Source organism: Pseudomonas sp. NFPP04 (genome assembly GCF_900113815.1).
Classification (GTDB): domain Bacteria; phylum Pseudomonadota; class Gammaproteobacteria; order Pseudomonadales; family Pseudomonadaceae; genus Aquipseudomonas; species Aquipseudomonas extremorientalis.
Genome location: NZ_FOQS01000014.1, coordinates 113,556 through 167,883, shown reverse-complemented (window position 1 = coordinate 167,883; position 54,328 = coordinate 113,556). Strand labels below are relative to the sequence as shown.

61 protein-coding genes and 1 pseudogene (2 of these 62 only partly in view) are annotated in these 54,328 nt (G+C 61.1%); 35 read left to right on the top strand and 27 right to left on the bottom strand.

Annotation, left to right across the window (positions count from 1 at the left end; translation table 11 throughout):
* Both BM017_RS24985 and BM017_RS24980 read right to left on the bottom strand, forming a co-directional pair.
* On the bottom strand, positions 1-203 hold the 5' portion of the coding sequence (locus tag BM017_RS24985) for a DUF3077 domain-containing protein (protein WP_025859400.1). The gene continues 88 nt to the left of window position 1, outside the view; only the first 203 of its 291 coding nucleotides appear in the window; it begins with the start codon at positions 201-203; the stop codon falls past the left edge of the window.
* Positions 204-519: 316 nt separating this feature from the next.
* Entirely contained in the window at positions 520-1,467 is a 948-nt protein-coding gene (locus tag BM017_RS24980) for a LysR family transcriptional regulator (protein WP_092249456.1), read from the bottom strand.
* Between the two features lie 129 nt (positions 1,468-1,596).
* Here BM017_RS24980 and BM017_RS24975 point away from each other — a divergent pair, with 129 nt between their 5' ends.
* Positions 1,597-3,114: a CoA-acylating methylmalonate-semialdehyde dehydrogenase gene (locus BM017_RS24975; RefSeq protein ID WP_092249453.1), complete on the top strand. Its 1,518-nt coding sequence runs from the start codon at positions 1,597-1,599 to the stop codon at positions 3,112-3,114.
* Between the two features lie 15 nt (positions 3,115-3,129).
* A complete protein-coding gene (mmsB, locus tag BM017_RS24970; protein WP_092249450.1) occupies positions 3,130-4,017 on the top strand; it encodes a 3-hydroxyisobutyrate dehydrogenase in 888 nt (295 codons plus the stop codon).
* A 48-nt stretch (positions 4,018-4,065) separates the two neighbouring features.
* Here mmsB and BM017_RS24965 read toward each other — a convergent pair whose 3' ends face one another.
* Positions 4,066-4,410: a cupin domain-containing protein gene (locus BM017_RS24965; protein ID WP_010206533.1), complete on the bottom strand. Its 345-nt coding sequence runs from the start codon at positions 4,408-4,410 to the stop codon at positions 4,066-4,068.
* Positions 4,411-4,785: 375 nt separating this feature from the next.
* Between BM017_RS24965 and kynB the strand changes: the two genes are divergently transcribed.
* On the top strand, positions 4,786-5,436 hold the full coding sequence (gene kynB / locus BM017_RS24960; protein WP_092249447.1) for an arylformamidase: 651 nt from the start codon (positions 4,786-4,788) through the stop codon (positions 5,434-5,436).
* Positions 5,433-6,290 (top strand): tryptophan 2,3-dioxygenase, encoded by an 858-nt coding sequence (kynA, locus tag BM017_RS24955; protein ID WP_092249444.1) that lies wholly within the window; start codon positions 5,433-5,435, stop codon positions 6,288-6,290. Before kynB ends, kynA begins: the two co-directional genes overlap by 4 nt.
* A gap of 97 nt (positions 6,291-6,387) precedes the next feature.
* Here kynA and BM017_RS24950 read toward each other — a convergent pair whose 3' ends face one another.
* The 4 genes from BM017_RS24950 to antA form a co-directional block, all read right to left on the bottom strand.
* Complete coding sequence (locus BM017_RS24950) at positions 6,388-7,791, bottom strand: amino acid permease (RefSeq protein WP_092249441.1); 1,404 nt, start codon at positions 7,789-7,791, stop codon at positions 6,388-6,390.
* A gap of 71 nt (positions 7,792-7,862) precedes the next feature.
* On the bottom strand, positions 7,863-8,870 hold the full coding sequence (gene antC, locus BM017_RS24945; protein WP_092249438.1) for an anthranilate 1,2-dioxygenase electron transfer component AntC: 1,008 nt from the start codon (positions 8,868-8,870) through the stop codon (positions 7,863-7,865).
* Between the two features lie 216 nt (positions 8,871-9,086).
* Positions 9,087-9,578 (bottom strand): anthranilate 1,2-dioxygenase small subunit, encoded by a 492-nt coding sequence (gene antB, locus BM017_RS24940; RefSeq protein WP_092249435.1) that lies wholly within the window; start codon positions 9,576-9,578, stop codon positions 9,087-9,089.
* On the bottom strand, positions 9,578-10,969 hold the full coding sequence (gene antA / locus BM017_RS24935) for an anthranilate 1,2-dioxygenase large subunit (RefSeq protein WP_092249432.1): 1,392 nt from the start codon (positions 10,967-10,969) through the stop codon (positions 9,578-9,580). The genes antB and antA overlap by 1 nt, the downstream gene beginning before the upstream one ends.
* 312 nt (positions 10,970-11,281) lie before the next feature.
* On the opposite strand from antA, the gene BM017_RS24930 reads away from it, so the two are divergent.
* Positions 11,282-12,262 carry an AraC family transcriptional regulator gene (locus BM017_RS24930; RefSeq protein WP_092249429.1) on the top strand — a complete coding sequence of 327 codons (981 nt, stop codon included), beginning with the start codon at positions 11,282-11,284 and terminating at the stop codon, positions 12,260-12,262.
* 132 nt (positions 12,263-12,394) lie between these two features.
* On the opposite strand, the gene BM017_RS24925 is transcribed toward BM017_RS24930, so the two are convergent.
* Complete coding sequence (locus tag BM017_RS24925) at positions 12,395-13,270, bottom strand: LysR family transcriptional regulator (RefSeq protein ID WP_092249426.1); 876 nt, start codon at positions 13,268-13,270, stop codon at positions 12,395-12,397.
* A 114-nt stretch (positions 13,271-13,384) separates the two neighbouring features.
* On the opposite strand from BM017_RS24925, the gene BM017_RS24920 reads away from it, so the two are divergent.
* Genes BM017_RS24920 through catA form a run of 3 tightly spaced genes read left to right on the top strand, consistent with a single transcriptional unit; the run spans position 13,385 to position 15,786 of the window.
* Complete coding sequence (locus tag BM017_RS24920) at positions 13,385-14,512, top strand: muconate cycloisomerase family protein (RefSeq protein WP_092249423.1); 1,128 nt, start codon at positions 13,385-13,387, stop codon at positions 14,510-14,512.
* Positions 14,513-14,524: 12 nt separating this feature from the next.
* Positions 14,525-14,815, top strand: coding sequence for a muconolactone Delta-isomerase (gene catC / locus BM017_RS24915; protein ID WP_092249420.1), 291 nt, complete (start codon positions 14,525-14,527; stop codon positions 14,813-14,815).
* Between the two features lie 41 nt (positions 14,816-14,856).
* Positions 14,857-15,786, top strand: coding sequence for a catechol 1,2-dioxygenase (gene catA / locus BM017_RS24910; protein ID WP_071489160.1), 930 nt, complete (start codon positions 14,857-14,859; stop codon positions 15,784-15,786).
* Positions 15,787-15,908: 122 nt separating this feature from the next.
* Here the strand turns inward: catA and BM017_RS24905 are convergent, their stop codons facing one another.
* Positions 15,909-16,382, bottom strand: a complete 474-nt coding sequence (locus tag BM017_RS24905) for an Lrp/AsnC family transcriptional regulator (protein ID WP_003176072.1) — start codon at positions 16,380-16,382, stop codon at positions 15,909-15,911.
* Positions 16,383-16,526: 144 nt separating this feature from the next.
* On the opposite strand from BM017_RS24905, the gene kynU reads away from it, so the two are divergent.
* Together kynU and BM017_RS24895 are read left to right on the top strand one after the other, a co-directional pair.
* A complete protein-coding gene (gene kynU / locus BM017_RS24900; RefSeq protein ID WP_092249417.1) occupies positions 16,527-17,777 on the top strand; it encodes a kynureninase in 1,251 nt (416 codons plus the stop codon).
* Between the two features lie 105 nt (positions 17,778-17,882).
* Positions 17,883-19,289: an amino acid permease gene (locus tag BM017_RS24895; protein ID WP_092249414.1), complete on the top strand. Its 1,407-nt coding sequence runs from the start codon at positions 17,883-17,885 to the stop codon at positions 19,287-19,289.
* Here the strand turns inward: BM017_RS24895 and BM017_RS24890 are convergent.
* A complete protein-coding gene (locus tag BM017_RS24890) occupies positions 19,235-20,125 on the bottom strand; it encodes a LysR family transcriptional regulator (protein WP_092249411.1) in 891 nt (296 codons plus the stop codon). The genes BM017_RS24895 and BM017_RS24890 overlap by 55 nt on opposite strands.
* Positions 20,126-20,207: 82 nt before the next feature.
* Between BM017_RS24890 and BM017_RS24885 the strand changes: the two genes are divergently transcribed.
* From BM017_RS24885 to BM017_RS24865, 5 genes are all read left to right on the top strand, one after another.
* Positions 20,208-20,972 (top strand): sulfite exporter TauE/SafE family protein, encoded by a 765-nt coding sequence (locus tag BM017_RS24885; RefSeq protein WP_092249408.1) that lies wholly within the window; start codon positions 20,208-20,210, stop codon positions 20,970-20,972.
* Between the two features lie 120 nt (positions 20,973-21,092).
* On the top strand, positions 21,093-21,683 hold the full coding sequence (locus BM017_RS24880; RefSeq protein ID WP_092249405.1) for an NADPH:quinone oxidoreductase MdaB: 591 nt from the start codon (positions 21,093-21,095) through the stop codon (positions 21,681-21,683).
* 30 nt (positions 21,684-21,713) lie between these two features.
* Positions 21,714-22,610 carry a LysR family transcriptional regulator gene (locus tag BM017_RS24875; RefSeq protein ID WP_092249402.1) on the top strand — a complete coding sequence of 299 codons (897 nt, stop codon included), beginning with the start codon at positions 21,714-21,716 and terminating at the stop codon, positions 22,608-22,610.
* A gap of 103 nt (positions 22,611-22,713) precedes the next feature.
* Entirely contained in the window at positions 22,714-23,607 is an 894-nt protein-coding gene (locus BM017_RS24870) for an NAD-dependent epimerase/dehydratase family protein (protein WP_092249399.1), read from the top strand.
* Between the two features lie 195 nt (positions 23,608-23,802).
* A complete protein-coding gene (locus tag BM017_RS24865) occupies positions 23,803-25,248 on the top strand; it encodes a SulP family inorganic anion transporter (RefSeq protein ID WP_092249396.1) in 1,446 nt (481 codons plus the stop codon).
* A gap of 4 nt (positions 25,249-25,252) precedes the next feature.
* Here BM017_RS24865 and BM017_RS24860 read toward each other — a convergent pair whose 3' ends face one another.
* Complete coding sequence (locus tag BM017_RS24860; RefSeq protein ID WP_071489170.1) at positions 25,253-25,633, bottom strand: lysozyme inhibitor LprI family protein; 381 nt, start codon at positions 25,631-25,633, stop codon at positions 25,253-25,255.
* A 247-nt stretch (positions 25,634-25,880) separates the two neighbouring features.
* Here BM017_RS24860 and BM017_RS24855 point away from each other — a divergent pair, with 247 nt between their 5' ends.
* Genes BM017_RS24855 through BM017_RS24840 form a run of 4 tightly spaced genes read left to right on the top strand, consistent with a single transcriptional unit; the run spans position 25,881 to position 29,966 of the window.
* The gene (locus tag BM017_RS24855; protein WP_256575684.1) at positions 25,881-27,230 is read left to right on the top strand and encodes a GntT/GntP/DsdX family permease; all 1,350 of its coding nucleotides are present in this window, start codon (positions 25,881-25,883) and stop codon (positions 27,228-27,230) included.
* A gap of 12 nt (positions 27,231-27,242) precedes the next feature.
* Positions 27,243-28,103, top strand: a complete 861-nt coding sequence (locus BM017_RS24850) for a MurR/RpiR family transcriptional regulator (RefSeq protein WP_092249390.1) — start codon at positions 27,243-27,245, stop codon at positions 28,101-28,103.
* 1 nt (position 28,104) lies between these two features.
* Positions 28,105-29,568 carry an N-acyl-D-amino-acid deacylase family protein gene (locus BM017_RS24845; RefSeq protein WP_092249387.1) on the top strand — a complete coding sequence of 488 codons (1,464 nt, stop codon included), beginning with the start codon at positions 28,105-28,107 and terminating at the stop codon, positions 29,566-29,568.
* Between the two features lie 29 nt (positions 29,569-29,597).
* Complete coding sequence (locus BM017_RS24840) at positions 29,598-29,966, top strand: glyoxalase superfamily protein (RefSeq protein ID WP_058425714.1); 369 nt, start codon at positions 29,598-29,600, stop codon at positions 29,964-29,966.
* A gap of 327 nt (positions 29,967-30,293) precedes the next feature.
* Here the strand turns inward: BM017_RS24840 and BM017_RS29745 are convergent, their stop codons facing one another.
* Together BM017_RS29745 and BM017_RS29740 are read right to left on the bottom strand one after the other, a co-directional pair.
* A complete protein-coding gene (locus BM017_RS29745; RefSeq protein WP_371318427.1) occupies positions 30,294-30,998 on the bottom strand; it encodes a methyl-accepting chemotaxis protein in 705 nt (234 codons plus the stop codon).
* Positions 30,999-31,196: 198 nt separating this feature from the next.
* Positions 31,197-32,078, bottom strand: a pseudogene (locus BM017_RS29740) (methyl-accepting chemotaxis protein); the annotation flags it as partial.
* Between the two features lie 400 nt (positions 32,079-32,478).
* On the opposite strand from BM017_RS29740, the gene BM017_RS24830 reads away from it, so the two are divergent.
* The gene (locus BM017_RS24830) at positions 32,479-33,096 is read left to right on the top strand and encodes a BamJ family beta-barrel-assembly machinery protein (RefSeq protein WP_003176055.1); all 618 of its coding nucleotides are present in this window, start codon (positions 32,479-32,481) and stop codon (positions 33,094-33,096) included.
* 60 nt (positions 33,097-33,156) lie between these two features.
* Here the strand turns inward: BM017_RS24830 and BM017_RS24825 are convergent, their stop codons facing one another.
* From BM017_RS24825 to BM017_RS24815, 3 genes are all read right to left on the bottom strand, one after another.
* Positions 33,157-33,414, bottom strand: coding sequence for a PA4570 family protein (locus BM017_RS24825; protein ID WP_056858344.1), 258 nt, complete (start codon positions 33,412-33,414; stop codon positions 33,157-33,159).
* A gap of 161 nt (positions 33,415-33,575) precedes the next feature.
* Positions 33,576-33,917 carry a zinc ribbon domain-containing protein YjdM gene (locus tag BM017_RS24820; RefSeq protein WP_024077373.1) on the bottom strand — a complete coding sequence of 114 codons (342 nt, stop codon included), beginning with the start codon at positions 33,915-33,917 and terminating at the stop codon, positions 33,576-33,578.
* A gap of 114 nt (positions 33,918-34,031) precedes the next feature.
* Positions 34,032-35,000, bottom strand: coding sequence for a polyprenyl synthetase family protein (locus BM017_RS24815; protein WP_058425717.1), 969 nt, complete (start codon positions 34,998-35,000; stop codon positions 34,032-34,034).
* Positions 35,001-35,239: 239 nt separating this feature from the next.
* Here BM017_RS24815 and rplU point away from each other — a divergent pair, with 239 nt between their 5' ends.
* From rplU to BM017_RS24780, 7 genes are all read left to right on the top strand, one after another.
* Positions 35,240-35,554 carry a 50S ribosomal protein L21 gene (gene rplU / locus BM017_RS24810; RefSeq protein ID WP_007950961.1) on the top strand — a complete coding sequence of 105 codons (315 nt, stop codon included), beginning with the start codon at positions 35,240-35,242 and terminating at the stop codon, positions 35,552-35,554.
* A 34-nt stretch (positions 35,555-35,588) separates the two neighbouring features.
* Positions 35,589-35,846: a 50S ribosomal protein L27 gene (gene rpmA / locus BM017_RS24805; protein ID WP_003176049.1), complete on the top strand. Its 258-nt coding sequence runs from the start codon at positions 35,589-35,591 to the stop codon at positions 35,844-35,846.
* Positions 35,847-36,039: 193 nt separating this feature from the next.
* Positions 36,040-37,263, top strand: a complete 1,224-nt coding sequence (gene cgtA / locus BM017_RS24800) for an Obg family GTPase CgtA (protein WP_010206489.1) — start codon at positions 36,040-36,042, stop codon at positions 37,261-37,263.
* 111 nt (positions 37,264-37,374) lie between these two features.
* Positions 37,375-38,493: a glutamate 5-kinase gene (gene proB / locus BM017_RS24795; protein ID WP_003176047.1), complete on the top strand. Its 1,119-nt coding sequence runs from the start codon at positions 37,375-37,377 to the stop codon at positions 38,491-38,493.
* Positions 38,494-38,508: 15 nt separating this feature from the next.
* On the top strand, positions 38,509-38,973 hold the full coding sequence (locus BM017_RS24790; RefSeq protein ID WP_015885841.1) for a CreA family protein: 465 nt from the start codon (positions 38,509-38,511) through the stop codon (positions 38,971-38,973).
* A gap of 101 nt (positions 38,974-39,074) precedes the next feature.
* Positions 39,075-39,557, top strand: a complete 483-nt coding sequence (locus BM017_RS24785) for a glutathione peroxidase (RefSeq protein ID WP_071489177.1) — start codon at positions 39,075-39,077, stop codon at positions 39,555-39,557.
* 164 nt (positions 39,558-39,721) lie between these two features.
* Positions 39,722-40,825: an NADH:flavin oxidoreductase gene (locus BM017_RS24780; RefSeq protein ID WP_092249381.1), complete on the top strand. Its 1,104-nt coding sequence runs from the start codon at positions 39,722-39,724 to the stop codon at positions 40,823-40,825.
* Positions 40,826-41,160: 335 nt separating this feature from the next.
* Here the strand turns inward: BM017_RS24780 and BM017_RS24770 are convergent, their stop codons facing one another.
* Both BM017_RS24770 and cysZ read right to left on the bottom strand, forming a co-directional pair.
* Positions 41,161-42,339 carry a glycosyltransferase family 4 protein gene (locus tag BM017_RS24770; protein ID WP_092249375.1) on the bottom strand — a complete coding sequence of 393 codons (1,179 nt, stop codon included), beginning with the start codon at positions 42,337-42,339 and terminating at the stop codon, positions 41,161-41,163.
* 54 nt (positions 42,340-42,393) lie between these two features.
* Complete coding sequence (gene cysZ / locus BM017_RS24765) at positions 42,394-43,161, bottom strand: sulfate transporter CysZ (RefSeq protein WP_092249372.1); 768 nt, start codon at positions 43,159-43,161, stop codon at positions 42,394-42,396.
* 282 nt (positions 43,162-43,443) lie between these two features.
* Between cysZ and trxB the strand changes: the two genes are divergently transcribed.
* Positions 43,444-44,406, top strand: coding sequence for a thioredoxin-disulfide reductase (trxB, locus tag BM017_RS24755; protein ID WP_003176041.1), 963 nt, complete (start codon positions 43,444-43,446; stop codon positions 44,404-44,406).
* Between the two features lie 63 nt (positions 44,407-44,469).
* On the opposite strand, the gene BM017_RS24750 is transcribed toward trxB, so the two are convergent.
* From BM017_RS24750 to BM017_RS24725, 6 genes are read right to left on the bottom strand one after another with little or no spacing between them, the layout of a single operon-like run.
* On the bottom strand, positions 44,470-44,811 hold the full coding sequence (locus BM017_RS24750; protein WP_071489183.1) for a HopJ type III effector protein: 342 nt from the start codon (positions 44,809-44,811) through the stop codon (positions 44,470-44,472).
* A complete protein-coding gene (locus BM017_RS24745) occupies positions 44,804-45,100 on the bottom strand; it encodes a DUF1244 domain-containing protein (protein ID WP_092249369.1) in 297 nt (98 codons plus the stop codon). Before BM017_RS24745 ends, BM017_RS24750 begins: the two co-directional genes overlap by 8 nt.
* Before the next feature lie 23 nt (positions 45,101-45,123).
* Entirely contained in the window at positions 45,124-45,495 is a 372-nt protein-coding gene (gene folX / locus BM017_RS24740; RefSeq protein ID WP_003194073.1) for a dihydroneopterin triphosphate 2'-epimerase, read from the bottom strand.
* Between the two features lie 2 nt (positions 45,496-45,497).
* A complete protein-coding gene (gene folE, locus BM017_RS24735; RefSeq protein ID WP_024077360.1) occupies positions 45,498-46,058 on the bottom strand; it encodes a GTP cyclohydrolase I FolE in 561 nt (186 codons plus the stop codon).
* A gap of 20 nt (positions 46,059-46,078) precedes the next feature.
* A complete protein-coding gene (gene folM, locus BM017_RS24730; protein ID WP_092249366.1) occupies positions 46,079-46,789 on the bottom strand; it encodes a dihydromonapterin reductase in 711 nt (236 codons plus the stop codon).
* 57 nt (positions 46,790-46,846) lie between these two features.
* Positions 46,847-47,407: an antibiotic biosynthesis monooxygenase gene (locus BM017_RS24725; RefSeq protein WP_092249363.1), complete on the bottom strand. Its 561-nt coding sequence runs from the start codon at positions 47,405-47,407 to the stop codon at positions 46,847-46,849.
* A 217-nt stretch (positions 47,408-47,624) separates the two neighbouring features.
* Between BM017_RS24725 and BM017_RS24720 the strand changes: the two genes are divergently transcribed.
* Positions 47,625-48,575 (top strand): MerR family transcriptional regulator, encoded by a 951-nt coding sequence (locus BM017_RS24720; protein ID WP_071489187.1) that lies wholly within the window; start codon positions 47,625-47,627, stop codon positions 48,573-48,575.
* Between the two features lie 4 nt (positions 48,576-48,579).
* Here the strand turns inward: BM017_RS24720 and BM017_RS24715 are convergent, their stop codons facing one another.
* Both BM017_RS24715 and BM017_RS24710 read right to left on the bottom strand, forming a co-directional pair.
* Positions 48,580-49,185, bottom strand: coding sequence for a hypothetical protein (locus BM017_RS24715; protein WP_071489188.1), 606 nt, complete (start codon positions 49,183-49,185; stop codon positions 48,580-48,582).
* A 63-nt stretch (positions 49,186-49,248) separates the two neighbouring features.
* Positions 49,249-49,716: a PAS domain-containing protein gene (locus BM017_RS24710; protein ID WP_071489189.1), complete on the bottom strand. Its 468-nt coding sequence runs from the start codon at positions 49,714-49,716 to the stop codon at positions 49,249-49,251.
* Between the two features lie 133 nt (positions 49,717-49,849).
* On the opposite strand from BM017_RS24710, the gene BM017_RS24705 reads away from it, so the two are divergent.
* Positions 49,850-50,305, top strand: a complete 456-nt coding sequence (locus tag BM017_RS24705) for a flavodoxin (protein WP_092249360.1) — start codon at positions 49,850-49,852, stop codon at positions 50,303-50,305.
* Here BM017_RS24705 and BM017_RS24700 read toward each other — a convergent pair.
* Entirely contained in the window at positions 50,286-51,182 is an 897-nt protein-coding gene (locus BM017_RS24700) for a LysR family transcriptional regulator (protein WP_092249357.1), read from the bottom strand. The genes BM017_RS24705 and BM017_RS24700 overlap by 20 nt on opposite strands.
* A gap of 98 nt (positions 51,183-51,280) precedes the next feature.
* Between BM017_RS24700 and BM017_RS24695 the strand changes: the two genes are divergently transcribed.
* The 5 genes from BM017_RS24695 to BM017_RS24675 all read left to right on the top strand — a co-directional run.
* Positions 51,281-51,652: a CidA/LrgA family protein gene (locus tag BM017_RS24695; RefSeq protein WP_071489192.1), complete on the top strand. Its 372-nt coding sequence runs from the start codon at positions 51,281-51,283 to the stop codon at positions 51,650-51,652.
* Positions 51,642-52,328 carry an LrgB family protein gene (locus BM017_RS24690; RefSeq protein ID WP_071489193.1) on the top strand — a complete coding sequence of 229 codons (687 nt, stop codon included), beginning with the start codon at positions 51,642-51,644 and terminating at the stop codon, positions 52,326-52,328. Before BM017_RS24695 ends, BM017_RS24690 begins: the two co-directional genes overlap by 11 nt.
* Before the next feature lie 149 nt (positions 52,329-52,477).
* Complete coding sequence (locus tag BM017_RS24685; RefSeq protein WP_092249355.1) at positions 52,478-53,260, top strand: class II aldolase/adducin family protein; 783 nt, start codon at positions 52,478-52,480, stop codon at positions 53,258-53,260.
* Positions 53,260-54,162 (top strand): alpha/beta fold hydrolase, encoded by a 903-nt coding sequence (locus tag BM017_RS24680; RefSeq protein WP_092249352.1) that lies wholly within the window; start codon positions 53,260-53,262, stop codon positions 54,160-54,162. Before BM017_RS24685 ends, BM017_RS24680 begins: the two co-directional genes overlap by 1 nt.
* Positions 54,163-54,279: 117 nt before the next feature.
* Positions 54,280-54,328 carry the 5' portion of an SDR family oxidoreductase gene (locus BM017_RS24675; RefSeq protein ID WP_071489196.1) on the top strand. It continues 863 nt past the right edge of the window, so 49 of the gene's 912 nt are visible here — the first part of the coding sequence; its start codon is at positions 54,280-54,282; its stop codon lies off the right edge, out of view.

The following is a 54,328-nucleotide window of genomic DNA, read 5'->3' as shown; positions in this document are numbered from 1 at the left end:
TCGCCGCGTACATCCATGGCGGCTTCCATCGCGAGTTTCTTGGAGTAGAACAGCAGGGTGGAGGCGTGCTCCAGCGCTTCCTCAATGGGCATGCCGGCGTTGACGCGGAACAGGGGTTTTTCGTTTTCGCCGTAGTCGCCGAAGGTGACGACGCCGAGGGTGGTGATGGAGGAGAGCGGTGGATCGGGGACGATTTTAGTCATGATCTATACCTGGGAGTTTAGGGAGCCACCCACTCATGTCGCTAAACATGAAAGGGTGGCAGCTGTACGCAGGTTAGCGAACCGGACCCAGGACCCGGCAGACCCGAAGGTCTCCTACGCACAGCCGCCATAACACGACAACGACAAGCATGAAGCGCTTGACGTTGGAGGCTGTGTCCGGGTTCGGGTCGCTAAACCCGATCGCTGATGAGCAGCGAAGTCAGGAGGCTAGTGACCCAAACGGTAAGGCGCAATGGGGGTAGAGAGTCTCTAGGAAACGTCCTGCAAATTAAAGCGAATCATCGTTGATGGCCCTTTAATCCGCGAACCTGATCTCCCTGGTCTCCCCCATCAACAGCCCCTGATTCTGCTCCGTCACCTCCCTGATGTAGTCCCACAACAACGTAATCCGCTTCAACTTCCTCAGATCCTCCCGGCAATACATCCAGAACTGGCGAGTGATGGAAATCTGCTCCCCCAGCACCGGTAACAACCGTGGATCCTGCGCCGCCAAAAAACACGGCAGTATCGCCATCGACCGCCCTTGCTGCGCCGCCACGTACTGCGCAATCACGCTGGTGCTGCGCAAACTGGCGCTGGCGCCGGGCACTACGTTTGCCAGGTACAGCAGCTCCGAGCTGAACGCCAAGTCATCCACATAGCTGATAAACGGATGCTCGGCCAAGTCCACTGGTTTGCGGATCGGCGGGTGTTGATCGAGGTATTCCTGGGTCGCGTACAGCTGCAATTTGTAGTCGCACAGTTTGCAGCACACATACGGCCCGTGTTCCGGGCGTTCCAGGGCGATGACGATGTCGGCTTCGCGTTTGGACAGGCTGATGAAGTGCGGCAGGGGCAGGATGTCTACCGAGATGGCCGGGTAGGTGTCGATGAAGTGACTCAGTTGCGGGGTGACGAAGAAGCTGCCGAACCCTTCGGTGCAGCCCATGCGCACGTGGCCGGACAACGCCACGCCGGAGCCGGAGACTTGTTCGCAGGCCATGTGCAGGGTGCTTTCGATGGACTCGGCATAGCCCAGCAAACGCTGGCCCTCGCTGGTGAGTACGAAGCCGTTGGTCCGGGATTTTTCGAACAGCAGGGTGCCGAGGGACACTTCCAGCGAACTGATGCGCCGCGACACGGTGGTGTAGTCCACCGCCAGGCGCTTGGCGGCCACGCTGGCCTTGCGGGTGCGGGCCACTTCGAGGAAAAACTTCAGGTCATCCCAGTTCAGGGAGCCCAGGGATGTGATGTTTTTTTGCATATTGGTCCGGCTTTTATGTGCGTTCTTATTAGAGATTTGCACATCTATACTCCAAAAACAGTCCGAACGCCTCATTTCCCAAGGCGGTTACGCGCCTTGTCTCTGCATAAATATAAGATTGGAGACCACATGAACGCATCTGCCGATATTTCCGTGCAACAGGTCAAGTTGCTGATCAACGGCGAGTGGGTCGAGTCCAAGACCACCGAGTGGCAAGACATCGTCAACCCGGCCACCCAAGAGGTGCTGGCCAAAGTCCCGTTCGCAACTGCCGATGAAGTCAACGCTGCCATCGATGCTGCCCACCGCGCCTTCCAGACCTGGAAGCTGACGCCGATCGGCGCGCGCATGCGCATCATGCTCAAGCTGCAAGCCTTGATCCGCGAACATTCCAAGCGCATCGCCGTGGTCCTCAGCAACGAGCAGGGCAAGACCATTGCCGATGCCGAAGGCGATATTTTCCGTGGCCTGGAAGTGGTGGAACACGCCTGCTCCATCGGCACCCTGCAAATGGGCGAGTTTGCTGAAAACGTCGCTGGTGGCGTCGACACCTACACCCTGCGCCAACCCATCGGCGTGTGCGCCGGCATTACCCCGTTCAACTTCCCGGCGATGATTCCGCTGTGGATGTTCCCGATGGCGATCGCCTGCGGGAACACCTTCGTCCTCAAGCCCTCCGAGCAGGACCCGCTGTCGACGATGCTGCTGGTGGAGCTGGCGCTGGAAGCTGGCGTGCCGGCTGGCGTGCTCAACGTGGTGCACGGCGGTAAGGATGTGGTGGATGCGCTGTGCACTCATAAAGACATCAAGGCCGTGTCCTTCGTGGGCTCGACCGCCGTGGGCACTCACGTCTACGACTTGGCCGGCAAACACGGCAAGCGCGTGCAGTCGATGATGGGCGCCAAGAACCACGCCGTGGTGCTGCCGGATGCCAACCGTGAACACACCCTCAATGCCCTGGTCGGTGCGGGTTTCGGTGCGGCGGGCCAACGTTGCATGGCCACTTCGGTGGTGGTGCTGGTGGGCGCGTCCAAGCAATGGCTGCCGGACCTGAAAGCGCTGGCGCAAAAGCTCAAGGTCAATGCGGGGAGCGAAGCCGGCACCGATGTCGGCCCGGTGATTTCCAAGCGTGCCAAGGCACGCATTCTGGAGCTGATCGAAAGCGGTGTGAAAGAGGGCGCCAAGCTGGAGCTGGATGGCCGCGACATCAAGGTGCCGGGCTTCGAGCAAGGCAACTTTGTCGGCCCGACGCTGTTCTCGGGCGTGACCACCGACATGCAGATCTATACCCAGGAAATCTTCGGCCCGGTGCTGGTGGTGCTGGAAGTGGCGACCCTCGATGAGGCCATCGCCCTGGTCAACGCCAACCCGTTCGGCAACGGCACTGGCCTGTTCACCCAGAGCGGCGCGGCGGCGCGCAAGTTCCAGAGCGAAATCGATGTAGGCCAGGTCGGCATCAACATCCCGATCCCGGTGCCGGTGCCGTTCTTCAGCTTCACCGGTTCCCGTGGTTCCAAGCTTGGCGACCTCGGCCCATATGGCAAGCAAGTGGTGCAGTTCTACACCCAGACCAAGACCGTCACCAGCCGCTGGTTCGACGACGACTCGGTCAACGATGGCGTCAACACCACCATCAACCTGCGCTGATTCCGGGAGACGACCATGAAGATTGCATTTATCGGCTTGGGCAACATGGGCGCTCCCATGGCCCGCAACCTGATCAAGGCCGGCCATGCGCTGAACCTGTTTGACCTGAACCAGGCGGTGCTCAAGGAACTGGCCGAGTTGGGTGGCACCATCAGCGATTCGCCGCGTGATGCGGCCACCGGCGCTGAGCTGGTGATCACCATGCTGCCCGCCGCCGCCCATGTGCGCAGCGTCTGGCTGAATGAAGACGGTGTACTTGCCGGCATCGGCAAAGGCGTACCGGCGGTGGATTGCAGCACCATTGACCCGCAGACCATCCGCGACGTAGCGGCTGTGGCGGCCGAACAAGGTGTGGCCGTAGCCGACGCCCCGGTCTCCGGCGGCACGGGCGGCGCCGCAGCCGGGACGCTGACCTTCATGGTCGGCGCCACCCCGGAACTGTTCGCCACCCTGCAACCGGTTCTGGCGCAGATGGGCCGCAACATCGTGCACTGCGGTGAGGTGGGCACGGGGCAAATCGCCAAGATCTGCAACAACTTGTTGTTGGGGATCAGCATGGTCGGCGTCAGCGAAGCCATGGCGCTGGGCGACGCGTTGGGCATCGACACCCAGGTGCTGGCCGGCATCATCAACAGCTCAACCGGACGTTGCTGGAGTTCCGATACCTACAACCCGTGGCCGGGTGTGATTGAAACCGCGCCGTCGTCCCGTGGTTATACCGGTGGGTTTGGTGCTGACCTGATGCTCAAGGACCTGGGCCTGGCTACTGAGGCTGCACGTCAGGCCAAGCAACCCGTGATTCTGGGCGCTGTGGCCCAGCAGTTGTATCAATCGATGAGCCAGCGTGGGGAAGGGGGCAAGGACTTCTCGGCGATTATCAATAGCTATCGCAAGCCCAAGTAGGGGCGGTTCCGGGAGCCTGCTAATAGTGGGCTCCCGGGTTTTTGCGGCTCAAGCAAACACAAAATATTTACGCACCGTCTCGACCACTTCCCACGTCCCCTTCATCCCCGGTTCCACCACGAAGATATCCCCAGCTCGCAAGTGAATCGGCTCCAGGCCTTCCGGCGTGATGATGCAGTAGCCTTCCTGGAAGTGGCAGTATTCCCACTTCACGTAGTCCACGTACCACTTGCCCGGGGTGCAGATCCAGGTGCCCATGATCTTGCTGCCGTCTTCGCTGGTGTAGGCGTTGAGGTTGACGGTGTGCGGGTCGCCTTCGAGTTTTTCCCATTTGCACGCGTCCAGGACCGGCAGGGGATGAGTGTCGCGCAGTACGGTGATGGGCTTGGACATGATGACTCCGAGGAAGGGAATGGAAGGATGCACCCTAAGGCCTAGGGCGTTGCGTCAGTGGTCTGAACTCGACATCGGGATGCCCAGAAGCGCAGCGGTGTGATGATCCGGAAATTACCGCGAACCCCTGTGGGTGCCGGGCTTGCCCGCGATAGCGGAGTGTCAGGCTATGAAGATGCAAGCAGTGCCACCGTCATCGCGGGCAAGCCCGGCTCCCACAGGGCACGGTGACGCATCCGGACGATATATTTGTGCGATTTCTCGTCCGTTCTTCGCAGTAAGTGCGAAAGATTTCCCGCTTCACGCCAGAATTCGCAAGAAAATTCGCAGCCGGCCCTCGTATCATTCACCCCAGTAACCGCCGAGAGCCTTGAAATGAACCCAATAAAAACGTGGTGGGATATCAGCCCGCCCTTGAGTACGGCGACCCCGACCTGGCCGGGGGATACGCCGTTCCAGGAAGAGCGCGTGTGGCAGTTGGGCCCGGAGTGTCCAGTGAATGTCGGACGCATTACCTTGTCGCCGCACACCGGCGCCCACGTGGATGCGCCGCTGCATTACAGCGCGGACGGCGTGGCCATTGGTGAGGTGTCGTTGGATGTGTACATGGGGCCTTGCCGCGTGCTGCATTGCCTGGACAGCGGTGCGCTTATACAGCCGTACCAACTTCAAGGCCGTGTGGATAACTTGCCGGAGCGCGTGTTACTGCGTACTTATCCACAAGCGCCGCTGACCGAATGGGATTCGAATTTCACCGCCATCGCCCCGCATACCATCGAGCTGCTCGCCAGCCTCGGAGTGCGCTTGATCGGCATCGATACGCCCTCGCTGGACCCGCAGCAGTCCAAGACCATGGATTCCCACAACGCCGTGGCGCGCCATGGCATGGCGATTCTCGAAGGCATCGTGCTCGATGACGTCCCCGAGGGCGATTACGAACTGATCGCCCTGCCGCTGCGCTTTGCCAACCTCGACGCGAGCCCTGTCCGCGCCATTCTCCGCCCGCTCAAGGAGCCCACGCGATGAGCCAATGTCCCTTCTCTGTTGACTATCAGCCGCCCGAAGAATGGCATAACGCCGAACTGAATTTTTCCGAGTCTATGAGCTACGGCGATTACCTGGACCTGGGCAAAGTCCTCAGCGCCCAGCACCCGCTGTCGCCGGACCACAACGAAATGCTCTTTATCATCCAGCACCAGACCTCGGAGCTGTGGATGAAGCTGATGCTCCACGAACTCAAGGCCGCCCGCGAACATGTACGCCTGGGCGAGCTGCCACCGGCGTTCAAGATGCTGGCGCGGGTGTCGCGGATCTTCGATCAGCTGGTGCACGCCTGGGCCGTGCTGGCGACAATGACGCCGTCGGAATACAAAGCGATCCGCCCGTTCCTGGGGCAGTCGTCGGGGTTCCAGTCATTCCAGTACCGCGAGATCGAATTTATCCTCGGCAATAAAAGCGCGGCGCTGTTGCGGCCCCATGCCCATCGGCCGGAACTGTTGAACGAGTTGAAAGTGGCAATTGCCACGCCGTCGCTGTATGACGAGGCGATCAACCTGATGATCAAGGCGGGCCTGGCGATTGATCCAAAGCGGGCCGAGCGCGACCCGACGGCGGCGACGGTTCACGATGAGTCCGTGGAGGCGGCGTGGCGTGAGGTGTACCGCGACCCGAAGCGTTACTGGGATTTGTATCAGTTGGCCGAGAAGTTTATCGACCTGGAGGATTCGTTCCGTCAGTGGCGTTTCCGCCATGTGACGACGGTGGAGCGGATTATCGGCTTCCAGCCGGGCACGGGTGGCACGGAAGGTGTGGGGTATTTGCGCAAGATGCTCGATACCGTGCTGTTCCCAGAACTGTGGCGAGTACGTTCCACGCTGTAAACAAAATGTGGGAGGGGGCTTGCCCCCGATGGCAGTGTCAGTCAGTACATCGGGTACTGATAGACCGCTATCGGGGGCAAGCCCCCTCCCACAGGCATCACTGCGCGTTGACTATCGCGTGACTTCTGCGAACCCGCAGCCGATAGGCAATGTAGATAATCCCCACCCACACCGGCATCGCATACACCGACTCGCTGATGCCTGGAATCGCCAGCATCACGCTGATGATCATCACCATGAACGCCAGGCACAGGTAGTTGCTGAACGGGAACCAGAAGGTCTTGAACGACGGCGTCAGGCCCTGTTCGCCCATGGCCTTGCGGAACTTGATGTGGGTGATGCTGATCAGCGCCCAGTTGATCATCAGCGAGGCAACCACCAGCGCGAACAGCAACTCCAGGGCGCTCTTCGGTGCGACGTAGTTGACCACCACGCACAGCATCGTCACCAGGGCCGAAATCGCCAGGGCGCGGATCGGCACGCCTTGCTTGTTCAGCTTCATCAGCGACTTGGGCGCATCGCCTTGCTCGGCCAGGCCGAACAGCATGCGGCTGTTGCAGTACACGCCGCTGTTGTACACCGACAGCGCCGCGGTCAGCACCACGAAGTTGAGAATGTGGGCGGCGGTGTCGTTACCGATCAGCGAGAAGATCTGCACGAATGGGCTGCCGCTGTAGGCATCGCCCGACGCGCCGAGGGTTTGCAGCAGTTGGTCCCATGGGGAGAGCGACAACAGCACGGTCAATGCGCCGACGTAGAAAATCAGGATGCGGTACACCACCTGGTTGATCGCTTTCGGGATGACCTTGCGCGGTTCGCTGGCTTCGGCGGCGGTGATGCCCACCAACTCCAGGCCACCGAAGGAGAACATGATGAACGCCATGGACATCAACAGCCCCATGCCGCCATTGGGGAAGAACCCGCCGTGGCTCCACAGGTTGCTCACCGACGCCTGCGGGCCGCCGGTGCCGCTGAACAGCAGGTAGCAACCGAGCACGATCATGCCGACAATCGCCACCACCTTGATGATCGCGAACCAGAACTCGGCTTCACCGAAGAACTTCACGTTGAGGGTGTTGATCAGGTTCACCGCCACGAAGAACACCAGCGCGCTGACCCAGGTCGGGATCTGCGGCCACCAGAACTGGATGTACTTGCCCACCGCCGTCAGTTCGGCCATGCCCACCAGCACGTAGAGTACCCAGTAGTTCCAGCCGGCCAGGAAGCCTGCGTAGCCGCCCCAGTATTTGTGAGCGAAGTGGCTGAAGGAACCGGCCACCGGCTCTTCGACGATCATCTCGCCAAGCTGGCGCATGATCAGGAATGCGATAAAACCGGCAATCGCGTAGCCCAGGATCATCGACGGCCCCGCCGACTTGAGTACCCCGGCCGAGCCGAGGAACAACCCCGTGCCGATCGCCCCTCCCAAGGCGATCAACTGAATGTGCCGGTTCTTCAGGCCACGCTTGAGGCCCACCGGGTTAACCATGTCATCCGCCATTAACATTCCCTTCTACTTGTTTTTCTCAGGGTGGAGTGCACGCCGCATCTACCCCTCAGAAGTGCTGAGGGTCAGATATTACTCTGCGTGAACTTTTCGTAATACAGCTGAACGCCATCAAGTGCCTGATCCGCCAGCCATTGTTGGACGGATTCGACCATTGGAGGGGGGCCGCACAGGTACATATCCGCCGATCTGTCCCGCCATTCGGCCAGGTCGAAATGCTCGGTGAGGTAACCGCGCTTGCCGGGCCATTCGTCCGAGGGCGCGCTGAGCACTTCGGTGTAGCGAAAGTCCGGGATTTTCGCGGCGTAGGCCTGGATGCGCGCCGCTTCGCACAAGTCTTCTGCGCCACGTACGCCGTAGTACAGGTGCACGGGCTGGTCGCAGCCGTTGGCGGCCAGTTCATCGAGCATGCCCAGCAACGCCGATAACCCGGTGCCGCCCGCCACCAGCACCAAGGGTTTGCAGACGTGCCGCAGGTAGAAAGCGCCGAGGGGTGCTTCCATCACCAGTTCATCACCCACCTGGCAACGCTCGCGCAGGTAGTTGCTCATCACCCCATCCGGCAGCAGGCGCACCAGGAATTGCAATTGATTGCCCGGAAGGTTGGCGAAGGAATACGAGCGCCAACTGTCCGTGCCAGGCACCGACAGGCGTGCATATTGGCCCGGCAGGAAATCCAGTGCCTGATCCAACTGCACCTGCAGGATCGCCGTGCTGGCCGACACCTGCTCCACCGCGCTCACGGTGCCCTTGACCTGAACCGGCCCCGGCGCATTGCACAGGCTCGAATCAAAGTCGAAGTAGAACGTCGCATCGGACTTCACCCGCGTCTGGCAACTGAGCATCTTGCGCTGTTGCAGGTCGAGGTTGGACAGGGCCTCTTCGTCGACATAATCCTGGCTGTACTCGCCGGATTCGCAACGGCCCTGGCAAGTGCCGCACACGCCTTCACGGCAATCCAGCGGGATCTTGATGCCGTTGCGCAGTGCTGCATCCAGCAGGATTTCATTGGCGCCGACGGGGAAGAACAGGGTCTTGCCGTCGGCAAAACTGAAGGCCACTTTGTGATTCATGTGTTGCTCTCCGCATATTTATAACGTGCGCATAACTTGTGGCGAGCGGGCTTGCCCCGCGTTGGGCTGCGAAGCGGCCCCAATAAGACCACCGCATTTTTCCAGCTGATAACCCGGTGTCTTCCAGAGGGGCCGCTACGCAGCCCAACGCGGGGCAAGCCCGCTCGCCACAAGAAGCCCGGTTGCCACAAACCCCTGTGCCATAAAAGGTCGCTGCTAGAGGTGATAGAAATCCAGCACCGAGTTAATGGTGTCGTTGAGCAGCAGCGCATGCTTGCGGGTGATCAACCAGCTGTCGCCTTCCGGTTTGAGGGTATAGGTGGCGTGGCCGTAAAACTGCTCCGACGTGGCCAGGCGATAGAACAGCGTGTGCCAATTCAGTCGCACCTCCAGCGTGCCATCCGCCTGCTCGGCAACGCGCACGTTGTTGATCATGTGCAGCGTGCGCGGCATCGGTGTGGCCGACGCCGCCTTGCCGGTGCGCAAACGGAACACGCGGTCTTCCAGGCCCGAACGGTTCGCGTAGTAGATCAGCGACATTTCGCGCTTGGGGTCGCGGGTGTAGACGTGTTCCGAGTCCCACTGCGGCAAGTGGAACTCACTCTGCGGGTCGAACAACTGCACATAGGCGTCCCAGTCCTGGGCGTCGCACAGCTCGGACTTGCGGTAGAAGAACTGTTCGATGCGGTACTGCAATGGGGCATTCATCATTTCACCTCCCGCAGTTTCAGCGCTTGTTGATCGAGGCCGTTGAGCAGGAACTGCTGCCAGTTGCGGTGCTGGTTAACGTAGAGGCCTTCATGGGTGAATTCTGTGCCGGTCATGGCCGGCTGGATGCCGATGGCTTCGCTGTTCGGCGTGGGCCCGGTTGCCCAGCGGTGGCTGCCGCGTGAGATGTCGCTCCAGCGTTCAAGCCGGCCTTGGAACCCGCGCTGGGCTTCGCGGAACTCCACCAGGTCATCCGGCGTGCCCATGCCCGACACGTTGAAGAAGTCTTCGAACTGGCGGATGCGGTTCTCGCGATCGGCGTCGGACTCGCCCTTCACCCCCAGGCATTGGCTGATGATCTCGGTCTTGTTCCACGCCACCGGGCGGATGATGCGCAGCTGCGAGCTGATCTGGTCGAGGAAGAACAGGCTCGGGTAGATATTCAGGTTGCGCAGGCGGTGCATCATCCACTCGGCCTTCTGCTGGCCGTGCTCCCGCACCAGGCGCGGCATGATGGTGGCGTAGCCGGAGCGCACGCTGGGGTTGGGCATGTCGCTGAACAGCACACTGTGGCCATTGTGGAAGGCGAACCAGCCGTCATCGGTATTGGCGTCGCCGGCGCCGAGTTTGCTGTAGTCCAGGGTGCTGCCGGCCCCTGTGCCGTTCTCGGTGTTCACCTGCTGGCGATGCTGCACGGTGGCCACATAGTTGTAGTGCACGGTGCTGACGTGATAACCGTCCAGGCCGTTTTCGTTCTGCAGCTTCCAGTTGCCGTCGTAGGTGTAGGCGGATTTGCCCGGCAGTACTTCCAGTTCGCCGGTGGCGGACTGCGCGACCATCATGTCGAAGAACACTTTGGCGTCGCCGAGGAAATCCTCCAGGCTGTCGCTGCCATTTACGTCCAGGCTGATAAACACAAAGCCCTTGTAGCTCTCGATGCGCGCCTTTTTCAGGCCGCGCGTGGCCTTGTCGAAACCGTCCGGGTATTCCCCCGGCGCCTTGACCTTCACCAGCCGGCCATCGCTCTTGTAGCACCAGGCATGGAACGGGCAGGTGAACGTGGATTGGTTGCCTTTGCCGACCCGCGTCAGCGTGGTGCCGCGGTGCTGGCAGGCGTTGATCAACGCATTGAGGCGGCCTTCGCCATCGCGGGTGACGATCATCGGCTGGCGCCCGGCGCGCAGGGTCACGAAGTCGTGGTTGTTGGCCAGTTCGCTTTCGTGGCAGGCGTAGATCCAGTTCTTTTCGAAGATCAGTTCCATCTCCAGATCGAACAGTTCCGGCTCGGTGAACATGTCGCGGGCGATGCGGAATACTTCATCCACCGGGCGAAAGTCCAGGCAACCTTCGATAAACGTTTTCCACTGCTCGACGCTTCTTGCACCACTCATGGGAGGCACCTTTTTGATAGGGGCTGATCGGTGGTTTATTAGAGGCAGCGCGGCAGGACGCGGGCTATCCGCTTAGTGGGGGAACCTGCGCCGGATAATTGGGCAGCAAATACCCAACCCGGTGCGCAGCGGTGACGGGATGCGCTACTGTCTTGCAGGGCAGTGGTCGCAAAAGCCGGGGTCTTATCCACTTAGTCGACCCTTGCTATCCACCCGCTGGCCATTGCGCCGGCGTGGCGCATTAATTGCTGTCGAACAACAACGACGCGCCGCCAGAGCGCGCAACAGCCTAACCGCCGTGGGTGCACCCTGATGAGCAGCCAAACGATTCAACGCTTCGACCTGGAAGGCGCCCGCAGCTGGATGTCGGGCATTTGCGGGCCCCATCGCCTGGCCACCAATACGCCGGAGCGCCTGCGCTTTCACCACAGCGCCAACGTGTTCAAGTCCCGCGCCACCACCCTGGGGGTGATCGAGTACGGCACCGACGTGACCATCGACATCGAAGACGCCGAGCATTTCAGCAGCTACAGCCTGAGCCTGCCGCTGGTGGGCGAACAGGAGTTGAGCAAGAACGGTGAGCGCCTGAGTTCCAACCGCGACCAGGGCGTGATCATCTCGCCCAATGAGCATCAGGTGCTGGCGATCTCCGGCGATTGCCGAAAGTTGCAGGTGGTGATCACGCGGGCGGCGATGAGTGAATCGCTGGAAGGTTTGCTGCAACGGCCGATTGAGGCGCCGCTGCGCTTTGAGTCGGTGATGGACGCAGTGGACGGCGCTTCGGCGTCGTGGTGGCGCATGGCGCGCTACTTCATCGCCGAGCTTGAGCATGGCAGCTCGTTATACGAGCAGGCCGCTTTTACCCGCGACCTGGAAAGCTCGCTGATCAAGGGCCTGATCCTGGCCCAGCCGAACAACTACTCCGAAGAACTGCGCGATGTCCTGGGCGTGAAACTGCCGCATTATCTGATCCGTGCGCGGCAGTACATCCATGACAACGCTCGGGAAGCGGTGCACCTGGAGGACCTGGAGGCCGCTGCGGGGGTGTCGCGGTTCAAGCTGTTCGATGCCTTTCGCAAATACTTTGCGCTGTCGCCGATGGCCTATTTGAAGAAATACCGGCTGGGCGTCGTGCGCCAGGAAATCCTTGAACACGGCTCTACCCGTACCATCTCTGAGATCGCCCTGGGCTGGGGCTTTACCCACCTGGGGCGGTTTTCGGCGGAGTATCGAAAATTGTTCGACGAGTCCCCTAGCCAAACCCTGCAGCGCAAGCGCCTGCGCAGCCTTTGAATACAATGAAGATCCAAATGTGGGAGCTGGCTTGCCTGCGATAGCGATGTGTCAGTCAGCTGATGTGCCAGCTGACCCACCGCTATCGCAGGCAAGCCAGCTCCCACAGGGGTTTGTAGTGTTTGGGATAAATCAGATGAGCTCTTCCACCAGTTGCAGGCAATGATTCAGCCCTGGCGACTGGTCATTCACCCGTCGGCTGAGGATGATCGGCGACGTCGCCGTGGCCTCCACAACGGGTGTATAGCCGATGTCCGCGCGGTGCAGCACTTGCACCGAGGCGGGCACCAGCGTCACGCCCATGCCGGCGCCGACCAGGCCAATGGCGGTCTGCAACTCGTTGGTCCACTGCGCCACCTTGAGGCTCAAGCCATGGGCGTCGAACAGCGCGATCACATGGTCGGCGTAGCTGGGGCGTGGGTTGCCGGGGTAGAGCACAAAAGGTTCGGCGGCCAGTTGGGCGAGGGTGGCGGGCGCATCGAGCAACGGGTGACCGGCAGGCAGCACGGCGACCAGCCGGTCCTCCACCAGCACGCGCTGGACGATGGCCGGGTCATCGATGCGAATTCGCCCGAACCCCACGTCGATGCGCCCGGCCTTGAGCGCTTCGACCTGCTGCAAAGTGGTCATCTCCGACAGCCCCAACTCCAGCTCCAGCGCCTCATGGGTACGCAATCGGCGGATCAATTCGGGCAGCACGCCGTACAGGGTCGACGGCGCAAAACCGATGCCCAGCCATGTCTTCTCGCCCTGGCCGATACGCCGGGTGTTGTCACAGACCTTGTTCAATTGCTCCAGCAGCACGTTGGCGTGTTCATAAAAAAACCGCCCGGCCTCGGTCAGCCGCAGCGGTCGGCCACGTTCAAGCAAAATGACGCCCAGTTCATCCTCCAATTGCTGGATCTGCCGACTCAATGGCGGCTGGGCGATGTGCAGGCGTTCGGCGGCGCGGGTGAAGTTGAGGGTCTCTCCCAGCACCTGGAAGTAGCGCAGGTGACGCAGTTCCATGACGGCTCCTTTCATACCTTCAGGGTATTGTGCGAGACCCATTCTATATTGGAAGCCTTGAAAAATACGGCACAGAATCGGCTAAAACCTATAAAGAACCCAACGGGTATAGCCATGCCGATTTGCGCCATCGAGTCGATCGACACGATCATCGTCGACCTCCCCACCATTCGCCCGCACAAGCTGGCGATGCACACCCTGCAAAACCAGACCCTGGTGATCATCCGCCTGCGCTGCGCCGACGGTATCGAAGGCATCGGCGAAGCCACTACCATTGGCGGCTTGAGCTATGGCAATGAAAGCCCCGACAGCATCAAGGTCAACATCGACCGCCACTTCGCGCCGCTGCTGATCGGCCAGGACGCCAGTAATATCAACGCTGCCATGTTGCGCCTGGAGCGCAGCATCCGTGGCAACACCTTTGCCAAGTCCGGTATCGAAAGCGCCTTGCTCGACGCTCTCGGCAAACGCCTGCACCTGCCGGTCAGCGAACTGCTCGGCGGGCGTGTGCGCGACGCGCTGCCGGTGGCCTGGACCCTGGCCAGCGGCAACACCGAGCAGGACATTGCCGAGGCCGAAAAGATGCTCGACCTGCGCCGCCACCGCCTCTTCAAGTTGAAGATCGGCGCCGGTGAGGTCAGCCAGGACCTGGCCCATGCGATCGCGATCAAAAAGGCCCTGGGCGACCGCGCCAGCGTGCGCGTCGACGTCAACCAGGCCTGGGACGAAGCGGTGGCACTGCGGGCGTGCCAGGTGCTCGGCGACAACGGCATCGACCTGATCGAACAGCCCATCTCGCGCAATAACCGTGGCGGCATGGCACGGCTCAACCTGTCGAGCCCGGCGCCGATCATGGCGGATGAATCCATCGAGTGCGTCGAGGACGCGTTCAACCTGGCCCGCGAAGGCGCGGCGTCGGTGTTCGCCCTCAAGATCGCCAAGAACGGCGGCCCACGTGCCGTGCTGCGCACCGCCGCGATTGCCGAAGCGGCGGGTATCGGCCTGTACGGCGGCACCATGCTCGAAGGCGGCATCGGCACCCTGGCGTCGGCGCATGCCTTCCTTACGCTGAACAAACTGGCGTGGGGCACCGAGCTGTTCGGCCCGTTGCTGCTTACCGAAGACATCCTCACCGAGCCGCCGGTGTACCGCGACTTCCAGCTGCATATCTCCACCGCACCGGGCCTGGGCCTGGCCATCGATGAAGAGCGCCTGGCGTTCTTGCGTCGTGACAAACACTAAGAGGCGCCTGCCATGTTGTTCCACGTAAAAATGACCGTGAACCTGCCGCTCGACATGAACCCCGAGCGCGCAGCCCGCCTCAAGGCCGATGAAAAGGCGCTGGCCCAGCGCCTGCAACACGAAGGCAAATGGCGCCACCTGTGGCGCATCGCCGGGCACTACGCCAACTACAGCGTGTTCGATGTCGACAGCGTGCAGGCGCTGCATGACCTGCTGATGCAACTGCCGCTGTTCCCCTATATGGCCATCGAAGTGAACGCCCTGTGCCGGCACCCGTCGTCGATCCATGACGACGACCGCTAGGCCGGTTTCCAGACCAATAACTACAAGATGAGGAATGCACCATGTCCATCCGACTGTCCCAGACTGCCCATGCCCAACAGTTTCTCGAAGAAGCCAGCGGCAACCTCAACGACGCTGGCAACCCGCGCACCAAGGCGCTGATCTACCGGATCCTGCGCGACACCGTGAACATCATCGAAGACCTGGAAGTGACCCCGGAAGAGTTCTGGAAGGCGGTCAACTACCTCAACGAGCTGGGCAAGCACCAGGAAGCCGGATTGCTCGCCGCCGGGCTGGGCCTTGAGCATTACCTGGACTTGCTGATGGACGCTGCCGACGAGGAAGCCGGCAAATCCGGCGGCACGCCGCGCACCATTGAAGGCCCGCTGTATGTGGCCGGGGCGCCGTTGAGCAAGTACGAAGCGCGGCTGGATGATGGCAAGGACGATGCGGTGCCGCTGTTCATGCGCGGGCAGGTGCGCGATACCAACGGCAAACCGCTGGCCGGGGCGATTGTGGACGTGTGGCAGGCCAATACGGGCGGTACTTACTCGTGGTTCGACCCGACGCAATCGGAGTTCAACCTGCGCCGACGCATCGAGACCGATGCCCAGGGCAACTACCGGTTCCGCAGTATCGTGCCGTCGGGCTACGGTTGCCCACCGACCGGGCCGACCCAGCAACTGCTGGATCAGCTCGGGCGCCACGGGCAGCGGCCGGCGCATATCCACTTCTTCATCTCGGCGCCGGGGCATCGGCACCTGACCACGCAGATCAACCTGTCGGATGACCCGTACCTGCATGACGACTTTGCCTATGCGACGCGGGATGAGTTGATCGCCGAGATTCGCTTCTGCGACGACCCGCAACTGGCGCGGGAGTTTGGCGTGGAGGGGCGGTTTGCGCAGATTGATTTTGACTTTGCGTTGCAGGTAGCGGATGCGCCGGTAGAACAAAAGCGCATGCAACGCGTGCGTGCCCTCGAAGATTAAACGCGATTCAAAATGTGGGAGGGGGCTTGCCCCCGATGGCGGCGGTGAAGCCAATATATTAATTGGCTGAACCATTGCTATCGGGGGCAAGCCCCCTCCCACAGGGTATTGTGGTGGCGTGGTTATTTGCGTACCACCAAGTCCAGCACCTCATCCCGATCCTTGATCTTCTGCAACACAATCTCCGAACGGATATCCATCACCCCCGCCGTGCGGTTCAGATGGTTCACGATAAAGTCCGAAAAGTGCTTGAGGTTGCGCGCCTGCACCCGCAGCACATAGTTGCTGGCGCCGGTGATCACGTAGGCGCTGGCGACCTCCGGCCAGCCCTGCACCTTCTTGATGAACGTCTCGTGCCAATCCTCCACATCCTGGCGCAACGACAGGTGCACGATGGCCTCCAGCTCAATCCCCAACTGCTCCGCATTCAGCACCGCACGGTAACCGCTGATGATGCCCTCGCTCTCCAGCAGGCGCAGACGGCGCAGGCACGCGGACGGCGACAGCGCGACTTTTTCGGCCAGTTCCTGGTTGCTGATGCGGCCATCCTGCTGCAGGAAATGCAGGAGGCGCAGGTCGGTGGCGTCGAGAATCATGGTTAGAATAAATCCGCGTGTTTGGGGGTTAAATTCGAATTTCCTACAGCTTAATTAGCCTGTTGCCCGCCACTTTGCACGAAAATTCTCTAAAAGTTCGTTCATTATTTGGTCCATTCTTACTTATAAAAACCAGGACAGCCCATGACCACGCGAAGCCACTGCCTAGCCCTCGACGAACAAGATCCGCTGGCGCCACTGCGCCGCCAGTTTGCGTTGCCGGAGGGCGTGATCTATCTCGACGGCAACTCCCTCGGCGCACGCCCGGTGACGGCGTTGGCACGAGCCCAGGCAGTGATTGCCGAAGAATGGGGTAATGGCCTGATCCGTAGTTGGAACAGCGCCGGCTGGGCGGACCTGTCCCAGCGCCTGGGTAACCGCCTGGCGCCGTTGATCGGCGCGGGCGACGGTGAAGTGGTGATCACCGATACCACCTCGATCAACCTGTTCAAGGTGCTCAGCGCCGCGTTGACCGTACAGCGTCAACGCCAACCGCACCGCAAGGTGATCGTCAGCGAGGCGAGCAACTTTCCGACCGACCTGTATATCGCCGAAGGCCTGGCCGAGCTGCTGCAACAGGGCTATGCCCTGCGCCTGGTGAACAGTCCGGACGAATTGCCCCAGGCCATCGACCAGGACGTGGCGGTGGTGATGCTCACCCACGTCAACTACAAGACCGGCTACATGTACGACATGCAGGCGCTGACCGCCCTGAGCCATGAGTGCGGCGCGCTGAGTATCTGGGACCTGGCGCACTCGGCGGGCGCGGTGCCCATCGACCTGCATCAGGCCGGTGCCGATTATGCGATTGGCTGCACCTACAAGTACCTCAACGGCGGCCCGGGCTCCCAGGCGTTTGTGTGGGTCAACCCGGCGTTGGTGGATGTGGTGCGCCAGCCGTTGTCGGGCTGGTTCGGCCACACCCGGCAGTTCGCCATGGAATCGAACTACGCGCCGAGTGCGGGTATCGCGCGCTACCTGTGCGGCACCCAACCGATCACCTCGCTGGCGATGGTGGAATGCGGGCTGGAGATTTTCGCCCAGACCGATATGGCGAGTCTGCGCAGCAAGTCCCTGGCGTTGACCGATCTGTTTATCGCATTGGTCGAAGCACGTTGCGCTGCTCATGAACTGGTGCTGATCACCCCGCGTGAACACGCCCGGCGCGGTAGTCATGTGAGCTTTGAACACCCCGAAGGCTACGCAGTGATCCAGGCCTTGATCGCCCGTGGCGTGATCGGCGACTACCGCGAGCCGCGCATCATGCGCTTTGGGTTTACGCCTTTGTACACAAGCTTTACCGAGGTGTTTGACGCTGTGGAAATCCTGGGCGACATCCTCGACAACCGCACCTGGGACCAACCGCAATTCAAAGTCCGCAACAGCGTGACCTGACCACAACGCAGATAAAGATGTGGGAGGGAGCTTGCACCCTCCCACAGGGAATTTGTGACAACAGTTAATAAATAGTGCAATCACAATAATAATGGGGCACACCACATGACCACGCCAGACACCGGCTTTGCCGAGATCACCCACCGCGAACTGGGCCTGCGGCGCCAGCTCACTTCCGGCCAGATGAGCATGATCGCCATCGGCGGCGCCATTGGCACCGGGCTGTTCATGGGCAGTGCCTATGCCATTGGGTATGCCGGGCCCAGTGTGCTGGTGAGCTATGCCATCGGCGCGTTGATCACCTTGTTATTGATGGGCTGCCTGGCGGAGATGACGGTGGCGCATTCCACCTCGGGCTCGTTCGGCGCTTATGCCGAGTTCTACATCAGCCCGCTGGCCGGTTTCCTGGTGCGCTACGCCTACTGGGCGGCGATTGTGCTGGCGGTGGGTGCGGAGGTTACGGCGGTCGCGATGTACATGAAGTACTGGTTCGCCAACGTGCCGGAATGGGTGTGGATCGTATCGTTTTCCAGTGTGCTGATCCTGCTCAACGCCATCAGCGTGAAGACCTTCGGCAACTTCGAATACTGGTTCTCGACGATCAAGATCAGCGCCATCGTCGGCTTCATCCTCCTCGCCGTGTACGTCGTGTTCGGCTCCGGCAACCCGGAGTACGGCGTGCAGAACTACACGGCCCACGACGGCTTTTTTCCCCATGGCCTGAGCGGCATGTGGATCGCCGTGATCGTGTCGATTTTCAGCTACCTGAGCGTGGAGATGATCGCCGTGGCCGCCGGTGAAGCGGCCGACCCGGAACAGGCGGTGAAGAAAGCCTTCCGTGCGACCATCGTGCGCCTGGTGGTGTTTTACCTGCTGACCCTGGCGCTGATGCTGGCCATCGTGCCGTGGAACCAGGCCGGGCAGACCCAGAGCCCCTTCGTCACGGTAATGCAGACCATCGGCATTCCCGGCGCCACCGGGGTGATGAATTTCGTGATTTTGATCGCAGCGTTGTCGGCCATGAACAGCCAGCTCTACATCACCACTCGCATGATGTTCAGCCTGTCCCGTGCCGGCTTCGCGCCCAAGGCCATGGGCGCCTTGAGCAAGAGCGGCATTCCGCTGAATGCGTTGCTGCTGTCCAGTTCGGGCATCGCCCTGGCGACGTTGCTCAACGTGGTATACCCGCAAAGCTCGTTCACCTTGATGATGGCGATCTCGATGTTCGGCGCGATCTTCACCTGGTTCATGATCTTCCTTACGCACCTGTACTTCCGTCGCTACCGCCAGCGCCACGGTGGGCCGACGCTGTCGTTCCAACTGCGCTTTTTTCCCTACAGCACCCTGCTGGGCCTGGTGCTGATGGGCGCGGTGATGATCACCACGTATTTAACCGAGGCGTTCAAGATGACGCTGGTGTTTGGCGTACCGTTCCTGCTGATCTTGTCGGCGGTGTATTACGGGTTTTTCCGCAAGGGCAGGGCCAAGGCGTCGAACAAGGCCTTGGCGTAACCGGGCAGGAGTTCGAACGAGCGCGCGCATAACAGCAGCTTCCGGCAGGCCCACTCTTCTTGCAGGGGGTGGACCTTGAAGCTGGATTCCAGCGGCCAGCGCTCCAGTGCCGCCTGGGGCACGATACCCAGGCCGGCGCCGCGCGCGACCATGCGGATCACCCCATCAAACCCCTCGGCGCGGATGCGTGTTTGCAGGCGAAAACCCGCGTGCAATGCCTGTTCTTCGAGGTAAACCGTCAATGCGCTGTGGGAGGCGAGGCCCACAAAATCGTGTTGCAGGCTATCGATAAAGCTCCCTGCGGTGAACGGATGATCCTGCGGGGTGATCAGCACCAGCGGGTCATCGCGAAAGGGCAGGGTCTGCAGGCCGTGGGTGTCTACCGCGTCGGAAATGATCCCGAGGTCCGCTGTGCCCTGGCGCAAGGCCTGGGTGATGCGCAGGCTTGGCAGCTCCTGCAAGTCGATGTCGAGGTTGGGGTGTTCACGCAAAAAGTCCGCCAGCAACTCCGGCAGGTATTCGCTGAGGGCCGTGGTGTTGCACAGCAGGCGCACCTGGCCCTTGATGCCGTTGGCGTATTCCGCGAGGTCCTGGCGCAGATGCTCGGCCTGTTGCAGCAACAGGCGGGCGTGGCGGGCCAGGGCCTTGCCTGCGGGCGTTGGGGTAACGCCACGGCGGCCACGTTCAAGAAACTCGATGCCCATCGAAGCCTCTATCGCTCGGATGCGGGCGCTGGCCGCCGCGAGGGACAAGTGGCTGCGGGCTGCTCCGGCGGTGATATTGCCTGTGTCGAAGATATGCAGGTAAAGGCGCAGGTCTATCAGGTCAAAATGCATGGCGCTAGCCTCTGGCAAAACAAGAGTCTGCCTCAGTATATGGCGAATTTTCGGCCTCATCGAAAAACCGCACTATCACCCCATGAATACATTCCTCGCGTTTTACCAAGATATCGGCCCAGCCCTGACACTGCTGGTGATCGGCACCTTCATGCTTGCCGGCACCGTCAAGGGTGTGATTGGCCTGGGCTTGCCGACAGTCTCCATGGGCTTGCTTGGTCTGGCTATGTTACCGGCGCAGGCTGCAGCGTTGCTGATCATCCCATCGACGATCACCAATCTGTGGCAACTGGCGTTCGGCGGCCATCTGAATGCGTTGCTCAAACGCCTGTGGCCGATGCTGTTGCTGATCTTTATCGGTACCGGGCTTGGCACGCTGTGGCTGGGCCTGAGTGGAGGGCGATGGGTAGGCCATGCGTTGGGCGGGGCGTTGCTAGCGTATGCACTGAGCGGGCTGTTCCTGCCCACGTTCAAGGTGAAGCCTCGAACCGAACGCTGGTTGGGCCCTTTGTGTGGTGTTATCACCGGCATCATCACCTCGGCGACCGGCGTGTTTGTGATCCCCGCCGTGCCTTATCTGCAAGCCCTGGGCTTGAACCGCAATCAGTTGGTGCAGGCGCTGGGGCTGTCCTTCACCGTGTCGACCCTGGCGCTCGCTGCCGGCATGGCGTGGCACGGCACGCTCGGAGGTGGGGAGATCAATGCTTCATTGTTGGCATTGGTGCCGGCGCTGCTGGGCATGTGGTTGGGCCAGGCGGTGCGTCAGCGCATCAGTGCGGTGTTGTTCAAGCGCGTATTTTTCATCGGCATGGCGTTGCTGGGTGCCCATCTGCTGATCAGTGGTTAACAATGCGCAGGTAATTCGTGCCTTTTGGTCAAATGTATTTTGCCGCATCACCGCTTATTCCGAGGGGCCGATGTCGATAGCCTGCCGGCAGACATTGTTAACCCCTCTGGATACCCTCCCATGAAAAAAGTCCTCCTGCTCAACGGCGGCAAGAAATTCGCCCACTCCGATGGCCGCTACAACACCACCCTGCATGACACCGCCGTGGCGGCGTTGGACCGTGCGGGCATCGACGTCAAGGTCACCCACATCGACGAAGGCTACGACGTGGCCGAAGAAGTGGCCAAATTCCTCTGGGCCGATGTGATCATCTACCAAATGCCCGGCTGGTGGATGGGCGCGCCGTGGATCGTCAAGAAGTACATTGACGAAGTCTTCACCGAAGGCCACGGCAGCCTGTACGCCAGCGACGGTCGCACCCGTTCCGATGCCTCGCAGAAGTACGGCAGCGGTGGCCTGATCCACGGCAAGCAGTACATGCTCTCGCTGACCTGGAACGCGCCGCAGCAAGCCTTCGATGACCCGACCGACTTCTTCGAAGCCAAGGGTGTGGACGCGGTGTACTTCCCGTTCCACAAGGCCAACGAGTTCCTCGGCATGACCGGCCTGCGGACGTTCCTGTGCGTGGACGTGATGAAACGCCCGGCCATCGAAGCTGATGTAGCGCGCTACGAGCAGCATCTGGCGCAGGTGTTCAATTTCTCGGTGTAAGCTGCGCTGAACCGATAACGAGGAGCGCCTGTGAAAGCCCGGTCCGATGAGCTGCAGATCTTCGTCAGCGTGATTGAATGCGGTTCGATTTCCGCCGCCGCCGAGCAAGTCGGGCAGACGCCCTCGGCTGTCAGCCGCACCTTGTCGCGCCTGGAAGCCAAGCTCGACACCACGCTGATCAACCGCACCACGCGACGCATGGACCTGACCGAAGAGGGCAAGTACTTCTTCGAGCAGGCCAAGGTGATCCTGGCGCAGATGGAAGAGTTGGAGGAGCGCCTGTCATCACGCCAGCAGAAACCGGCGGGGCGCCTGCGCATCAACGCTGCCGTGCCGTTCATGCTGCATGGGATCGTGCCCTACATCGCCGAATTTCGTGGCCTCTACCCGGACATCCAACTGGAGCTGAACAGCGATGACTTGATCATCGACCTGCTGGAGCAGAGCACCGACATCGCCATCCGTATCGGCGTCCTGGCCGACTCCACCCTGCATGCGCGGTCTCTTGGCTGTACGCCGCTGCATATCCTCGCCAGCCCCGACTACCTCAAGCAATACGGCGTGCCCACCACGGTGGCCGAGCTGGCCGATCACACGCTGTTGGGGTTCACCCAGACCGAAACCCTCAACCACTGGCCGCTGCGCCACGTGGAGGGCGATCGCTGGCTGATCCAGCCCGGCGTGGCGGCGTCCAGCGGCGAAACCGTGCGCCAGTTGGCGCTGGAAGGACAGGGCATCTGTTGCCTGTCGAACTTCATGACCATCGACGATATCGAGGCCGGGCGCCTGGTGCCGGTGCTGGAGGCGTTCAACAGCGGTTATCGCCAGCCGATCCACGCAGTGTTCTACCGTAACTCGCAGCTGGCATTGCGCATCCAGTGTTTCCTGGACTTTATCCAGGCCAAGCTGGCGCGGTATGCCTGCTGATTCGTGACCTGCGCGCAAGAGTGAATTGGGCCGTGGAGGCTTATTCGTCAGGGACGAGTGCTTGATACTGGGTTCATCACTTACCCAGTCAGGAGAGTCCTCCATGAATGTATTCATTACCGGCGCAGCAGGTTTTATCGGCGGTTCCATTGCCACCGGCCTGGTCGAGGCCGGCCACACCGTTACCGGCCTGGTGCGCAGCGCCGAGCAGGCGGCCGAGATGACCGCGCTGGGCATCAACCCAGTGATCGGCACCCTGGATGACGCGGCTGTATTGACCGAGCAAGCGCAAAAGGCCGACGCGGTGATCAACGCCGCCAGCAGCGACCACCGTGCCGCCGTGGAAACCCTGCTCGCGGCGTTGAAGGGCTCGAACAAGCCGTTCCTGCACACCAGTGGTTCGAGCATTGTCGGGGATGCATCGGGCGGCAAGGCCAGCGATGTCATCTACTTCGAAGACAACCTGCCGGAACCGACGGTCGACAAGGCGGCTCGTGTGGCCATCGACAACCTGGTTCTGGCGGCTGCCAAAGACGGCGTGAACTCGGCGGTGATCTGCAACACCTTGATCTACGGCCACAGCCTGGGCGTGAAGCGCGACAGCGTGCAACTACCGCGTCTGCTCAAGCAGGCACGCAAGAGTGGTGTAGTACGCCATGTGGGTAGCGGGCAGAACATCTGGTCCAACGTGCACATTGAAGACGTGGTGGCGCTGTACCTGTTGGCGCTGACCAAGAATGTGCCCGGTACCTTCTACTTCGTGGAAAGTGGCGAGGCCGCGTTTATCGACATGACCACTGCCATTGCCGAAGCGCTGGACCTGGGCAAACCGCAGGATTGGCCATTGGCCGAGGCTGAAGCCGAGTGGGGCTATGAAATGGCCAACTATGGCCTGGGCTCCAATAGCCGGGTGCGTGGCAAGCATGCGCGTGAACTGCTGGGCTGGGCGCCGAAGCGTACGTCGGTGGTGGAGTGGATTCGCAACGCAATGGTGTGATGTTCACGTGATCTCCAGGTGTTGCTATCGGGGGGAAGCCCCCTCCCACAGTTGACCGAGTTCCAACTGTGGAGTGCAGTCTAGTGTGGGAGGGGGCTTGCCCCCGATTGGCACGACTCGGTCTCCGAGACTAGCCCCATCTCCCTCAATTCCGTACCATTCCCCGCCTCATCCCCCGCATTACCCTGGTACTCCATGAACCTCACCCGTCTGCGCGCCGATACCCTGGCCGGCCTCACCACGTCTTTTGCGTTGCTGCCCGAATGCATCGCCTTTGCCCTGGTGGCCCACCTCAACCCGTTGATGGGGCTCTACGGCGCTTTCATCATCTGCACCCTCACCGCGTTGTTCGGCGGCCGGCCAGGCATGGTGTCCGGTGCGGCCGGCTCGATGGCGGTGGTGATCGTCGCCCTGGTGGTGCAACACGGTGTGGAGTATCTGCTGGCCACGGTGGTACTGGGCGGGCTGATCATGGTCGCGTTCGGCGTGCTGCGCCTGGGCAAGCTGGTGCGCATGGTGCCGCACCCGGTGATGCTCGGCTTCGTCAACGGCCTGGCGATCATCATTGCCCTGGCGCAGTTGGAGCATTTCAAAAGCGATGAAACCTGGCTCAGCGGCACGCCGCTGTACGTGATGACCGGCCTGGTGCTGGTGACCATGGCCATCGTCTACCTGCTGCCGCGCATCACCCGCGCCGTGCCGCCTGCGTTGGTGGCGATCCTCGGCGTGGGGCTGGCGGTATACCTGCTCGGCCTGCCTACCCGAACCCTCGGCGACATGGCGCATATCGCCGGCGGCCTGCCGACTTTCGCGCTGCCGCAGATTCCGTGGACACTGGACACCCTCGGCATCATCGCGCCGTACGCGTTCCTGATGGCGATGGTCGGCCTGCTGGAAACCCTGCTGACGCTGAACCTCACCGACGAAATCACCGAGACCCGTGGCTACCCCGACCGTGAAAGCGTGGCCCTCGGCGCGGCCAACATGGTCTCCGGTCTGTTCGGCGGCATGGGCGGCTGCGCGATGATCGGGCAGACCGTGATCAACCTCAGCTCCGGTGGGCGCGGGCGTTTGTCCGGGGTGTTTGCCGGGGTGATGATCCTGCTGTTCATCCTGTTCCTGTCGCCGTTCATCGAGCGCATTCCGCTGGCGGCGCTGGTGGGCGTGATGTTCGTGGTGTCCCAGCAGACCTTTGCCTGGGCCTCGCTGCGGGTGATCAACAAGGTGCCGTTCAATGACGTGCTGGTGATTCTTGCAGTGACGGTGATCACGGTGTTCACCGATCTGGCTACCGCCGTGCTGTGCGGGATCGTGATTGCGGCGTTGAATTTCGCCTGGCAGCAAGCGCGGGAGCTGTATGCCGATGAGTATCTGGAGGCCGATGGCAGCAAGCTCTACCGCCTGCACGGCACCTTGTTTTTCGCCTCGACCACGCCGTTTTTGAATCAATTCGACCCGGCCAACGACCCGGCCCAGGTGACGCTGGATTGCCGTCACCTGAGCTTTGTCGATTACTCAGCGATTGCCGCGCTCATGACCCTGCGCGAGCGTTACAGCAAGGCTGGCAAGCACCTGCGGGTGCTGCATCTGTCGGAGCGTTGCAAGATGCTGCTCAAGCGTGCGCGGGTCCATCATGAGTAAGTGATCAAGGCCCGACCAGGTCTTCCAGCTCCTGGGCACGGGTCTGGGTCATGTCGAGTATGCAGCCGGAACCGTTGACCTGGTCGATGGTGCCGCCGGTGGCGGAACCGGCGAAGGCGCAATTGGCGTCACGGTACTTTATCCACAGGCGTTGCACGTCTTGCAGTTGCTGCTTGCGCGGGCCTTCCTGGGCGGCGAGGGCGGTCTTGTAGGCGCGGTTCAGGCGGGTGTCCTGCACCTTGGCTTCCTTGGTATTGCACGTGACCATGTCGGCGGTCGTGTTGGCGCTGTCCATGCACTTCTTCAGCGCTGGGTTGTCGGCGGCAGAAGCGGTGCCGCTGAGGGCGAGGAGCAGGGCGCCGGCGGCGAGGGATGTGCGAATCATGGTCGGTTTCCTGGTCATGAAGGGTTGCGCATTCTATGACTCAACGGCAGCGTTCGAGTTTCCGGCATCCTCTGATCTTCATGTAAGAACACCCCTCGAATTTTCATTCACCCCTGTCGGGCATATCCCAACGCGACAGCGCTTATCTGTGGGCGAAAGTTATTTTCATAAAAATTGAAAATACTCCTCGGTAATGATTTATGAGTTTCACAACCAATTCGACGTGACCCTTTCCGAGGAGTACCGCATGGCTGCATCACCGGGCTTCGGGCTATTGGCATACGCTGCCATTGCCATCATTGCTTTGATCGTGCTGATTGCACGTTACCGACTCAACCCGTTTATCGTCATCACCCTGGTGTCCATCGGCCTGGCGCTGATGGCCGGGATGCCGGCGGACACCATCATGGGGTCCTACGAAGCGGGCGTAGGCAAGACCCTTGGGCATATCGCCCTGGTGGTGGCGCTGGGCACCATGCTCGGCAAGATGATGGCCGAGTCCGGCGGTGCCGAGCAGGTGGCGCGCACACTGATCAGCCGTTTTGGCGAGCGCAACGCGCACTGGGCCATGGTGTGCATCGCGTTCCTGGTGGGGCTGCCGCTGTTTTTCGAGGTGGGTTTTGTGTTGCTGGTGCCGATTGCCTTTACCGTGGCGCGGCGGGTGGGCGTGTCCATCCTGATGGTGGGTTTGCCGATGGTCGCCGGCCTGTCGGTGGTGCATGCCCTGGTGCCGCCGCACCCGGCGGCGATGATGGCGGTGCTGGCGTATAACGCGTCGGTGGGGCAGACCGTGCTCTACGCCATCCTGATCGGTATCCCGACGGCAATCATCGCAGGGCCCGTCTACGCCAAATTCATCGTGCCGCGTATTCACCTGCCGGCGGAAAATACGCTGGAGCGCCAGTTCATCGAGCGTGAACCGCGTACCCGCTTGCCCAGCTTTACCCTGACCATGGGCACTATCCTGTTGCCGGTAGTGTTGATGATGATCGGTGGCTGGGCCAACGTGATTTCCACACCGGGCACCGGTTTCAATCAGTTCCTGCTGTTCATCGGCAACTCGGTGATCGCGCTGCTGGTGGCGACGTTGGTGAGCTTCTGGACCTTGGGTATCGCACAGGGCTTCAACCGCGAATCGATCCTCAAGTTCACCAATGAATGCCTGGCGCCGACCGCCAGCATCACCTTGCTGGTGGGCGCGGGCGGCGGGTTGAACCGCATCCTGGTGGACGCAGGTGTGACCCACGAAATTCTCGGCCTGGCCCATGCCTTTCACCTGTCGCCGTTGGTGATGGGTTGGCTGTTCGCCGCGCTGATGCGAATTGCCACGGGCTCGGCCACCGTCGCCATGACCACCGCATCCGGTGTTGTCGCGCCGGTCGCCCTGGGCCTGGGTTATCCACACCCTGAACTACTGGTGCTGGCCACCGGTGCGGGTTCGGTGATCTTTTCCCATGTTAACGACGGCGGCTTCTGGCTGATCAAGGAATACTTCAATATGACGGTGATCCAGACCTTCAAGACCTGGACCGTGTTGGAGACTTTGATTTCCCTGGTCGCCTTCGGTCTGACCTATGGTCTGTCCTGCATCTTGTAACCCGGAGAGCCCATGGACATCCTCTACCAGATCCGCGCCCGCCAGGACGCCTTCAGCGCCGGCGAAGGGCGTATCGCCAAGCTGATGCTCGATGACGTGGGGTTTGCCGCATCGGCCAGCCTGGAAGCATTGTCGCAACGGGCCGAGGTCAGCACGGCCACCTTGTCGCGGTTTGCGCGCAGTGTGGGGTGCCGGGATTTACGTGACTTGCGCCTCCAGTTGGCCCAGGCCAGCGGCGTCGGCAGTCGCTTCCTCGATCCGGCGGGGTTGCCGGAGCAGTCGGCGTTTCATCGGCAGATCCTGGGGGATATCGAGGCGACGTTGCGTCAGCATCTCTCCGGTTTCAATCAGGCCAGTTTCGTCGATGCGGTGAGCCTGCTGGGCAAGGCGCGGATGATCCATGCGTTTGGCATGGGCGGGCCGTCGAGCCTGTGCAGCGATGAGTTGCAGGTGCGCCTGGTGCGCCTGGGCTATCCGATTGCGGCCTGCCACGACCCGGTGATGATGCGGGTCACGGCGGCGACGCTGGGGCCTGAGCATGCGTTGATTGTGTGTTCCTTGACTGGCCTCACCCCCGAACTGCTGGACGTGGTGGAGCTGGCGCGCAATTACGACGCGCGCATCGTCGCCATCACCCTGGCCGACTCGCCCTTGGCCCAATTGGCCGATGTGCTGCTGCCGCTGCAGCCGGCCGAAACCAGTTTTATCTACAAGCCCACCGCTGCCCGCTACGGCATGCTGCTGGCCATCGACCTGCTCGCCACCGAGCTGGCCCTGGTCTCGCCGGACGACAACCAGGAACGCCTGCGCCGGATCAAGCTGGCCCTGGACGATTATCGCGGCGGCCCTGACAGCCTGCCGCTTGGAGACTGATATGAAGTACGACACGCTGATACGCCAGGCATTGATCATCGATGGCAGCAACACCCCAGGCTATGTGGCTGATGTTGGGGTGCGTGACGGGCGCATCGAGGCGATTGGCGATTTGTCGACGGCTGTGGCCGAACATGAAGTCGAAGCTGCGGGCCGTGTGCTGGCGCCGGGTTTTATCGACGTGCACACCCACGATGACACGGTGGTGATCCGCCATCCGCAGATGCTGCCCAAGCTTAGCCAGGGTGTAACGACGGTGATCGTCGGTAACTGTGGCATCAGCGCGTCGCCGGTGACGTTGCGCGGTGATCCGCCCGATCCGATGAACCTGCTGGGCAGCGCTTCGGCGTTTGTGTACCCGCGTTTCAGTGACTATCGAGCGGCGGTCGAACAGGCTCACCCGGCGGTCAACGTTGCCGCACTGATCGGTCACACGGCACTGCGCAGCAATCATATGCAAGACCTGCATCGCAGCGCTTCAGCGGATGAAATCGCTGCCATGCGCATGCAACTGCAAGAGAGCCTCGAAGCCGGCGCCCTGGGGTTATCCACAGGCCTGGCCTACGCCAGCGCGTTCAATGCCGAGACCGATGAGGTGCTGCAACTCAGTGAAGCATTGACGGATTTTGGCGCGGTGTACACCACCCATTTGCGCAGTGAATTCGAGCCGGTGCTGGAGGCGATGGATGAGGCGTTTTTGATCGGTCGGCATGCCCAGGCCCCGGTGATCATTTCCCATCTCAAATGTGCCGGCGCCGGGAATTGGGGGCGCAGTCCGCAACTGTTGGCATCGCTGGAGCGGGCGGCGAAAACCCACCCGGTAGGCTGTGATTGTTATCCCTATGCCGCGAGTTCTTCGACCCTGGATCTCAAGCAGGTGACTGACGCGTTTCGCATCACCATCACCTGGTCGACGCCTTACCCGGAGATGGGCGGGCGCGACCTGCAGGATATCGCCGCTGAGTGGGATGTTTCGCTGATGGACGCAGCGCGTCGCCTGCAACCGGCGGGGGCGGTGTATTACGGAATGGATGAAGCGGATGTGCGACGCATCCTGGCGCATCCGCTGTCGATGGTCGGTTCGGATGGGCTGCCGGAAGATCCGTTCCCGCATCCGCGTTTGTGGGGCGCATTTCCAAGGGTGCTGGGGCATTTCAGCCGGGATGTCGGGTTGTTCCCGTTGCACACCGCCGTGCACAAAATGACCGGCTTGTCGGCGGCGCGATTTGGTTTGGCCGAGCGCGGTGAAATCCGCGAAGGGCACTGGGCCGACCTGGTGCTGTTCGACCCGTTGCGCGTGCGCGATGTGGCAGACTTCAAGCAACCGCAGCGGGCGGCGGAAGGCATTGATGGGGTGTGGGTCAACGGTGTATTGAGCTACAGCGACGGGCAGGCGAACGGTCAGCGGCCGGGTCGTTTCCTGGCGCGCAGTGGGGATTTGCGTCGGGGATTTTCGTCTCTATAGTGGGCGCTCTTATGAACGGAGCGATTGCCATGCACTTAGGAAAAGTCACCCCCATCCTGCGGATTTTCGACGAGGCCAAGGCGTTGGAGTTCTACGTCGACTTTTTGGGGTTCAAGGTGGATTGGCAGCATCGTTTCGAGGCGAATTTTCCGTTGTACCTGCAGGTATCGCTGGGTGAATGCGTGTTGCATTTGACTGAGCACCATGGCGATGCGTCGCCGGGCGCGGCGGTGCGGATTCAGGCACAAGGGGTGGACGCGTATCAGCAGCAGTTGGTTGGCAAGGATTACCGGTATGCCAAGCCAGGGGTTGAGGAAACGCCTTGGGGATCGCGGGAGATGAGCATCAAGGATCCGTTTGGGAATCGGCTGGTGTTTGTTGAGGAAGGCGAGGGCTGAGGGGTAAATCGCGGGCAATAAAAAACCGCCTTGGTAGGGCGGTTTTTTTTGCAACACCAGTTAGTGGCTGGGGTTGCTCTCTCAAAGGACGCAACCGACTCGCGTCCGAAGGCTCACGTGTTCCGGTAAGTGTGCTGGAGGTAAGGCCCAACTCACGGAGGGCCGAGTATGTCTAGGTTTGCCTGTGGCGAGGGAGCTTGCTCCCGTTGGGCTGCGTAGCAGCCCCAAGCATTCACTGCGCTCTCAACTTCAAATCTGCATCAACTTGATCAGGGCCGCTTCGCGCCCCAACGGGAGCAAGCTCCCTCGCCACAGGGACTGCGGTTCTTAAACCCGGAAGTGGCTGACCATCTGCTGCAATTGGCTACCCAACCGCGCCAGTTCCACACTCGACTTGGCCGTCTCGTCACTCGCCGTAGCGGTCTGCTCCGACACATCACGCACATTCACGATGCTACGGCTGATCTCTTCAGCCACGGCGCTTTGCTGCTCGGCGGCGGCGGCGATCTGCTGGTTCATCGACTGGATATTCGACACCGTACGGGTGATGTTTTCCAGCGACACACCCGCCTTGCGGGTCAGCTCGACACTGCTGTCGGTGAGGCTGCGGCTGTTGTTCATCACATTGGCCACTTGCTGGGTGCCGTTCTGCAAACCGGCGACCAGGCCTTCGATTTCTTCGGTGGATTTTTGCGTGCGCTGGGCCAGGCCACGTACTTCATCGGCCACCACGGCAAAACCACGCCCGGCTTCACCGGCACGCGCTGCTTCGATCGCCGCGTTGAGGGCCAGCAGGTTTGTTTGCTCGGCCACGGCCTTGATCACGTCCATCACACTGCCGATCTTGTTGCTCTCTTGCTGCAGGTGGGTCATGGCGTCGGTGGAGCGCGCGACTTCGGCGGCCAGGCGTTCGATCTGGGCGATGGCCTCGGCGACCACCTTGTCGCCGGCACGGGCTTGACCATCGGCGTCGGCAGCGGCGAGGGAGGCTTGTTCGGCGTTACGCGCGACTTCCTGCACGGTGGCGGTCATTTCGTGCATCGCCGTGGCAACCTGGTCGGTCTCGATTTTCTGGCTGTTCACGCCAGCGCTGGTCTGCTCGGTCACGGCCGACAGCTCTTCGGCGGCGCTGGCGATCTGGGTCACGCCGTCGCGGATGCCGCTGATCAATTCGCGCAGGGTGGTGCCCATGCGCTGGATGCCTTGTTGCAGCACGCCCAGCTCATCGCGACGGGTAATCTGGATATTGTGGCTCAGGTCGCCGGAAGCGATACGTTCCACCACTGCCAGGGTTTCCTGGATCGGGCGCGTGATCTGGCGCGTGATAACCAGCGCGGCAATCACGCCGACCAGCAGGGCCAGCAAGGTGCTGATCAATTGCAGGCTGCGGGCCTGGGCGCTTTCGGCGTCGCGACGGTTCAGCTGAATGTCGTACAGCTTGTCGCTGATGGTCACGATATCGGCGCCTTGGGTGGTCATTTCGGCCCGGGCGGTGACGATGTTGGCATTGGCCGCCTTGTAGTTCTGCACGGCAGTGCGGTAGGCGCCCAGAGCGGTTTCCAGCGAGGTCAGTGCGTTCTGTTGGCTGCTACCGAAAGCGGCGCTGAGGTCTTTCAAGCCGGCGATGGTTTTTTCAATCTGTGCGGCGGCACGGGCTTCGGTGTCCGGGTTGACGTTGCCGGTGTAACCGCGCACTTCGTAACGCGCCAATTGGAATTGCAGCTTGGCGTCGGCCACGGCCTGGAACTGGGCCAGGTGCTCCGCACTGTCAGGCATTTGCTTGACGCTGCTCTCCAGCGCATTGATCTGGGCGTTGGCGATGTCGGCTTTGTCGCCCATCACCTGGCGAGAGGCATTGCCGTTACGGTAGGCCTCGCGCATTTTGGTCAGCGACTGTTGGTAAGCGGTGATGATCGCTTTCTGCTCGTTGAGCAGCTTGAGGTTTTCCGGGCTCTTGAAGCTGTCGAGCAGTTTCTGTTGCTGGGCAGCAAAGGCATCCAGGTTGGTCTGTACGTTCTGGGCCACGGCCTCGTCGCCGTTGGCGAGCATGTATTGCAGGCGCACGATGCGCAGCTTGGTCAGGGACGCGTTGAGCTGGGTGATGTCGCTCATCCAGTTGCTGCGGTCGATCAGGCCGCCCAGGCTGGTCCAGCCGGTGAGGGCCAGGATCGAGGTGAGGACCAGCACCAGGCCGAAGCCCAGGCCGAGTTTGAGGTTGACGCTGATGTTACCGAACCAGCTGTTCATCGAATGCTCCGCAAAAGTGATGTCTGTCTGCTGGGCGGTGTTGTTGTTTGAGCCAGCCAAGATGTGTAGGGCTGTATCGGCGGACGAGTTGGAATCTGAAACTTTTTATTCGTGCATCAATGGGTAACCCCCCCTGACCGACCAACGCAAGCCCGCAGGCATGAGGCGCGGGGTTCATCGTGCATACCGGTTTTATGCTAGTCTGCGGGCCCTTTTAGTTTTGGATGGCGCAGGAAACTGTGTCGCCCTACAGCGGAGCCTCTTCATGTCCGAAGTTAATCTGTCCACCGACGAAACCCGCGTCAGCTACGGTATCGGCCGTCAGTTGGGCGACCAACTGCGCGACAACCCGCCACCGGGCGTAAGCCTGGATGCAATCCTGGCCGGCCTGACCGACGCTTTCGCCGGCAAGCCAAGCCGTGTTGACCAGGAGCAAATGGCTGCCAGCTTCAAGGTGATCCGCGAAATCATGCAGGCCGAAGCCGCTGCCAAGGCTGAAGCTGCGGCGGGTGCCGGCCTGGCGTTCCTGGCTGAAAACGCCAAGCGTGATGGCATCACCACCCTGGCTTCCGGTCTGCAATTCGAAGTGCTGACCGCCGGTGATGGCGCCAAGCCGACCCGTGAAGACCAAGTGCGTACTCACTACCACGGCACCCTGATCGACGGCACTGTGTTCGACAGTTCCTACGAGCGCGGCCAGCCTGCAGAATTCCCGGTGGGCGGCGTGATCGCCGGCTGGACCGAAGCCCTGCAACTGATGAATGCCGGCAGCAAATGGCGTCTGTACGTGCCGAGCGAACTGGCTTACGGCGCTCAAGGCGTTGGCAGCATCCCGCCGCACAGCGTTCTGGTGTTCGACGTCGAGCTGCTCGACGTTCTGTAAGGCCTGCTGATTACCTGTGGGAGCGAGCCTGCTCGTCCCCACAGTGTTTTGCGGTTGTGCTCATGGATGGAACTTGCCATTGAGCTCCGTGGCCGGGCGCAACGCTCGGGCATAGCAGAACAGAAACAGATTGCGCACCACCTCCTTCAACACCCCAGGTTCACTGGAACTCAGGCCATTGACGTCCAGGTCGCCCTGATCCTGCAGTTCACTCAACGCTTCTTCTTCCAGTACCGCACAGACTTCACCGGTTTCCCGATGCAGGATCCGCAGGTAAGGGTGTGGGCGGTCCAGCCAGGCATCTATCAAATAAGTCATGGGTCGCATCTCCTTGATGGGTTTCAATGAGAATAATTCTTATTCGTAGAATAGCAAGTGCCTATTGGCGATTTCCGGGTTTTTCTGTGTGGATATTGCGAGAGGTCAACGCAGAGGGCGAAACGCCATCCCGCGGCGGGCGCGGGATGGATACAGCGGGTTCAGACTTTACGCACGAACTCGGACTTGAGCTTCATCGGGCCGATGCCGTCGATCTTGCAGTCGATATCGTGGTCGCCGTCACACAGGCGGATGTTCTTGACCTTGGTACCGACCTTGACTACCAGGGAGGTGCCCTTGACCTTGAGGTCCTTGATCACGGTGATGGTGTCGCCGTCCTGCAGGACGTTGCCTACAGAGTCTTTCTTCACGGTTTCATCGCCGGCCGCTTCGGCCTCGCCAGTGGCGGACCACTCATGGGCGCATTCCGGGCAGATCAGCTGGGCGCCATCTTCGTAGGTGTATTCGGAATTGCATTTCGGGCAGGGTGGCAACGTGCTCACTAAAGCTCCTTGAAAGTCAGGATGGCTAAAAGTCGCACATTATATAGGGATTTGTGGTCTTACAGGTTGTATGAAATCTAAATGTGGGAGGAGCGCCTCCCACATGGGCCCGCATCAATGGGTACGGGCGACCGCAAACTCACTCAGTTCAACCAGGGCGTCCCGGTATTCGCTGGCTGGCAGGGCTTCCAGGCACTGAATGGCTCGGGCCACGAAATCACGCGCCAGCTGCGCGGTGTAGTCCAGGGAACCCGACGCTTCGACAGCGGCGCGGATGGCTTCCAGATCTTCGATCCCGCCTTTCTGGATCGCCTTGCGCACCAGGGCGGCCTGTTCCGGCGTGCCTTCGCGCATGGTGTAGATCAGTGGCAGGGTCGGCTTGCCCTCGGCCAGGTCATCACCGACGTTCTTGCCCAGGGTTTCGGCGTCGCCACGGTAGTCGAGCAGGTCGTCCACCAATTGGAACGCCACGCCCAGGTGATCGCCAAAGGTGCGCAGCGCTTCGGCCTGTTCGGCGGTGGCGTTGCACAAGGCTGCGGCGCTGTGGGTGGAGGCTTCGAAGAGCATCGCGGTCTTGCCGCGAATCACTTCCATGTAGGTTTCTTCGGTGGTGCTCGCGTCGCGGACCTTCGACAGTTGCAACACTTCGCCTTCGGCGATGATGCGTGTGGCCTGTGAAAGAATCTTCATCACCGGCATCGAGCCGAGTTCAACCATCATTTCGAACGAGCGCGAGTACAGGAAGTCGCCCACCAATACGCTGGGGGCGTTGCCCCACATGGCATTGGCGGTCTCACGGCCACGGCGCATGCCGGACATGTCGACCACGTCGTCATGCAGCAGGGTGGCGGTGTGCAGGAACTCGATGGTGGCTGCCAGCAGGCGCAGGTCATCGCCTTCACGGCCCAGGGCCTTGCCGCACAGCAACACTAATAAAGGACGCAGGCGCTTACCGCCCGCCGACGTAATATAGTCGCCAATTTTGGAGACCAGCGGCACTTTAGAAGTCAGCTGCTTCTTGATGATGCCGTCGACGGCGCTAAAATCGTCCGCGACCGCGCGGTAGAAAGCTTGGGGTTGCATCAGCGACAGTCGCTCCAGAAGGGTTGCGCGGCATGCTAGGACCCAGGCCCCCGGGTGTCAAGGCGCGATGGACGGCCACTTGCAACACCCCTTTACCTTGCGTACAATCGCGCACCCTGAACTTCCTGGGCAGCACCTGCCTTACGCAATTGCATTCGGGACGTCCATCCCATGCAGCCATGCCAGCCAATACCTCTTCTTATAAAGCGCTGGGTGAGCAGGATTATCGGAGAAATACCATGTCGTACGCAGTAATTGTTACTGGTGGCAAGCAATACAAAGTCGCCCCAGGTGAATACCTGAAGATCGAAAAACTGGAAGTCGCTACCGGCGAATCCGTTACTTTTGATCGCGTTCTGTTGGTCGCCAATGGCGATGACGTGAACATCGGCGCTCCAGTTGTTGCTGGCGCTACCGTTGTGGCTGAAGTGATCTCCCAAGGTCGTCACGATAAAGTCCGCATCATCAAGTTCCGTCGTCGTAAGCACCACATGAAGCGTATGGGCCACCGCCAGTGGTACACCGAGATCAAAATCACCGGTATTCAGGCTTAATTTCAGCCTAATTCCTCACTAGGAGAATTGACTCATGGCACACAAAAAAGCTGGTGGTAGTACCCGTAACGGTCGCGACTCAGAAGCCAAACGCCTTGGCGTTAAGATGTATGGCGGCCAGAAAATCATTCCGGGCAACATCATCGTGCGTCAGCGCGGCACCCAATTCCACGCCGGTTACGGTGTAGGCATGGGTAAAGATCACACCCTCTTCGCGAAAATCGAAGGCGTGATCAAGTTTGAAGTAAAAGGCGCGTTCAACCGCCGTTACGTGAGCGTTGTCGCAGCTTAATTGCGAGATCGCTGGAAAAGCCCTGTCTTGCGACGGGGCTTTTTCGTTTGTGGGGTGAGTCTCTTGCAAAGCTGTTTGTAATGGGCTCAAGCGCTGGTTTTGCGGTCGCTGGTTGAGGTCGCTGCGCTCATTTTTGCAAGAGTCTTATGTCTTGGTTTCTTAAGCTCGTCCAAGCGGCGAGAGGCGTTTTGTTATGAAGTTCGTTGATGAAGTTTCCATCCGAGTAAAAGCAGGCGACGGCGGTAACGGTTGCATGAGTTTCCGTCGCGAAAAATTCATCGAAAATGGTGGCCCCAACGGCGGTGACGGCGGTGACGGCGGTTCCATCTACATGATGGCCGACGAAAACCTCAACACCCTGGTCGACTACCGTTACACCCGGCACTTCGATGCCGAGCGTGGCTCCAACGGCGGCAGCACCGACTGCACCGGTAAAAAAGGCGAAGACCTGGTACTGCGCGTACCGGTCGGCACCACGATCATCGACTCTGCGACCCAGGAAGTGATTGGCGACCTGACCAAGGCTGGCCAGAAGCTGATGGTAGTGCAGGGCGGCTGGCACGGTCTGGGTAACACCCGATTCAAGTCCAGTACCAACCGTGCACCGCGCCAGACCACGCCAGGCAAGCCGGGCGAGCAGCGTGACCTCAAGCTGGAAATGAAGGTGCTCGCCGACGTGGGCCTGCTGGGCCTGCCGAACGCCGGTAAAAGTACCTTCATCCGTTCGGTCTCGGCCGCCAAGCCGAAAGTCGCCGACTACCCGTTCACTACTCTGGTGCCGAACCTGGGCGTGGTCAGCGTCGACCGTTGGAAAAGCTTCGTGATCGCCGACATTCCCGGTCTGATCGAAGGTGCCTCCGATGGCGCAGGCCTGGGCATCCGCTTCCTCAAGCACTTGTCGCGTACCCGTTTGCTGTTGCACCTCGTGGACATGGCGCCGCTGGATGACACCAGTGCACCGGACGCCGCCGAAGTGATCGTCAGCGAACTGACCAAGTTCAGCCCGTCCCTGGCCGAGCGTGATCGTTGGCTGGTGCTGAACAAGTGCGACCAGATTCTCGAAGAAGAGCACGAAGAGCGCGTCAAGGAAATCGTCGATCGCCTGGAGTGGGAAGGTCCGGTCTACGTGATCTCGGCCATTGCCAAAGAAGGCACCGAGCGCCTGACTCGCGACATCATGCGTTATCTCGAAGACCGTGCCGACCGCCTGGCGGCCGACCCGGTATTCAAGGCAGAGCTGGCCGAACTCGACCAGCGCATCGAAGACGAGGCACGTGCTCAGCTGCAGGCTCTGGACGACCAGCGTGCCCTGCGCCGCAGCGGCGTGAAGTCGGTCCATGACATCGGCGACGACGATTGGGACGAAGAAGACGTGGATGATGAAGACGGTCCTGAAATCATTTACGTGCGCGACTGATTCGTTGCGATAAACTTGAACGCCGCTCCTTATAGAGCGGCGTTTTAGTATCCGGGTTTAACGTTATGGGCCGCGCTGGGTCGCGCAGCCCTCAATCTAAGGTTGAAGATGATGCGGAGCAAAGTGACAGGTGCGCAGCGCTGGGTCGTAAAGATCGGCAGTGCGTTGCTGACGGCGGATGGCAAGGGGCTGGATCGCGCGGCCATGAGCGTCTGGGTCGAGCAGATGGTGGCCTTGCATGAGGCCGGCGTAGAGTTGGTGCTGGTGTCGTCCGGGGCGGTTGCCGCCGGGATGAGCCGCCTCGGCTGGACCGCGCGACCCAGCGCGATGCACGAACTGCAAGCCGCCGCCGCCATCGGCCAGATGGGCCTGGTGCAAGCCTGGGAATCCAGCTTTGCCGAGCACGGTCGCCATACGGCGCAGATCCTGCTGACCCACGACGACCTGTCCGACCGCAAGCGCTACCTCAATGCCCGCAGCACCCTGCGCGCGCTGGTGGAACTCAAGGTCATCCCGGTGATCAACGAGAACGACACGGTGGTCACCGACGAAATCCGCTTCGGCGACAATGACACCCTGGCCGCCCTGGTGGCCAACCTGGTGGAAGCCGACCTTTTGGTGATCCTCACCGACCGCGACGGCATGTTCGACGCCGACCCGCGTAACAACCCCGACGCCCAGTTGATCTACGAAGCCCGTGCCGATGATCCGGCGCTGGACGCCGTGGCCGGCAGCGTTGGCGGCGCCCTGGGCCGTGGCGGCATGCAGACCAAGCTGCGGGCTGCACGCCTGGCGGCACGTTCCGGTGCGCACACCATCATCGTCGGTGGGCGCATCGAACGTGTGCTGGATCGCCTCAAGGCCGGTGAGCGCATCGGGACGCTGCTGTCGCCGGAACGCGGCATGCTCGCGGCGCGCAAACAGTGGCTGGCCGGTCATCTGCAAACCCGTGGCACCCTGGTGCTGGACGATGGCGCTGTGTCGGCGCTGTCCCAAGGCAACAAGAGCCTGCTGCCGGTGGGCGTCAAGTTGGTGCAGGGCAGCTTCCGCCGTGGCGAGATGGTGGTGTGCGTCGCGCCGGACGGTCGCGAGATCGCCCGGGGCCTGGCCAACTACAGCGCGCTGGAAGCCCAGAAAATTATTGGACAATCCTCCGATGCGATTGTCGGACTCTTGGGTTACATGGCCGAACCGGAACTGGTTCACCGCGATAACCTGATCCTGGTTTAACCAAAGGAATACACCATGCGTGTCATGAAGGGATTGCTCGGCCTGCTGCTGGCCATGCCGTTGCTGGCCTCGGCCGAGGAAATCGGCCAGGTGTCGACGGTGTTCAAGTTTGTCGGGCCCAACGACCGGATCGTCGTCGAAGCCTTTGACGACCCCAAGGTCGACGGCGTGACCTGCTACCTGTCCCGTGCCAAGACCGGCGGCGTGAAAGGCGGCCTGGGCCTGGCCGAAGATCGCGCCGAAGCCTCGATCGCCTGCCGCCAGGTGGGGCCGATCCGCTTCAAGGGCGAGCTCAAGGACGGCGACGAAGTGTTCAAGGAGCGCACTTCCCTGGTGTTCAAGACCATGCAGGTGGTGCGCTTCCTCGACAAGAAGCGCAACACTCTGGTGTACCTGGTCTACAGCGACCGCCTGATCGAAGGCAGCCCGCAGAACGCCGTGACGGCGATTCCGATTTTGCCCTGGCCGACCGCTCAGTAACCTGCAGGCGAGTTTTGCAATCGGCGTCTATGATTGCAGGCTTGCGGGCTGTAATCTCAAAGCGCCGCAATGTGAAGAACATGGGATATCTGGAGTTCGTCATGAGTGCTTTCCACGACCTGAAACTCAAAGCTTTGGACGGACAAGAGCTGCCGCTGGCGCCCTTCAAGGGGCAAGTGGTGCTGGTGGTCAACGTGGCCTCCAAATGTGGCTTGACCCCGCAATATGCGGCACTGGAAAACCTCTACCAGCAATACAAGGACCAGGGGTTTACCGTGCTTGGCCTGCCGTGCAATCAATTTGCTGGCCAGGAGCCAGGGACAGAAGAAGAGATCCAGGAGTTCTGCAGCCTGAACTACGGGGTGACCTTCCCGTTGGGCAGCAAACTTGAGGTCAATGGTCCTGACCGTCACCAGTTGTACCGCCTGCTGGCGGGCGAGGGCGCTGAGTTTCCTGGGGATATCACCTGGAACTTCGAAAAATTCCTGCTGGGCAAGGATGGGCGAGTGCTCGCGCGCTTTTCCCCACGCACTGCACCGGATGACCCGACAATTGTCCAGGCCATCGAAAAAGCCCTCAGCTAAGCGCTGCAGTTGTAATGAGCGGGCTTGTCCCGCGCTGGGCTGCGAAGCAGCCCCGACCGGCCATCACTTTTACCCCTTAATCACCCAGATCAATAGTGCTACCCAGCACGTCGCACTCCTCATATTATCCACATCATAAATCCCGTCTTCCGTGGAGTGCCCCCATGCCTGTCCAAGCCTTGTTCAAACCGTTCCAGCTCGGCGCATTGCAACTGTCGACCCGCGTCGTCATGGCGCCGATGACCCGCTCGTTCTCGCCGGGTGGCGTGCCCAACTCCAAAGTGATTGAGTACTACCGCCGCCGCGCCGCTGCCGGTGTGGGGCTGATCATCACCGAAGGCACCGTGGTCGGCCATCAGGCCTCCAACGGTTACCCCAATGTCCCGCACTTCTACGGTGAAGCCGCCCTGGCCGGCTGGAAAAAAGTGGTCGACGCGGTACACGCCGAAGGCGGCAAGATCGTCCCGCAACTGTGGCATGTAGGCAGCGTGCGCCGTATCGGCACTGAACCTGACGCGAGCGTACCGGCCTACGGCCCGATGGAGAAACTCAAGGATGGCAACGTGGTCGTGCATGGCATGACCCAGCAAGACATCAAGGACGTGATCAACGCCTTCGCCCAAGCCGCCAGGGATGCGCAGCGCATCGGCATGGATGGCGTGGAGATCCACGGCGCCCACGGCTATCTGGTCGATCAGTTCTTCTGGGAAGGCAGCAACCAGCGCACCGACGAATACGGTGGCAGCCTGGCCAACCGCTCGCGCTTTGCCATCGAGCTGATCCAGGCTACCCGTGCTGCCGTCGGCCCGGAATTTCCGATCATCTTCCGCTTCTCCCAATGGAAGCAGCAGGACTACACCGCGCGTCTGGTGCAAACTCCCGAGGCGCTGGGCGAGTTTCTCAAGCCGTTGTCTGAAGCGGGCGTGGATATTTTCCACTGCTCCACTCGGCGTTTCTGGGAGCCGGAATTCGAAGGGTCCGACCTGAACCTGGCTGGCTGGACCCGCCAGCTCACCGGCAAGCCGACCATCACCGTGGGTAGCGTCGGCCTGGATGGTGAGTTCCTGCAGTTCATGGTCAATACCGACAAGGTCGCGCAACCGGCCAGTCTGGAAAAACTGCTGGAGCGTTTGAATAACGACGAGTTTGACCTGGTCGCCGTGGGCCGTGCCCTGTTGGTGGACCCGGATTGGGCGTTGAAGGTGCGCGAAGGTCGCGAGGGCGACATCCTGCCGTTCAGTCGTGAGGCGTTGATGACGCTGGTGTGAGTGGCTGGGCTCCCTGTGATTACACAGGGAGCTTTATGCCGTCGGGCAGTTAGTACTGCGGCCCCTTGTACAGTTCTTTTGTGTGATCGGTTCTGTTCGGGTCTTTATGCCCCGGTTGGCCGTAGGCACGAGGTTCTGCCCGAGATTTATCCATCCATTGTTGCTGGCGCGCCCATTCGGCGTTTGGCATGTTGACGCCATTACGTACACCCATTCCGTAAGCTGACATGTACCGTACCTCCATTATTGAAAGCCCTGCTCAGATAGCAGGTATCAATAATTGGTGTGCAGCATTAAGCAGTTCCTGATTTAAATATCAGGAAAGACATATTGATTCATCGCACATAAGGCTGTGTAGGAAGCGCGAGACTTTCATCACATGCACCGCGTAACTGATGCTCAAACTGCTCAATAATCGCCGGCCAGCCCTGGCGGCTCGCATGCTGGCGTGCATTCAGACGCATGCGGCGCAGGCTTTCAGCGTCCTCCAGCAGCCAATTGGCGGCCTCGCAAAACGCGTTCTCGTCTCCGGGCATCGCCAGCACGCCGTTGTAGCCGTGGCGGATATGCTGGCTTGCAGCGGCCTGGTCATAAGCCACCACCCCCAATCCTGATGCCATGGCTTCCAACACCACGTTGCCGAATGTTTCGGTGAGGCTGGGGAAGAGGAACACATCGCCCGATGCGTAATGCCGCGCCAGTTCCTCTCCGCGCAAGGTGCCGCAGAAAATCGCCTCCGGCAATTCCTTCTCCAGCGTCGCCCGCTGCGGGCCATCACCCACGATGATGAGTTTCATCTGGCGCAGTGGATAGGTGTCCTGCAAGGTCTCGAAGCAGCGCTTGAGCAACCCCAGGTTTTTCTCCTGCGCCAGTCTGCCCACATAGAGCACGGCGGTTTGCTCACTGTTCAATGCCCAACTGTCCCGCAGCGCATTGTCGCGTTTGGCGGGATGGAACAGTTGGCTGTCCACTCCGCGCGACAACATCCCCAGACGTTCGAAATGCCGGCGCTCCAGCTCCAGGCGCTGGCTGGCGCTGGGTACCAGGGTCAGGGTCGAGCGGTTATGAAACCAGCGCAGATAGTGCGTGACCATCCGGCTCAGCATGCTCAAGCCGTACTGGTTCGAGTACTGCTGGAAGTTGGTGTGAAAGCCGCTGACCACACTGATCCCCAGGCGACGCGCGGCACGCAGGGCAGACAAGCCCAGGGGCCCTTCCGTGGCGATGTACAGCACGTCCGGACGCTGACGGGTCCAGCGCCGCAGCAACTTGTGCATCGACGACTGCCCCCACTGCAGGCCCGGATATCCCGGCAGCGGCCAGCCACGGCATAGCAATAACGCGTCGTCGCTGGGGCGGCTCTGGTCGACGCCCTGGCGCGGTCGTACCAGTTCGACTTGATGGCCACGCGCCCGCAAACCCTCGCACAGGCGACCAAGGGTATTGGCCACCCCGTTGATCTCTGGCGGGAAGGTTTCGGTGATGAGGGTGATGTGAAGCGAAGCTGTCGTCATGACCCACAGTGTCTCCGTGGGGCATGTCGTCATTGTGTCATCGAGATGATGGATTTATGACTGGGTCACTTTTTGCTGCGCCGCCATCGCCTCGGCCCCTTGTTCGCGTACCCAGAACAGCGTCGCCCCGGCTACTGCCGCCGGCATCATCAGCAGGTTGACCACCGGCACCAGCAACATCAGGTAAACAATCCCGCCGAAGCTCATGCTCTGCCAGCGTTTCTGGCGCAGCCAGGCGAGCATTTCGTTCCAGCCCAGCTTGTGGTTGTCGGCCGGGTAGTCGATGTACTGGATCGCCATCATCCACACGCCAAACAGCAACCACAGCGGTGCGGCGACCAGATTGACCACCGGGATGAAAGACAGGATAAACAGGCCGATGGCCCGTGGCAGGAAGTAGCCCAGCTTGCGCATCTCCCGGGCGAGGGTGCGCGGTACCATCGCGATCAGCTCGCCCCAACTGAAGGCTGGGAAGTCATCGGTGCCGCGCACCACCACTTCAACCTTCTCCGAGAGAAAGCCGTTGAAGGGGGCGGCGATGATGTTGGCGAGCATGGTGAAGGTGAAAAATACCATCAACACCACCAGCACCACGAACAATGGCCAGAGCAGGTAGTTCAGGAAACCCAGCCAGCTCGGCAGCGTCGGCATCAGGTGGTCGACCCACAGGCTGAACTGATGACCGGCAAAATAGATCAAGCCGACGAACAGCACCAGGTTGATCGCCAGTGGCAGCAGCACAAACAGACGCAGGCCTGGGCTCAACACCAGTTTGAGGCCTTCGCGCAGGTATTGCGGGCCGGAAAGAGCAGGGGCGGGCATGGGGAACTCCGAGCAAAAGGGCGAACGCGCCGACCTTACCGGCTTTACATCGCAGGCGAAAGCCGCGACATCAGCCGTAACAAACCTGTCGATCAGTCGGGCCAACTACATAGTGACCGTCTATGAGCTGGATTGTTATTCCGTATTTCCTTAATCTTGCCCCCCTCGATACGCTGCACCCATTATTTTCAGGGCCTGCGAGTTCAAGCCTTCCCCAAGTGCTTCGTGGTCCCTTTTTTATTCCAGCCGCCTTGTAGTCCGGGCGGTCGATAGGAGTGAGTCATGTCTGATACCCGTCATTCGCGAGTGATTATTCTCGGTTCCGGCCCTGCCGGTTACAGCGCCGCTGTCTACGCTGCCCGGGCCAACCTCAAGCCGCTGCTGATCACCGGCATGCAGGCGGGCGGTCAATTGACCACCACCACCGAAGTCGACAACTGGCCGGGCGACGTCCACGGCCTGACCGGCCCGGTGCTGATGGAGCGCATGAAAGAACACGCCGAACGCTTTGAAACCGAGATCGTGTTTGATCACATCAACAAGGTCGACTTTTCCAAGAAGCCTTACAGCCTGACCGGCGACAGCGGCGTATACACCTGTGACGCACTGATCATCGCTACTGGCGCCAGCGCTCGTTACCTGGGCCTGCCGTCGGAAGAAGCGTTCATGGGCAAGGGCGTTTCCGCCTGCGCGACCTGCGACGGTTTCTTCTACCGCAACAAACCGGTCGCCGTGGTCGGTGGTGGCAACACCGCCGTGGAAGAGGCGCTGTACCTGGCCAACATCGCCAGCACCGTGACCCTGGTCCACCGCCGCGAGACCTTCCGCGCCGAGAAGATCCTGATCGACAAGCTGCATGCCCGTGTCGCCGAAGGCAAGATCATCCTCAAGCTCAACGCCACCCTGGACGAAGTCCTGGGCGACAACATGGGCGTGACCGGTGCCCGCCTGAAGAACAACGATGGCAGCTTCGACGAGCTGAAAGTCGACGGCGTGTTCATCGCCATCGGCCACACCCCGAACACCTCGCTGTTCGAAGGTGTGCTGGAAGCCAAAGACGGCTACCTGGTGGTGCAGGGCGGCCGTGAAGGCAATGCCACCGCGACCAACATTGAAGGTATCTTCGCCGCCGGTGACGTGGCCGACCACGTCTACCGCCAGGCCATCACCTCCGCCGGCGCCGGTTGCATGGCGGCACTGGATGCCGAGCGTTACCTCGACGGCCTGCAGAACGCTTCGTTCTAACCAACGCCGCACAACAAATGTGGGAGGGGGCAAGCCCCTCCCACATTTTGTTTCAGGTCTGGCTCAGGATTTTCGAGTCAGAGGTTGGGCGGTGAACTTCACACCGGCCAAGCCGTTTGCGATCAATGCACGGATATTGCCGTGGTCACTCCCCTCAGGCGTCGCCACCACCGAACGGTAATGCTCACCAAACGCCAGCAGCGCTTCCTGCTCGCTCAGCCCTTCCAGCACTGCCAGGCCCAGCGTCTTGCACGACCCTTCGTTCTGCCCGGCGGCATTCTCTACCGCGCCATTGGTGAACGCCTGTGGCTGGTACTCGTAACCGGCAGCGACAAACGCCAGGGTATCGGCAAAAACGTGTTCGCCGCTGTTGAGGCTGGCGCGCAGGGTATTCAAATCATTCATGGGGTTTTCCTTTGGCGAACGCCGCCTGTTGATCGGCGCTGGCTTCTTTCTGGTATTGGGTTTTCCACTCGGCGTACGGCATGCCGTACACCACTTCACGGGCGGCATCCAGGCTCAGCTCGATCTGGCGCGTGTCGGCCTCGGCCTTGTACCACTTCGACAAGCAATTGCGGCAGAAACCGGCGAGGTTCATCAGGTCGATGTTCTGCACATCCTTGCGGCTGTCCAGATGCGCCACCAGCCGGCGGAAGGCGGCGGCTTCGAGTTCGAGGCGTTGTTGGTCGTTCATAAGGTTCACGCAAATCTCAGGGGTTAACGGCTGGCCGCCAGGGTAATCGAAACCGACTCGGCAAAACGCAACGCATGGGGCTTGTCCACTTCCACTTCGGCGTACAGCACCGACTCATTGCTCATCACCAGGTCCAGCAACTCCTGGGTCAGACGCTCCAGCAGGGCAAAACGATTGCCTTCGACATGGGCGATGATCGCCTTGGTGATGGTGCGGTAGTTCAGCGCGTGGTCGATGTCGTTGTCGCGCACGGCTTCCTGGGCGGCGTACAGGATGGTCAGGTTGATCAGCACATCCTGCTTGTTGAGGATTTCGTCCTCGTTGATGCCGATGAAGGTGCGCAGGCACAGGTCCTTGACCCGGATGCGCGCCATGCCTGGTTGAAGTTGTGGCATTGCTACTTGCTCCGTCCGATCAGTTGCAGGAACTCCATGCGCGTGGTGTTCGACTCGCGGAACGCGCCGAGCATCACCGAGGTGTTCATGGTTGAATTCTGTTTTTCCACACCGCGCATCATCATGCACATGTGCTTGGCTTCGATGACCACGGCCACGCCGGCGGCCTGGGTCACTTCCTGGATGGCGTCGGCGATTTGCCGTGTGAGGTTTTCCTGGATCTGCAGGCGGCGGGCGAACATGTCGACGATGCGCGCCAGCTTCGACAGGCCCAGCACCTTGCCGGTCGGGATATAGGCGACGTGGGCCTTGCCGATAAAGGGCAGCAGGTGGTGCTCGCATAGCGAGTACAACTCGATGTCCTTGAGGATCACCATCTCGTCATTGTCAGAGGCAAACAGCGCGCCGTTGACGATTTCTTCCAGGTTCTGCTCGTAGCCATGACACAGGTATTGCATGGCCTTGGCGGCACGCTTGGGGGTATCGAGCAGGCCTTCGCGCTCGGGGTCTTCGCCCAAGCCCTTGAGGATCTCGCGGTAATGGTGGGGCAGGGATAAGGTCATACAACATCCTCAAAAGCGGCTTACTTGATATGCCGCCCGCCGTTGACGGTCAGGGTGGTACCGGTGACATAAGGGTTATCCAGCAGGTAACGCACGCTCTGGTAGATCACCTCGGGCCCGGGCTCGATGCCCAGTGCGGACTTGGCCAGTACCTTGGCGCGGTAGGCGTCGTCGTCGCCGTCGTTGAACATCACCATCGCCGGGGCGATGCCGTTGACCTTGATCGACGGCGCCAATTGCGCGGCAAACGACAACGTCAGGCTGTCGAGCCCGGCCTTGGTGGCGCAATAGGCGATGTGCTGGCGGCTGCCCTTGCGCACCACGTCGTCGCTGATGTGCACGATGTCGGCCGGTGTCGAGCGTTGCAGCAAGGGTGAACAATGCAGGTTGATCAGGTACGGCGCAAGCATGTGCACGCTGAACATGTCGGTAAACGCGCGACTTTCGTCGTCGGGGGATTCCGCTATCCAGGCCGAGGCGTTATGGATAACCGCACGCAGGCTCTGGGTATGGGTGTTCAGCTCAGCGATAAACGCCAGGATACCGGCCTCGCTGGAGAAGTCGGCAAACACTGCGATCGCCCCACGCTCGCGCAAGGCCTGCACGCCGGGCCGTTCGCTGCGGTAGCTGAAAATCACCGGGTGGCCGTCGTCCAGCAAACGCTGGGCGCAATGCAGGCCGACACGCTGGCCGGCGCCGGTGATCAGGATCGGGGCGTTCGTTGCAGTCATGGGAGGCTCGAGTCGCTGGCAGGTTGAAACTATACCAGCGACCGAGCACCCCTGTATTCACGCCGCGGCTTCGGTAGCCTTGCGCGGTGTAGGGGCAGGATGCAGCCAGTTTGCCAACAGGTGGGTCGACAGTGGGATGAACCAGTAGACCATCAGTGGCGTCAGCGCCATGGTACTGACCAGCACGCGCGGTGCCAGGTCCAGTTCGCTCAGCAGTGGGTTCAGGACAAAGTTGAACAGCAGCGACACCGGGAAAAACGCCAGCCAGATTGCTACAGCCTGCTTCCAGCGAGGTGGGCGCGCGCCCACGGCGCCGAACCAGCCATCGATGCCACGTACGCGATGCTCCGACGGGTCGGCAAACAAGTCGCTGCCACGGCTCAGCCACGCACTGCGCGACGCAGAAAACTCCCAGGCATGCAGGGTCTTCTCATCGGCAAAGCGGAAAATGATCTGGAATTCATCATCGTTGGGCGGCGGTGCCAGGACGCCTGAGCCCAGGTAGCCGGGAAAGTCCGTGGCCAATTGCTCGCCTTCGCGCAGCCAGGCCATCAGTTCTTCATAGCGACCCTTGGCCACGCGACGTGCAACCATCAGGGTGACGGGAGAGGTAGACATTGTGTATCTCCAAATAGTGGGCGCTCGTGACCGGGTAGGTACGACACCAGGTGCAACTGCGGGGTGATGCGGCTGCGCCTTGAAAAAGCAGGCAAGGATTATTCCTGTTTTGCTGAAATACGCCAGACACTTCTGTCGGTTCGCCTCGTGGCTTGAATCGTTCAACCGAATAAGCGTTAAATAGGATCCAAATCGACACGGATGTTCTTGACCTCTGATGCCCGAAACTATTGCTCCGCAGCGCGAAACGACCCTTGACCGCGTCGCTGTTTCCGATGATCTATTGCCGATTCGAGAAGTCGCTCGGCTGACGGGCGTCAACCCGGTCACCCTGCGTGCCTGGGAAAGACGCTACGGCCTCATCCAGCCGGTCCGCACCGAAAGTGGGCACCGGTTGTATTCGCGCACCGATATCGACACCGTGCACCGTATTCTCGACTGGATCGAACGTGGCGTCGCCGTGAGCAAAGTGGGCAGGCTGCTTGCGCGCGATGAGCGCATCGGCGAACCCGGCCTGGCTGGCGGGGACAGCGTGGAGCGGGCCCAATGGCACGGGCAACTGCGCAGTGCAATCAGCGCGTTCGATGATCGCCAGCTGGATCGGCTGTACGGGCAGATATTTTCCGCCTACCCGCTCGCCGTGGCGTTCCAGGATATTCTCATGCCGCTCTGGCAGGAACTGTTGCGTCATCAAGGCCGCTTCGGCGAGGCCAGCGAATGGCTGTTCTTCGATAATTTCCTGCGTTCGCGCACGGCGCAACGTCTGCAGGTGATAGCCGCTTCGCCGCTGCCACGGGTGCTGCTGGCGGCCATAGCCGGAGAATGTCGCGAGCTGGAATTGTTGGTCGCAGGCCTGCTGCTGACGGGGGAGAAATTCGCCGTGAAGCTACTGGGAGTAGGCCAGCCACTCGATGAGTTGACCCTGGTCTGTGAAAAGACCCAACCGCAAGCGCTGGTGCTGTTTTCCAACCGCGCCCCCGGCAGCGAACTGCCACTGCGGCTCAAACGCCTGGCGCTGACCCTGGATTGCCCGCTGCTGCTGGCCGGTGACGCCGCGGACTTCGCCCAGGAAAGCCTGCAAGGCTCGTCAATCGGCTGCCTGGGCAACGAAGCACGGTTGATGCAGCGCCGCTTGCTGCAATTCCTGAGCGGTAGCCTGGATACCTGATGTTTCAGGCGTGCACTTCGGGATGGACCAGGCGGTGCTGGTGCAGGATGAACTGGCGCAGGCGCTCGGTTTCATCGACGTCGTCCTGGCTGAGCCGGTAAGCGAACAGGCCGCGTGCGGTTTCCCGTTCGAACGTTCCACGCAGCGCAATGCGCTCATAGCCGGAAGGGCTGAACCACAGCGAAAAGGTTTTCGGTGGCTTGAGCCGGCCACGGATCTCCACCAGCACCCCTTTGAACGACACTTCATGCACCCACAACGCGCCCGTGCCGCCCTTGATATTCTCCAGGGCCACCGGCGTTTCGAGCGCCAGGCGCCACGGCCGGATCATCGGCCCATCCTCGAAAATACTCGGCACGCCCAGGCGCAGGTGCACGGCATGAAACTCATCTTCCACCAGGTGCAGCGGGAAGGTGAGTTGCTGATTGTCGAACTGTGCCTGGATGGTGACGTGATCGTGGGCCGCCAGGCGCGTGAGAAGATCGCGAATCTGCGCACCGCCGTTGACTGTCAGGCTCGATGACGCATCCCGCAGGTTCAATTGCGGGTTGTGCTGCATAGTCTGGATAAAATCCAGCTCGTCCTGGGTCAGGAGTGCATCGCGTTGCATGGGCTTGCTCAACGAATGTGGGAAGGCATTAAAACGCCATTATCCTCTTAATGACCGTTATTTCTAATCTTTGTTAGATCCACTGGTCGCCTTGAGTGCCGCCAGTTCGGCCTTGAGTTCGGCCACTTGCGCCTCCAGTTGAGCCACGCGCTGCTGGGCTTTGACCTGGACGCTCACATCTTTTTGCACGCCGACGCAATAAGTCTGTTTATCCGCCGGGTTGTAGACCGTCGACAGCGACAGCTCATTCCAGAAATGCGTGCCGTTCTTGCGGTAGTTGCGCAGGACTTCACGGCAGTGGGTGCCCGCGGCGAGGGCTTCGCGAATGGCGATCAGGGCGGGTTGGTCGCGGTCACCGGATTGCAGGAAGCGGCAATCCTGGTAGAGGATTTCGTCGCGGGTGTAGCCGGTCAGGCGCTCGAAGGCGGGATTGACGTAGATCAGTGGCAAGTCCTTGCCTTCCCGTTCAGCGATGACGATACCGTCATTCGAGGCGTCGATGACCATTTGCATCAAGTGAGCATTAATCATGCGGGGGATCCATCCATTTGGGTGCTGCAAGTCTAAGGCACCGCGCTCCATTTTCCACCCGGTATGGCGATTTTTGTAGCGGCGTTCAAGCTGTTAATATCCCACGCTTTCGCTCAACTACAGGATCAGATTGATGAAAGTCGCCATCCTTTCCGGCTCGGTCTACGGCACCGCTGAAGAAGTCGCTCGTCACGCTGCCGATATCCTCAACGCGGCCGGTTTCGAGGCCTGGCACAACCCTCGCGCCAGCCTGGCCGACGTGCAGGCGTTTGCGCCGGACGCATTTCTGGCGGTGACGTCCACCACCGGCATGGGCGAATTGCCCGACAATCTCCAACCCCTGTACTCGACGATTCGCGACCAACTGCCCGCCGCCTGGCGCGGGCTGCCCGGCGCGGTGATCGGCCTGGGAGACGCCAGCTATGGCGACACCTTCTGCGGCGGTGGCGAGCAGATGCGCGAGCTGTTTGGCGAACTGGGCGTGCGTGAAGTGCTGCCGATGCTGCGCCTGGATGCCAGCGAAAGTGTGACCCCGGAAGCCGACGCCGAGCCGTGGCTGGCTGAACTGGTCACTGCACTGCGCGCTTGACCGGAAACTCACGCAGCAACGCCAGCCAGGCCTGGGCGGCTTTCGACAGGTAGGCGCCCTCACGCCAGATAAAGGCAATGTCCCAGCGCAGGTAGTCGGGCGCCTTGAGCGTCAGGCGCACCACCCCGGGTCGCACCAGCCCACGGGCGACCACGCTGGGCAGCAGCACCACACCCTGGCCGGCGGCGACCAATGCGGCGAGGAAGTCCGCCTGGCCGCTGCGACCGATTTCCTTCGGCGTAAAACCCAACTGTTTACACGCCTGCAGCAGGCGGTCGTTGAGCACGAAGCTGCGCTGGTACATCAGGAACGGCGTGTCGGCGAGTTCCTCCAGGCGTACCTGGGCGTTTTCCGCCAGGGGATGATCAATCGGCAACAGCGCGTCCAGGGGCTCATCGCAGAACGCTTGCCAGGCAAACGCCGGGTCGCTGGGTCTGAGGCTGCCCCCCACTTCCAGTTCACCGCTCAGGATGGCTTGCTCGATATTGCGACTGCCGCCCTCCAGCAATTGGATGGTCACGTTCGGGTAACGCCGGCGGTATTCGGCGAACAGTCCGGCAAACAACGTATCCCCGGCCAATAACGGCAGGCCCAGGCGCAGTTCGCCTCGGGTCAACTGGTGCATATCGTCCAGCTCGCTGAGCAACTCGTTTTGCAGGCGCAGCATGGCTTCGGCGCGTTGCAGGACGACTCGGCCGGCGGCGGTCAGGCGGATCTGCGAGCCGATTCGGTCGAGCAGTGGCGTGCCCAGGCTCTGCTCCAATTGCGCAACCTGTTTGCTGACGGCGGACTGGCTGATATGCAGGGTTTTGCCGGCCTGGGTAAAGCCACCCCGGTGAACCACTTCGACGAAGCTGCGCAGCTGTTTGAATTCCATGTGCGAAATTCCAGTTTGGAATAACTGGCAGTCTAACAATTCGCTGTGGGGATGGTGCATGCCTCTTTAAAATGAAGGCCTGCGAGGACCCAAAGCCCATGAAACGTTTCACCCGTCTGTTGATTGAACTGGTCGTGCTACTGGCCATTTACCTGTTCGGCTGCCAACTGGCGATGTGGTTGGCCTGGCCGATTCCCGGCGGTGTGGTGGGCCTGGGCCTGTTGTTGATGGCCTTCGCCAGCGGCCTGGTCAAACCGGCGGCCCTGCAATTGGGTGCCGGCGTGCTGATGGCCGAGATGCTGCTGTTCTTCATTCCGGCGCTGATGAGCCTGCTCGACTACGGCGGCCTGCTGCGCAATGAGGGATGGCGCATCCTGCTGGTCATCGGCTTGAGCACGTTGGCCGTGATGCTGGTGACCGCATTCACGGTGGAACTGGTGTGCCGCTGGAGGCTGCGCCATGAAGCTTGAACTGATGCCGGTGTTCTGGCTCGCCTTGACCTTGGGCACCTATATTTTCAGTCGCTGGATCTACCGTCGCACCGGGCGTTACCTGTTGTCGCCGCTGATCCTGGTGCCCGTGCTGTTGCTGGCGGTGGCCGTACCGATGAACACGGCCTACGCCGAATACTCTGCCGACACCCACTGGCTGATGCTGGTACTCGGCCCCGTCACCGTGGCGTTCGCCGTGCCGATCTGGCAGCAGCGGCGGTTGCTGGCGCGTTACTGGTCGGCATTGTTGCTGGGGATGGTGGCCGGCAGCGTGGCGTCCATCGCCACCTCATTCGGCCTGGCCAAAGCGTTGGCCTTGGACAGCTCGGTGACGATGTCCCTGGTGCCACGCTCCATCACCACGCCGTTCGCCATGCCGGTGTCCTCTGACCTGGGTGGCGTGCCGGAATTGACGGCGGTGTTCGTAATGTTCACCGGCGTATTCGGTGCGATGCTCGGCGGCGTGCTGCTCAAGTGGTTGCCCCTGCGTACGCCGCTGGCGCGCGGTGCGCTGTTTGGCGTGGGCGCCCACGGTGCGGGCGTGAGCCGGGCCCATGAAGTGGGCGGCGAAGAGGGCTCGGTGGCAGGCCTGGTGATGGTCCTGACCGGCCTGCTCAACCTGTTTGCCGCGCCTTTATTGGCGGCACTTCTCTGACGTCGGTTGCGCGGATTTAAACTATTCTCAAAGCTGACCCGTACGGTCATCAAGCTGGCTGCCAAGGCAACTACGGCGGCCAGGGCGTCTGACTAGACTGGCCCATCACTCAAAAAATAATAAGAAAGTGCGCCAAGGAGGTCGTTGCCGTGAGCCTAGCCCCCGTTCCATCGCCACATAATGTCAAAGATCAGGTCAGCGCCGCCGAGTGGCAGACCCGCGTCGACCTGGCAGCCTGCTACCGCCTGGTGGCGATGCACGGCTGGGATGACCTGATCTTCACCCATATTTCGGCCAAGGTGCCGGGCACCGACGACTTCCTGATCAACCCCTACGGGCTGATGTTTCACGAGATCACCGCGTCGAGCCTGGTCAAGGTCGACCAGGCCGGCAACAAGCTGATGGACAGCCCCTACGAGATCAACCCGGCGGGCTACACCATCCACAGCGCCATCCATGAAGTGCGCCACGACGTGACGTGCGTCCTGCACACCCACACTGCCGCCGGTGTGGCGGTGGCGGCGCAGAAGCAGGGTGTCTTGCCGATCAGCCAGCAATCGATCTTCGTGCTGTCGAGCCTGGCTTATCACGCCTACGAAGGGGTGGCGCTGAACCACGAAGAGAAGGCCCGGTTGCAGGCCGATCTTGGCCAAAATAGTTTCCTGATGCTGCACAACCACGGTCTGCTGACCTGCGGCAGCACCATCGCCGATACGTTTCTGATGATGTTTACCTTCCAGCGCGCCTGCGATATCCAGGTGTTGGCGCAAAGTGGCGGCGCGCAATTGATCCCCATCGGGCCACAGATCCTCGCCGGTGCCAAGGCGATGGTGGCAGCTGTCACAAAGAGTGCTCAAGGTATGGGGGGCGCGCTGGCGTGGCCGGCGTTGCTGCGTAAATTGGACAGCCTCGATCCCGGGTATAAAACCTGATGCCTCTTGCCGAGATCCCGCTGAGTGTCTGGCGCAAACGCAGCCAGACGTTCGACTTCAACGGCCGCACTATCCGCTACTGGGTGGCGGGGCAGGGTGAGCCGTTGCTGTTGATCCATGGCTTTCCCACTGCCAGTTGGGACTGGCATTACCTGTGGCAGCCCCTGGCCCAACGCAACCTGGTGATCGCCTGCGACATGCTCGGTTTCGGCGATTCGGCCAAACCCCTCGACCACGGTTATTGCCTGCTGGAACAGGCGGATCTGCAACAGGCGTTGCTCGAGCACCTGCGCGTGGACCAGCCGGTGCACGTGCTCGCCCACGACTACGGCGACAGCGTCGCGCAGGAGCTGCTGGCCCGGCACTACGAAGGTCGCTTTCACATGGCCAGCTGTGTGTTTCTCAACGGCGGGTTGTTCCCGGAAACCCACCGTCCGGCGCTGGTGCAAAAGCTGCTGCTCAGCCCACTGGGCTGGATGATCGGTCGTGCCTTTGGGCGCAATGCCCTGGCGGACAGTTTCAACCAGATCTTCGGGCCCGACACTCGCCCCAGCGAGAGTGCCCTGGATGATTTCTGGAGCCTGATCGACTCTCATGAAGGCACGCGCATCCTGCACAAACTCATTGCCTACATCCCCCAGCGACGACGTCTGCGCGATCGCTGGGTCGATGCGATGCAACAGGCTGAAGTGCCGCTGCGGGTGATCGATGGCGAAATCGACCCGATCTCTGGCGCCCACATGGTGGCGCGTTACCGCGAGCTGGTGCCCCACGCCGACACAGTGCTGCTGGCCAATATCGGCCATTACCCGCAGATCGAGGCGCCGGTGCAGGTGCTCAAGCATTACCTGGCGTTTCGTGAGCGGATCGGGCGACCGACTTCGCGAATCGCCTATTCCTGAGCTGACGACTATCCCTGCGCCTTATCGAGCACCATTCAGCCCTGGCCGGCTTTATTGTGACCTGCGCCCCCGTGCCTGACACTCGACCCATTCCCATCGTCGCCATTGGAGTTCGGTATGAGTGAGTCAGTGCAGTTCCAGGATAAGGTCGTGATCGTCACCGGCG

Bases quoted from the DNA above. Each gene is read 5' to 3' on its own strand.
- BM017_RS24705 (WP_092249360.1), top strand. From the start codon at position 49,850: ATGAAAGTCGCCATCCTTTCCGGCTCGGTCTACGGCACCGCTGAAGAA.
- BM017_RS24690 (WP_071489193.1), top strand. From the start codon at position 51,642: ATGAAGCTTGAACTGATGCCGGTGTTCTGGCTCGCCTTGACCTTGGGC.
- BM017_RS24860 (WP_071489170.1), bottom strand. From the start codon at position 25,633: ATGATTCGCACATCCCTCGCCGCCGGCGCCCTGCTCCTCGCCCTCAGC.
- BM017_RS24980 (WP_092249456.1), bottom strand. From the start codon at position 1,467: ATGCAAAAAAACATCACATCCCTGGGCTCCCTGAACTGGGATGACCTG.
- BM017_RS29745 (WP_371318427.1), bottom strand. From the start codon at position 30,998: ATGACCGCCACCGTGCAGGAAGTCGCGCGTAACGCCGAACAAGCCTCC.
- BM017_RS24930 (WP_092249429.1), top strand. From the start codon at position 11,282: ATGAGCAGCCAAACGATTCAACGCTTCGACCTGGAAGGCGCCCGCAGC.
- BM017_RS24815 (WP_058425717.1), bottom strand. From the start codon at position 35,000: ATGCAACCCCAAGCTTTCTACCGCGCGGTCGCGGACGATTTTAGCGCC.
- folX (WP_003194073.1), bottom strand. From the start codon at position 45,495: ATGCCACAACTTCAACCAGGCATGGCGCGCATCCGGGTCAAGGACCTG.
- BM017_RS24905 (WP_003176072.1), bottom strand. From the start codon at position 16,382: ATGATTCTCGACGCCACCGACCTGCGCCTCCTGCATTTCCTGCAGCAG.
- BM017_RS24830 (WP_003176055.1), top strand. From the start codon at position 32,479: ATGTCCGAAGTTAATCTGTCCACCGACGAAACCCGCGTCAGCTACGGT.
- cysZ (WP_092249372.1), bottom strand. From the start codon at position 43,161: ATGCCCGCCCCTGCTCTTTCCGGCCCGCAATACCTGCGCGAAGGCCTC.
- BM017_RS24895 (WP_092249414.1), top strand. From the start codon at position 17,883: ATGACCACGCCAGACACCGGCTTTGCCGAGATCACCCACCGCGAACTG.
- BM017_RS24695 (WP_071489192.1), top strand. From the start codon at position 51,281: ATGAAACGTTTCACCCGTCTGTTGATTGAACTGGTCGTGCTACTGGCC.
- folE (WP_024077360.1), bottom strand. From the start codon at position 46,058: ATGACCTTATCCCTGCCCCACCATTACCGCGAGATCCTCAAGGGCTTG.
- BM017_RS24925 (WP_092249426.1), bottom strand. From the start codon at position 13,270: ATGGAACTGCGTCACCTGCGCTACTTCCAGGTGCTGGGAGAGACCCTC.
- BM017_RS24770 (WP_092249375.1), bottom strand. From the start codon at position 42,339: ATGACGACAGCTTCGCTTCACATCACCCTCATCACCGAAACCTTCCCG.
- BM017_RS24840 (WP_058425714.1), top strand. From the start codon at position 29,598: ATGCACTTAGGAAAAGTCACCCCCATCCTGCGGATTTTCGACGAGGCC.
- BM017_RS24780 (WP_092249381.1), top strand. From the start codon at position 39,722: ATGCCTGTCCAAGCCTTGTTCAAACCGTTCCAGCTCGGCGCATTGCAA.
- rpmA (WP_003176049.1), top strand. From the start codon at position 35,589: ATGGCACACAAAAAAGCTGGTGGTAGTACCCGTAACGGTCGCGACTCA.
- BM017_RS24950 (WP_092249441.1), bottom strand. From the start codon at position 7,791: ATGGCGGATGACATGGTTAACCCGGTGGGCCTCAAGCGTGGCCTGAAG.
- BM017_RS24745 (WP_092249369.1), bottom strand. From the start codon at position 45,100: ATGAACGACCAACAACGCCTCGAACTCGAAGCCGCCGCCTTCCGCCGG.
- BM017_RS24700 (WP_092249357.1), bottom strand. From the start codon at position 51,182: ATGGAATTCAAACAGCTGCGCAGCTTCGTCGAAGTGGTTCACCGGGGT.
- BM017_RS24850 (WP_092249390.1), top strand. From the start codon at position 27,243: ATGGACATCCTCTACCAGATCCGCGCCCGCCAGGACGCCTTCAGCGCC.
- BM017_RS24865 (WP_092249396.1), top strand. From the start codon at position 23,803: ATGAACCTCACCCGTCTGCGCGCCGATACCCTGGCCGGCCTCACCACG.
- BM017_RS24825 (WP_056858344.1), bottom strand. From the start codon at position 33,414: ATGACTTATTTGATAGATGCCTGGCTGGACCGCCCACACCCTTACCTG.
- BM017_RS24890 (WP_092249411.1), bottom strand. From the start codon at position 20,125: ATGCATTTTGACCTGATAGACCTGCGCCTTTACCTGCATATCTTCGAC.
- BM017_RS24965 (WP_010206533.1), bottom strand. From the start codon at position 4,410: ATGTCCAAGCCCATCACCGTACTGCGCGACACTCATCCCCTGCCGGTC.
- catC (WP_092249420.1), top strand. From the start codon at position 14,525: ATGTTGTTCCACGTAAAAATGACCGTGAACCTGCCGCTCGACATGAAC.
- mmsB (WP_092249450.1), top strand. From the start codon at position 3,130: ATGAAGATTGCATTTATCGGCTTGGGCAACATGGGCGCTCCCATGGCC.
- BM017_RS24750 (WP_071489183.1), bottom strand. From the start codon at position 44,811: ATGAATGATTTGAATACCCTGCGCGCCAGCCTCAACAGCGGCGAACAC.
- BM017_RS24885 (WP_092249408.1), top strand. From the start codon at position 20,208: ATGAATACATTCCTCGCGTTTTACCAAGATATCGGCCCAGCCCTGACA.
- kynU (WP_092249417.1), top strand. From the start codon at position 16,527: ATGACCACGCGAAGCCACTGCCTAGCCCTCGACGAACAAGATCCGCTG.
- BM017_RS24785 (WP_071489177.1), top strand. From the start codon at position 39,075: ATGAGTGCTTTCCACGACCTGAAACTCAAAGCTTTGGACGGACAAGAG.
- BM017_RS24880 (WP_092249405.1), top strand. From the start codon at position 21,093: ATGAAAAAAGTCCTCCTGCTCAACGGCGGCAAGAAATTCGCCCACTCC.
- BM017_RS24790 (WP_015885841.1), top strand. From the start codon at position 38,509: ATGCGTGTCATGAAGGGATTGCTCGGCCTGCTGCTGGCCATGCCGTTG.
- BM017_RS24870 (WP_092249399.1), top strand. From the start codon at position 22,714: ATGAATGTATTCATTACCGGCGCAGCAGGTTTTATCGGCGGTTCCATT.
- kynB (WP_092249447.1), top strand. From the start codon at position 4,786: ATGAACCCAATAAAAACGTGGTGGGATATCAGCCCGCCCTTGAGTACG.
- BM017_RS24710 (WP_071489189.1), bottom strand. From the start codon at position 49,716: ATGATTAATGCTCACTTGATGCAAATGGTCATCGACGCCTCGAATGAC.
- BM017_RS24855 (WP_256575684.1), top strand. From the start codon at position 25,881: ATGGCTGCATCACCGGGCTTCGGGCTATTGGCATACGCTGCCATTGCC.
- kynA (WP_092249444.1), top strand. From the start codon at position 5,433: ATGAGCCAATGTCCCTTCTCTGTTGACTATCAGCCGCCCGAAGAATGG.
- trxB (WP_003176041.1), top strand. From the start codon at position 43,444: ATGTCTGATACCCGTCATTCGCGAGTGATTATTCTCGGTTCCGGCCCT.
- BM017_RS24920 (WP_092249423.1), top strand. From the start codon at position 13,385: ATGCCGATTTGCGCCATCGAGTCGATCGACACGATCATCGTCGACCTC.
- BM017_RS24845 (WP_092249387.1), top strand. From the start codon at position 28,105: ATGAAGTACGACACGCTGATACGCCAGGCATTGATCATCGATGGCAGC.
- BM017_RS24975 (WP_092249453.1), top strand. From the start codon at position 1,597: ATGAACGCATCTGCCGATATTTCCGTGCAACAGGTCAAGTTGCTGATC.
- BM017_RS24720 (WP_071489187.1), top strand. From the start codon at position 47,625: ATGCCCGAAACTATTGCTCCGCAGCGCGAAACGACCCTTGACCGCGTC.
- proB (WP_003176047.1), top strand. From the start codon at position 37,375: ATGCGGAGCAAAGTGACAGGTGCGCAGCGCTGGGTCGTAAAGATCGGC.
- cgtA (WP_010206489.1), top strand. From the start codon at position 36,040: ATGAAGTTCGTTGATGAAGTTTCCATCCGAGTAAAAGCAGGCGACGGC.
- folM (WP_092249366.1), bottom strand. From the start codon at position 46,789: ATGACTGCAACGAACGCCCCGATCCTGATCACCGGCGCCGGCCAGCGT.
- antB (WP_092249435.1), bottom strand. From the start codon at position 9,578: ATGAATGCCCCATTGCAGTACCGCATCGAACAGTTCTTCTACCGCAAG.
- BM017_RS24725 (WP_092249363.1), bottom strand. From the start codon at position 47,407: ATGTCTACCTCTCCCGTCACCCTGATGGTTGCACGTCGCGTGGCCAAG.
- rplU (WP_007950961.1), top strand. From the start codon at position 35,240: ATGTCGTACGCAGTAATTGTTACTGGTGGCAAGCAATACAAAGTCGCC.
- antC (WP_092249438.1), bottom strand. From the start codon at position 8,870: ATGAATCACAAAGTGGCCTTCAGTTTTGCCGACGGCAAGACCCTGTTC.
- BM017_RS24680 (WP_092249352.1), top strand. From the start codon at position 53,260: ATGCCTCTTGCCGAGATCCCGCTGAGTGTCTGGCGCAAACGCAGCCAG.
- antA (WP_092249432.1), bottom strand. From the start codon at position 10,969: ATGAGTGGTGCAAGAAGCGTCGAGCAGTGGAAAACGTTTATCGAAGGT.
- catA (WP_071489160.1), top strand. From the start codon at position 14,857: ATGTCCATCCGACTGTCCCAGACTGCCCATGCCCAACAGTTTCTCGAA.
- BM017_RS24715 (WP_071489188.1), bottom strand. From the start codon at position 49,185: ATGCAACGCGATGCACTCCTGACCCAGGACGAGCTGGATTTTATCCAG.